Annotated in this window: 50 protein-coding genes, 1 tRNA gene and 2 pseudogenes (1 of these 53 running past the window's edge); 23 read left to right on the top strand and 30 right to left on the bottom strand. The window is 60.6% G+C overall.

What is annotated here, in order from left to right; all coding sequences use genetic code 11:
- Positions 1-139: 139 nt before the first annotated feature.
- Positions 140-1540 carry a PLP-dependent aminotransferase family protein gene (locus tag ACSQ83_RS22820; RefSeq protein ID WP_414968884.1) on the bottom strand — a complete coding sequence of 467 codons (1401 nt, stop codon included), beginning with the start codon at positions 1538-1540 and terminating at the stop codon, positions 140-142.
- Positions 1541-1685: 145 nt separating this feature from the next.
- Here ACSQ83_RS22820 and ACSQ83_RS22825 point away from each other — a divergent pair, with 145 nt between their 5' ends.
- Both ACSQ83_RS22825 and ACSQ83_RS22830 read left to right on the top strand, forming a co-directional pair.
- Positions 1686-1994, top strand: coding sequence for a DUF2917 domain-containing protein (locus ACSQ83_RS22825; protein WP_414950769.1), 309 nt, complete (start codon positions 1686-1688; stop codon positions 1992-1994).
- 73 nt (positions 1995-2067) lie between these two features.
- Positions 2068-3306, top strand: coding sequence for a pyridoxal-phosphate-dependent aminotransferase family protein (locus tag ACSQ83_RS22830; RefSeq protein WP_414968883.1), 1239 nt, complete (start codon positions 2068-2070; stop codon positions 3304-3306).
- 26 nt (positions 3307-3332) lie between these two features.
- On the opposite strand, the gene ACSQ83_RS22835 is transcribed toward ACSQ83_RS22830, so the two are convergent.
- The 4 genes from ACSQ83_RS22835 to ACSQ83_RS22850 all read right to left on the bottom strand — a co-directional run bounded on the left by ACSQ83_RS22835 (position 3333) and on the right by ACSQ83_RS22850 (position 7692).
- Complete coding sequence (locus tag ACSQ83_RS22835) at positions 3333-4247, bottom strand: ABC transporter permease (RefSeq protein WP_414950766.1); 915 nt, start codon at positions 4245-4247, stop codon at positions 3333-3335.
- 1 nt (position 4248) lies between these two features.
- Complete coding sequence (locus ACSQ83_RS22840; RefSeq protein WP_436229700.1) at positions 4249-5163, bottom strand: ABC transporter permease; 915 nt, start codon at positions 5161-5163, stop codon at positions 4249-4251.
- A 69-nt stretch (positions 5164-5232) separates the two neighbouring features.
- Complete coding sequence (locus tag ACSQ83_RS22845) at positions 5233-6471, bottom strand: ABC transporter substrate-binding protein (RefSeq protein WP_436229752.1); 1239 nt, start codon at positions 6469-6471, stop codon at positions 5233-5235.
- A 150-nt stretch (positions 6472-6621) separates the two neighbouring features.
- Positions 6622-7692: an ABC transporter ATP-binding protein gene (locus ACSQ83_RS22850; RefSeq protein WP_436229701.1), complete on the bottom strand. Its 1071-nt coding sequence runs from the start codon at positions 7690-7692 to the stop codon at positions 6622-6624.
- 297 nt (positions 7693-7989) lie between these two features.
- Between ACSQ83_RS22850 and ACSQ83_RS22855 the strand changes: the two genes are divergently transcribed.
- Genes ACSQ83_RS22855 through ACSQ83_RS22870 form a run of 4 tightly spaced genes read left to right on the top strand, consistent with a single transcriptional unit; the run spans position 7990 to position 11976 of the window.
- Entirely contained in the window at positions 7990-8988 is a 999-nt protein-coding gene (locus ACSQ83_RS22855) for a polysaccharide deacetylase family protein (protein ID WP_436229702.1), read from the top strand.
- Positions 8985-9734: a GntR family transcriptional regulator gene (locus ACSQ83_RS22860; protein ID WP_436229703.1), complete on the top strand. Its 750-nt coding sequence runs from the start codon at positions 8985-8987 to the stop codon at positions 9732-9734. The genes ACSQ83_RS22855 and ACSQ83_RS22860 overlap by 4 nt, the downstream gene beginning before the upstream one ends.
- A 39-nt stretch (positions 9735-9773) precedes the next feature.
- Positions 9774-10364 (top strand): flavin reductase family protein, encoded by a 591-nt coding sequence (locus tag ACSQ83_RS22865; RefSeq protein WP_414950759.1) that lies wholly within the window; start codon positions 9774-9776, stop codon positions 10362-10364.
- 25 nt (positions 10365-10389) lie between these two features.
- Entirely contained in the window at positions 10390-11976 is a 1587-nt protein-coding gene (locus tag ACSQ83_RS22870) for a gamma-glutamyltransferase family protein (RefSeq protein WP_436229704.1), read from the top strand.
- Between the two features lie 210 nt (positions 11977-12186).
- Here ACSQ83_RS22870 and ACSQ83_RS22875 read toward each other — a convergent pair whose 3' ends face one another.
- Together ACSQ83_RS22875 and ACSQ83_RS22880 are read right to left on the bottom strand one after the other, a co-directional pair.
- A complete protein-coding gene (locus tag ACSQ83_RS22875; RefSeq protein ID WP_414968877.1) occupies positions 12187-13587 on the bottom strand; it encodes an MFS transporter in 1401 nt (466 codons plus the stop codon).
- Between the two features lie 23 nt (positions 13588-13610).
- Positions 13611-14336, bottom strand: coding sequence for a type IV pili methyl-accepting chemotaxis transducer N-terminal domain-containing protein (locus ACSQ83_RS22880; protein WP_436229705.1), 726 nt, complete (start codon positions 14334-14336; stop codon positions 13611-13613).
- 1179 nt (positions 14337-15515) lie between these two features.
- Here ACSQ83_RS22880 and ACSQ83_RS22885 point away from each other — a divergent pair.
- From ACSQ83_RS22885 to ACSQ83_RS22895, 3 genes are all read left to right on the top strand, one after another.
- Positions 15516-16655 (top strand): HPP family protein, encoded by a 1140-nt coding sequence (locus ACSQ83_RS22885; protein WP_436229706.1) that lies wholly within the window; start codon positions 15516-15518, stop codon positions 16653-16655.
- A gap of 112 nt (positions 16656-16767) precedes the next feature.
- Positions 16768-17181 (top strand): MarR family winged helix-turn-helix transcriptional regulator, encoded by a 414-nt coding sequence (locus ACSQ83_RS22890; RefSeq protein WP_414950754.1) that lies wholly within the window; start codon positions 16768-16770, stop codon positions 17179-17181.
- 52 nt (positions 17182-17233) lie between these two features.
- On the top strand, positions 17234-19030 hold the full coding sequence (locus ACSQ83_RS22895; RefSeq protein ID WP_436229707.1) for a chloride channel protein: 1797 nt from the start codon (positions 17234-17236) through the stop codon (positions 19028-19030).
- Between the two features lie 49 nt (positions 19031-19079).
- Here the strand turns inward: ACSQ83_RS22895 and ACSQ83_RS22900 are convergent, their stop codons facing one another.
- Positions 19080-19379 (bottom strand): ArsR/SmtB family transcription factor, encoded by a 300-nt coding sequence (locus tag ACSQ83_RS22900; RefSeq protein WP_414968872.1) that lies wholly within the window; start codon positions 19377-19379, stop codon positions 19080-19082.
- A gap of 335 nt (positions 19380-19714) precedes the next feature.
- Between ACSQ83_RS22900 and ACSQ83_RS22905 the strand changes: the two are divergent.
- Both ACSQ83_RS22905 and mug read left to right on the top strand, forming a co-directional pair.
- A pseudogene (locus ACSQ83_RS22905) lies at positions 19715-20240 on the top strand (GlxA family transcriptional regulator); the annotation flags it as partial.
- A gap of 176 nt (positions 20241-20416) precedes the next feature.
- Complete coding sequence (gene mug, locus ACSQ83_RS22910) at positions 20417-20896, top strand: G/U mismatch-specific DNA glycosylase (protein ID WP_436229708.1); 480 nt, start codon at positions 20417-20419, stop codon at positions 20894-20896.
- Here mug and ACSQ83_RS22915 read toward each other — a convergent pair.
- Positions 20857-21153: a hypothetical protein gene (locus ACSQ83_RS22915; RefSeq protein WP_436229709.1), complete on the bottom strand. Its 297-nt coding sequence runs from the start codon at positions 21151-21153 to the stop codon at positions 20857-20859. The genes mug and ACSQ83_RS22915 overlap by 40 nt on opposite strands.
- Before the next feature lie 132 nt (positions 21154-21285).
- Between ACSQ83_RS22915 and ACSQ83_RS22920 the strand changes: the two are divergent.
- A pseudogene (locus tag ACSQ83_RS22920) lies at positions 21286-22402 on the top strand (efflux transporter outer membrane subunit); the annotation flags it as partial.
- A 29-nt stretch (positions 22403-22431) separates the two neighbouring features.
- Here ACSQ83_RS22920 and ACSQ83_RS22925 read toward each other — a convergent pair.
- From ACSQ83_RS22925 to ACSQ83_RS22950, 6 genes are all read right to left on the bottom strand, one after another.
- Positions 22432-24885 carry a glucose/quinate/shikimate family membrane-bound PQQ-dependent dehydrogenase gene (locus ACSQ83_RS22925; protein WP_436229710.1) on the bottom strand — a complete coding sequence of 818 codons (2454 nt, stop codon included), beginning with the start codon at positions 24883-24885 and terminating at the stop codon, positions 22432-22434.
- A 315-nt stretch (positions 24886-25200) separates the two neighbouring features.
- Complete coding sequence (locus ACSQ83_RS22930) at positions 25201-25737, bottom strand: hypothetical protein (protein WP_414968869.1); 537 nt, start codon at positions 25735-25737, stop codon at positions 25201-25203.
- 70 nt (positions 25738-25807) lie between these two features.
- A complete protein-coding gene (locus ACSQ83_RS22935) occupies positions 25808-26635 on the bottom strand; it encodes a c-type cytochrome (protein ID WP_436229711.1) in 828 nt (275 codons plus the stop codon).
- The gene (locus ACSQ83_RS22940) at positions 26616-27113 is read right to left on the bottom strand and encodes a DUF2165 family protein (protein WP_414968903.1); all 498 of its coding nucleotides are present in this window, start codon (positions 27111-27113) and stop codon (positions 26616-26618) included. Before ACSQ83_RS22940 ends, ACSQ83_RS22935 begins: the two co-directional genes overlap by 20 nt.
- A gap of 26 nt (positions 27114-27139) precedes the next feature.
- Positions 27140-27829, bottom strand: a complete 690-nt coding sequence (locus tag ACSQ83_RS22945; RefSeq protein WP_436229712.1) for a response regulator transcription factor — start codon at positions 27827-27829, stop codon at positions 27140-27142.
- A 44-nt stretch (positions 27830-27873) separates the two neighbouring features.
- Complete coding sequence (locus tag ACSQ83_RS22950; protein WP_436229713.1) at positions 27874-29199, bottom strand: ATP-binding protein; 1326 nt, start codon at positions 29197-29199, stop codon at positions 27874-27876.
- A 176-nt stretch (positions 29200-29375) separates the two neighbouring features.
- Here ACSQ83_RS22950 and ACSQ83_RS22955 point away from each other — a divergent pair, with 176 nt between their 5' ends.
- Together ACSQ83_RS22955 and ACSQ83_RS22960 are read left to right on the top strand one after the other, a co-directional pair.
- Positions 29376-29543 (top strand): hypothetical protein, encoded by a 168-nt coding sequence (locus tag ACSQ83_RS22955; RefSeq protein WP_436229714.1) that lies wholly within the window; start codon positions 29376-29378, stop codon positions 29541-29543.
- Positions 29544-29651: 108 nt separating this feature from the next.
- Entirely contained in the window at positions 29652-29813 is a 162-nt protein-coding gene (locus ACSQ83_RS22960; RefSeq protein ID WP_414950740.1) for a hypothetical protein, read from the top strand.
- Here ACSQ83_RS22960 and ACSQ83_RS22965 read toward each other — a convergent pair.
- Positions 29796-30461, bottom strand: coding sequence for a MarC family protein (locus ACSQ83_RS22965; RefSeq protein WP_414950739.1), 666 nt, complete (start codon positions 30459-30461; stop codon positions 29796-29798). The two genes, ACSQ83_RS22960 and ACSQ83_RS22965, sit on opposite strands and share 18 nt — an antisense overlap.
- 200 nt (positions 30462-30661) lie before the next feature.
- On the opposite strand from ACSQ83_RS22965, the gene ACSQ83_RS22970 reads away from it, so the two are divergent.
- Positions 30662-31669: an alpha/beta fold hydrolase gene (locus ACSQ83_RS22970; protein ID WP_436229715.1), complete on the top strand. Its 1008-nt coding sequence runs from the start codon at positions 30662-30664 to the stop codon at positions 31667-31669.
- 4 nt (positions 31670-31673) lie between these two features.
- Here ACSQ83_RS22970 and ACSQ83_RS22975 read toward each other — a convergent pair whose 3' ends face one another.
- Complete coding sequence (locus tag ACSQ83_RS22975; RefSeq protein WP_414968864.1) at positions 31674-31967, bottom strand: hypothetical protein; 294 nt, start codon at positions 31965-31967, stop codon at positions 31674-31676.
- A 227-nt stretch (positions 31968-32194) separates the two neighbouring features.
- On the opposite strand from ACSQ83_RS22975, the gene bla reads away from it, so the two are divergent.
- Positions 32195-33100 (top strand): class A beta-lactamase, encoded by a 906-nt coding sequence (bla, locus tag ACSQ83_RS22980; protein WP_436229716.1) that lies wholly within the window; start codon positions 32195-32197, stop codon positions 33098-33100.
- A gap of 54 nt (positions 33101-33154) precedes the next feature.
- Positions 33155-33616 (top strand): lysozyme inhibitor LprI family protein, encoded by a 462-nt coding sequence (locus ACSQ83_RS22985; RefSeq protein WP_436229717.1) that lies wholly within the window; start codon positions 33155-33157, stop codon positions 33614-33616.
- A gap of 99 nt (positions 33617-33715) precedes the next feature.
- On the opposite strand, the gene ACSQ83_RS22990 is transcribed toward ACSQ83_RS22985, so the two are convergent.
- From ACSQ83_RS22990 to ACSQ83_RS23010, 5 genes are all read right to left on the bottom strand, one after another.
- Positions 33716-33792 (bottom strand) — tRNA-Ile (locus ACSQ83_RS22990).
- 190 nt (positions 33793-33982) lie between these two features.
- Positions 33983-36202 (bottom strand): RNA polymerase sigma factor RpoD, encoded by a 2220-nt coding sequence (rpoD, locus tag ACSQ83_RS22995; RefSeq protein WP_436229753.1) that lies wholly within the window; start codon positions 36200-36202, stop codon positions 33983-33985.
- A gap of 504 nt (positions 36203-36706) precedes the next feature.
- Positions 36707-38599: a DNA primase gene (gene dnaG / locus ACSQ83_RS23000; protein ID WP_414968607.1), complete on the bottom strand. Its 1893-nt coding sequence runs from the start codon at positions 38597-38599 to the stop codon at positions 36707-36709.
- 73 nt (positions 38600-38672) lie between these two features.
- Positions 38673-39119, bottom strand: coding sequence for a GatB/YqeY domain-containing protein (locus tag ACSQ83_RS23005; RefSeq protein WP_436229718.1), 447 nt, complete (start codon positions 39117-39119; stop codon positions 38673-38675).
- 380 nt (positions 39120-39499) lie between these two features.
- Positions 39500-40711: an NAD(P)/FAD-dependent oxidoreductase gene (locus tag ACSQ83_RS23010; protein WP_414950732.1), complete on the bottom strand. Its 1212-nt coding sequence runs from the start codon at positions 40709-40711 to the stop codon at positions 39500-39502.
- A gap of 127 nt (positions 40712-40838) precedes the next feature.
- On the opposite strand from ACSQ83_RS23010, the gene tsaD reads away from it, so the two are divergent.
- The gene (tsaD, locus tag ACSQ83_RS23015; RefSeq protein ID WP_414950731.1) at positions 40839-41867 is read left to right on the top strand and encodes a tRNA (adenosine(37)-N6)-threonylcarbamoyltransferase complex transferase subunit TsaD; all 1029 of its coding nucleotides are present in this window, start codon (positions 40839-40841) and stop codon (positions 41865-41867) included.
- Here the strand turns inward: tsaD and folE2 are convergent.
- From folE2 to ACSQ83_RS23035, 4 genes are all read right to left on the bottom strand, one after another.
- Positions 41864-42673, bottom strand: a complete 810-nt coding sequence (gene folE2 / locus ACSQ83_RS23020; protein ID WP_436229719.1) for a GTP cyclohydrolase FolE2 — start codon at positions 42671-42673, stop codon at positions 41864-41866. The genes tsaD and folE2 overlap by 4 nt on opposite strands.
- 105 nt (positions 42674-42778) lie before the next feature.
- On the bottom strand, positions 42779-44692 hold the full coding sequence (dxs, locus tag ACSQ83_RS23025) for a 1-deoxy-D-xylulose-5-phosphate synthase (RefSeq protein WP_414950728.1): 1914 nt from the start codon (positions 44690-44692) through the stop codon (positions 42779-42781).
- A gap of 124 nt (positions 44693-44816) precedes the next feature.
- Entirely contained in the window at positions 44817-45701 is an 885-nt protein-coding gene (locus tag ACSQ83_RS23030) for a polyprenyl synthetase family protein (protein WP_414950727.1), read from the bottom strand.
- Positions 45698-46009, bottom strand: coding sequence for an exodeoxyribonuclease VII small subunit (locus ACSQ83_RS23035; protein ID WP_436229720.1), 312 nt, complete (start codon positions 46007-46009; stop codon positions 45698-45700). The genes ACSQ83_RS23030 and ACSQ83_RS23035 overlap by 4 nt, the downstream gene beginning before the upstream one ends.
- Positions 46010-46306: 297 nt before the next feature.
- Between ACSQ83_RS23035 and ACSQ83_RS23040 the strand changes: the two genes are divergently transcribed.
- Both ACSQ83_RS23040 and ACSQ83_RS23045 read left to right on the top strand, forming a co-directional pair.
- Complete coding sequence (locus ACSQ83_RS23040) at positions 46307-47413, top strand: aromatic ring-hydroxylating oxygenase subunit alpha (RefSeq protein ID WP_436229721.1); 1107 nt, start codon at positions 46307-46309, stop codon at positions 47411-47413.
- Between the two features lie 126 nt (positions 47414-47539).
- The gene (locus tag ACSQ83_RS23045) at positions 47540-48409 is read left to right on the top strand and encodes a sulfurtransferase (protein ID WP_436229722.1); all 870 of its coding nucleotides are present in this window, start codon (positions 47540-47542) and stop codon (positions 48407-48409) included.
- Between the two features lie 130 nt (positions 48410-48539).
- On the opposite strand, the gene ACSQ83_RS23050 is transcribed toward ACSQ83_RS23045, so the two are convergent.
- The 3 genes from ACSQ83_RS23050 to polA form a co-directional block, all read right to left on the bottom strand.
- Entirely contained in the window at positions 48540-49415 is an 876-nt protein-coding gene (locus ACSQ83_RS23050; protein ID WP_436229723.1) for a dienelactone hydrolase family protein, read from the bottom strand.
- A gap of 197 nt (positions 49416-49612) precedes the next feature.
- On the bottom strand, positions 49613-50971 hold the full coding sequence (locus tag ACSQ83_RS23055) for an NAD(P)/FAD-dependent oxidoreductase (RefSeq protein ID WP_414950721.1): 1359 nt from the start codon (positions 50969-50971) through the stop codon (positions 49613-49615).
- A 52-nt stretch (positions 50972-51023) separates the two neighbouring features.
- Complete coding sequence (polA, locus tag ACSQ83_RS23060; protein ID WP_436229724.1) at positions 51024-53762, bottom strand: DNA polymerase I; 2739 nt, start codon at positions 53760-53762, stop codon at positions 51024-51026.
- Position 53763: 1 nt separating this feature from the next.
- Between polA and ACSQ83_RS23065 the strand changes: the two genes are divergently transcribed.
- The gene (locus ACSQ83_RS23065; RefSeq protein ID WP_414950719.1) at positions 53764-54513 is read left to right on the top strand and encodes a TIGR00730 family Rossman fold protein; all 750 of its coding nucleotides are present in this window, start codon (positions 53764-53766) and stop codon (positions 54511-54513) included.
- A gap of 67 nt (positions 54514-54580) precedes the next feature.
- Here ACSQ83_RS23065 and ACSQ83_RS23070 read toward each other — a convergent pair whose 3' ends face one another.
- Positions 54581-56113, bottom strand: a complete 1533-nt coding sequence (locus tag ACSQ83_RS23070; RefSeq protein ID WP_414950718.1) for an AMP nucleosidase — start codon at positions 56111-56113, stop codon at positions 54581-54583.
- 222 nt (positions 56114-56335) lie between these two features.
- On the opposite strand from ACSQ83_RS23070, the gene ACSQ83_RS23075 reads away from it, so the two are divergent.
- Positions 56336-56734, top strand: coding sequence for a hypothetical protein (locus tag ACSQ83_RS23075; RefSeq protein WP_299711269.1), 399 nt, complete (start codon positions 56336-56338; stop codon positions 56732-56734).
- A gap of 199 nt (positions 56735-56933) precedes the next feature.
- A protein-coding gene (locus ACSQ83_RS23080; protein ID WP_414968599.1) for a homoserine kinase crosses the window boundary here: on the top strand, positions 56934-57671 show its 5' portion. The gene runs 240 nt beyond the window's last position; the window shows 738 of its 978 coding nt (coding positions 1-738); the start codon lies at positions 56934-56936; its stop codon lies beyond the right edge, outside the window.

The following is a 57671-nucleotide window of genomic DNA, read 5'->3' on the forward strand; positions in this document are numbered from 1 at the left end:
CTAACACTAAACGCGCGAAGACCTAAAAAGCAGCAACCCGGCAATGAACCAGACCGCTAACGCCAGAACCCACCAACCCGGCATTGAACCAGACCGCTAACCCTGGACCCGACCAACCCGCCCCCCCCCCCCGCGACCATCACCTCCGCCCCATATCTTCAAAGAACCGAATGGCCCGTGCATCGTCGGTATGAGCCGTATTGATCCGCACCCACGGTGAAACCTCCCCATTAGGCCGATAGTAGCTCCCAGGCGCGAGCGTGATACCAAATTTCAGCGCCCGCTCGACCAGCACCATCGAGTCCTCCACACCAGGCACACGCGTCCAGATAAAATTACCGCCACTAGGTTCATCGAAGACTTCCCAGCCATTCTCCTCAAGGCGCTGAACCGCTGTCGACAGCGTGTCGTGAATGCGGCGCCGTAAACGCTCAAGATACTTGCGGTACGTACCGCGCTCAAGCAACGCCGCCACCACGCACTCACTAAAGCGCGAACCGCCCAGGCTAGTGAGCACCTTCACATCGACCAGATCCTTGATCAAATCGCGCTTGGCCGCCAGATACCCAATCCGCAACGACGATGACAATGTCTTCGATAACCCACCCACGTAAATCACATGATCAAGCTGATCGAGCGACGCAAGCCGCTGTGTCGGCGTCGCCTGGAAGTCTGCATAGATGTCGTCCTCCACGATCATGAAGTCATGCTGCTGCGCAAGTTGCAGCAACTTGAACGCAACCTGCGGCGCAACATTCGTCGCGGTCGGATTGTGAAACACGGTGTTGATAAAGAACAGTTTCGGCTTGATGGTCTTGAGCAAATGCTCCGCAACCGCCACATCCGGCCCGCTCGCGAGGCGCGGAACACCAACAATCCTGACACCCTGCAGCTTGAGCAAACCGAACAGGTTGTAGTAGCCGGGGTCTTCCACGAACACGGTATCGCCCGGCTTCAGCATGAACCGGACAACCAGATCGAGCGCCTGACTCGCACCGCTCGTGGCAATGATGTTCGAGATATCCGCCTCAATGCCGACCACCGCAAGCCGCATCTGGATCTGGTGCCTCAGGCTCGCGTCACCATGCGGCATGGCGTAATCGATCACGCAGCTCGGGTCCGTCCGCATGACCTGGCGCACGGTCTGGGCAATCCCCTCGATGTCTCGCCACGCTTCGGGCACAAAGCCGCTGCTCAGCTTCAATGACTCGCCGGGATAGTTGAACTGCTGCAGGATCTGATGCGATTCTTCCTCGGCAAGACGAGGATCAGAACCGCCCGCCGCGTTGCCTTCGCCCCCCATGTGGTTCGCGACGTAGAAGCCCGAACCATGCTTCGGCACGATAAAACCCAGCGACGAAAGCCGGTCATACGCTTCGATCACCGGAAAGCGGCTGATCTGCTGGGTAGCCGCCAGCGCCCGGATGGACGGCAGTTTCACACCGGCCAGAAGCTGGCGCGAGCGGATCAGACCCGAAATACCGGTCACGAGCTGATCGGTCATAGGGACGCCACTGCGCAGGTCGATGACAAGGTCCATTACGTGATCTCTTGAAGTGTGCAGGGAAAATCACTGAACAGTGCGGCACAACTGTTCGCGACTGTACATTCCTAAGATTGAAGTTTAAATAAATAATGCAGTCAAGAGGCCGTCTCTCTGTGAGCGGCCGTGATGGGAGAGGGACATGCGTGAAATCCGGACCTTGGAGCAGGAACCCCATGATGCGCCAGCCTGCTGGCTCATCGATCGGCCTCACACCCTGACGGTTTGCAGGGGTACGGTGTGGCTGACCATTGAAGGCGAATCCGAAGATTGGTGGCTGCGGGAAGGCGAAACGCTTGAACTCGCGCCGCGTTCGAAGGTCTGGATCAGCACGTCTGAACCAAATAGCCGTTTCGTTTTGGCATCGGCACCGGTATTCTCGCCTACACGCAAATTTGCTTTCTACTGGCTGCTGATCCGTTTCGGCCAGCGCAGGACGCGGGCAATGTAAGCGGGGCGAGGCCGTCTTTGGCTCGCTTATCCAACCTTAGCCAACCGACAACGCCTTTAATTAAAGAACTTCGATGAACGACCGACATTCCTTCTCAGCAAATTCCGGCACACCGGACACGTTTAGCATCGCCTGTCCGACGGTCCTGCCGCTCTCTTCAATTCTTCCCGAAGAGCCTCTGCTGATGATGGGCGCCGGCCCCGTACCGATTCCCGACGCCGTGGCCAAAGCCAACGGTGTCGTGATCAACCATCTTGGTTCGACCATGGCGGCGGTCATCAGCCAGGTCAAGACGATGGCCCGGTATGTATTCCAGACCGAATCGAAATGGGTAATGGGTGTAGCGGGACCGGGCTCGGCTGCCATGGAAATGGCGATCACGAACCTCGCGTGGAAAGGCTCGCGCGTGCTGTGCATCTGCAACGGCTTTTTCAGCGAGCGCATGGCGGAGATGGCAAGGCGAACCGGCGCGGAAGTGGAGACGCTGAACATAGTCGACGGCACAGCGGCGGACACGCAGCAAGTGGCGGACGCTATCGACCGGTTTCGTCCGGAGATCGTGACGATCGTGCATGGCGAGACATCGAATACCGTCTGGAACCGCAGTCTCGAATCAATCTCCGCGGTCGCTCGCGCCGCCGGCGCGCTGGTGATTGTCGATGCGGTCTGCACGCTGAGCACCATGCCCCTGCCGATGGACGCCTGGGGTATCGACGCCGTGATTACCGGTGGCCAGAAAGGGCTGTCATCGATTCCCGGCGTCTCGCTGCTCGCGTTCTCCCAAGCGGCGTGGCAACGCATCATGTCGCGTCCCGTGCCGCCAACGCACTGGTGCCTCGATGCGGCGCTTGCCACGAACTTCTGGCATAACGCGTCCTACCATTACACCGCGCCGGTGTCGGGCGTGCTCGCGCTTCACGAAGCCCTGCGGCTCGTGTGCGCGGAAACGCTCGAGCGCCGGTTCGCGCGTCACCAGCGCTGTTCGAACGCGTTGCAGGCGGGCATCGAGGCGTTGTCGTTGAAGCTCTATGTGCCTAAGCCGAGCCGGCTGAATTCGGTTGTGGGCATTGCGTTGCCGCAGGGCATCAGCGGGTCGGACGTGTGCGCTCATATCTCGCGGCATCATCACGTAGAGATTGCAGGCTCGTTCGGCGCACCGATCGTACGGATCGGCCAGATGGGCGAGCAATGCCGCGAGCATCATCTCTTCAGGACCATCCACGCGCTTGGCCGGACCATGATCGACCTCGGCGTGCCGGTGGATCTTCCCTCAGGCGTGGCGGCGCTGGAGCGGTCGTTATCGGCGGCTTGATTGCGTGGGCACGCAGGCTCTGACGGTCAACCTGCCAGTGCTCTCGAACGTCGGCGGCTCAGCCACTGAACCGTCAGCAGCCCTACCACCATCACTGTCAGCGAGAGCATCGTGGTCATCGTGCCGAGCGCATAGATCACGGGCGTGGTGACCGAAGTCGTGAGCCCCTGCAATTCGAGCGGCAGCGTGTTCTGGTCGCCGATCGCCTGTGACGTGCGCGCGATCTCGTCCCACGACAGCGTGAAGCCGAACATCCCGACGCCAATCACCGATGGCCCGATGATCGGCAACACCACATGGCGAAAGCTCTGCCAAGGCGACGCGCCAAGATCGCGAGCCGCTTCTTCGTACGCCGGGTTAAAGCGGTTGAAGACAGCAAACATCACGAGCAGTCCGAAGGGTAGCGTCCACGTTAAATGGGCACCGAGCGCCGAGGTATAGAGGCCCATCGACGTGGTGTAGTTGTCGACGAACGATTGATAACCCCACGCGCCGGCAAGATACTTCACGCCGTTATCGAGCAGCCGGAATGTCAGCCCGATTCCCAGCGACACAATAATCGACGGCATGATCAGGCTCGCGACGGACACATAGAACACGGCTGTGTCGCCGCGAAAGCGCTTGCGAAACGCGAGGCCGGCCGCGACCGAGAACAGCACCGTCAACACCGTGACGACTGCGGCAAGGCGCACCGAGCGGCCGAACGCGGCCCAGATATCTATGTCGCCCACGCCTTGGCGCAACACGGCGAACCAGTGTAACGAAACACCGCGCATGGGAAACGTGAGACCGCCTTCCGGTCCCTGAAACGACAAGATGAAGATGGTGATGACCGGTCCATACAGGAACAACACGAACAGCCCGAACACCAGTGCAAGCCAGTAAAAACTGGCGGGACGCCGCTCACGGTGGTGCTTCAGACCTTGACGAATGGCTGCCATGTCAAAGCTCCTTGCGGATATCGACTACGCGCGTGAGCGCCCAGACAATCATCAGCACGACGGCCAGCAGGATGATCGCGTTGGCAGCAGCGGCAGGAAACTGGAGGTAGCCGGTCTGCACCTGAATAATCTTTCCGACCGATGCAATCTGCTGTCCGCCCATCACGCCGACCGTCAGGAAGTCGCCCATGACGATGGTGATGACGAAGATCGAGCCGATCACAATGCCCGTCTTCGACAATGGCAACACGACTTCACGGATCACCTGCCAGCCGCTCGCGCCGGCGTCGCGCGCGGCTTCGAGCAACGACCGGTCGATGCGCATCATGGCGTTGAATATCGGCACGATCATGAAGAACGTATAGAGATGCACGAACGCGAGCACCACCGAGAAATTGGAATACAGCAGCCACTCAAGCGGCTTGTCGATCATGTGCGATGAAAGCAGCGCCTGGTTCACGAGCCCGTTGCGGCCGAGCAGCGGTATCCACGAGATCATCCGGATCACGTTCGACGTCCAGAACGGAATGGTGCAGACGAGGAACAAGACCGTCTGCATACCCGATGAACGAATGTGAAACGACAGGAAATATGCGATCGTAAAACCGAGCACCAGCGTCACCGCCCAGACGATCGCGCAGAATTTGATCGTCGACCAATAGGTCTTGAAGGTCACGCAGACATCGGTCATCGACGAACAACCGTCGAAGATCGCCGCGTAGTTCTTGAACGTAAACGCGGGGATGATCTGGTATTCGTTGAAGTCCCAGAAACTCACGATCAGCGTGATGACCAGCGGCACGAGAAAGAACAGGATGAAGGTCAACGCAAGCGGCGTCGCCTGCAGCCAGGCAGCGGCGCGCCGGTGCTTGACGGTCGCTTTCAGCGGTTGGATGGGTAGCTCGATCGATGCCATCGCGAATTGCCTATTGGATAAACGGAAACCGACCGGCGTGCATCAAGTTCAGCAAGCCGGTCATGCGCGCTAAGCTGCGATGAACTCGTTCCACTTCTGGACCATATAGATGTTCTCGTCCATCACCGCGTTCCAGCACGCGATCGCCCCCGTGCGCTGGTTGTACGAACCGCCGTCCCGCACCGTGCCGACCTTTTCGAGCAATTGACCGTCGGGCGCCTTGATGTCCTGCGCGGCCGGTTTGCCTTCGATCCAGTAGTCCCATTCATAAGGCTGCATGTGGGTCTTGGCGGTATCAAGCACACCCGCGTAATAACCCTGGCGCATCAGGTAAGCGCCTGCCCAGCCGTCCTGGAACCAGTTGATGAACTCATAAGCGGCGTCAAGCTTGCGGCCTTGCAACGAACGCGGCAGGCCGAAGCCCGACGCCCATGACCGATACCCCTCCTTCAGCGGTTGAAATTTGCATGCAACGCCCGTCGTGCGGACCTTCGTGACGGCAGGTGACCACATCGACTGGATCACGACCTCGCCGGACGCCATCAGGTTAACGCTCTCGTTGAAGTCCTTCCAGAACGCACGGAACTGACCCGCACGCTTTGCCTCGATCAGGATCTTGATGGTCTGGTCGATCTCGGCCTTGGTCATGTTGCCCTTGTCGCCGTATTTCACATGACCCATCGCCTCGATCGCCATGGCTGAGTCCATGATGCCGATAGCGGGAATGTTCAGGAGTGCGGCACGTCCCTTGAATTCAGGGTTGAGCAACTCGGCCCAGCTGGTAACCGGGCGCTTGATCAGGTCAGGACGGATGCCCAGCGTATCGGCGTTATACGTGGTCGGGATCAGCGTCATCCATTCGGTGGGCGTCGCCGAGAACTCGGTCGAGCGGGCACCCGTCAGGAACATCACTTTCTTCGGGGCCGTGCCCTGGTCACCAATCTTCTTGCCGTCGACTTCACCGCGGGTGAGCACCGGCGTGATCTTGTCGGCGAGCTTGATCTTTCTTGCATCCATGCCGGCCAGCGTGCCGGCGGGAATCAGCTTCTTCAGCGAGAAATACTCGGTGTCGACAATATCGAATGAATTCGGCTGCGTGATGATGCGCTTGGCGACATCGTCAGTCGTCACCGGGATGTACTGGATCTGGATGCCGGTATCTTCCTGGAATTTCTTCGCGATGTCTGAACTCTGGTTCACCGCCGTGCCCAGGTAACGAAGCGTGATCTTTTCCTGCGCATGCACGTACGGAAACCCAGCAATGCCAGCCGCGGCGACCGCGCCCTTGAGCAGGGTGCGGCGTGACATGCCCTTCGGTTCGGTCGTCGCGGCGCTTGAGGACGAGTCACTCGTGCTGAGTTCGGACAGTTCTTTGTTACGCTCGGTCATGGCCATCTCCCTTGGTTGAAATTGTCGTTCGCTGCAACGTGCGGCGCAGAGCGCTCGCTTGGCGCCCTCTCATGCCGCCAATGCATGGGCGTCCTGTTCGTTCCACCAGACCACGACACGCGCATCGGGGCCCAGCCGCTGTGGGTCGTATTCGTTATCGGGAAGTAGTGAAACCAGGTCGGGTGAACCGTCGAGCGGTGCGAGCGTCATGCGCAAATGGGTCCCCTGGTATTCGGTTTCACGGACCGTGCACGGGATGCCGCCGATCCGGCTGAAGCCGCTTTCGTTCGTGGGTGACTGCACTGGTGTAAAGCCGTGCGGCGCAATCCGCAGATGATCGGCGCGCACGGTAAATGCGCGGCCGTTGGCGCCAAACACGTTATGTCCGCCGAGGAACCGCGCGACGAATTCCGTGCGCGGCCGGTTGAATACTTCGTAGGGCGAACCACTTTGTTCAATGCGTCCGTGACTCATGACAACGACCATATCCGCGAGCGCGAGCGCCTCTTCTTGCGAGTGCGTCACGTGCACAAATGTGATGCCCAGTTCCTTCTGCCAGCGCTTCAGTTCCGCGCGCATCTGTACGCGCAGGAACGGGTCGAGTGCGGACAAGGGTTCGTCAAGCAGCAGGCAGCGCGGCTCGTTCAACAGCGCGCGGGCGAGTGCGACACGTTGCTGCTGACCACCCGATAGCTGCGACGGCTTGCGTTGCGCATAGGCGCTCATCGCGACAAGTTCCAGCAGCTCGCCCGCCCGCTTCCGGCGTGCATCCTTGGCTACGCCGCGCATCTTCAGGCTGAACGCGACGTTATCGAGCGCGGACAAATGCGGGAACAACGCATAACTCTGGAAGACCATCGCAGTGCCGCGCTCGGCGGGTTGCGCGCGCGTGATATTACGCTGACCGATGAGGATGTCGCCGTCGCTAATGGATTCATGGCCGGCGATCATTCGCAATGTCGATGTCTTGCCGCAGCCCGACGGCCCGAGCAGGCAACAGTACTGGCCGCCGGGAATCCGGAGGTCGATCGAATCGACGGCGAGCGAGTCGCCGTATTGCTTCGATACATGCACGAGTTCGATATCGGCGGCCTCGGTCTTGAACACGGCGGCAGGCGCGGCAGAAGTGGACGGACTCATGGGTACGAACGCATGCAGGGCGTTTCCTCGATAAACCAAAGACGGGGCTAAGGACTCTCCAAGGCCCTGAATGCAAGACCTATGCCACTTTGTCCGCATATCGATTATTTGATCGCAAACCATCACGGCTGTTGAACGTAGACGATATGGCGTGTAAATTGCACACAATCCGAAATCAACCTGTCAGCGATCAAACCCGTTATTCCGCACAACCGCGGTGCGCCACGGGTCCGTCGCGGGGCGCGATCCCCCAAAAAGGTTCACGCGCGGCACGCTTGTCACTCAAGGCTTTTGCACATGGACACCATCCGCCACGCTCACGCGTCGCACGATCCTGCGTCTGGTCCTGCGTTCGGTCCGCTCGCCACGCACGACCGCTTTCCGTACCGGCCAATCACCGATACCGACGCGTTTCGGTGGCCGGGCGACACCGGCCTCGCTGTCTATCTCGGCTTCAACATCGAGCACTTTGCGTTCGGTGAGGGATTGGGTGCGGCCCTCGGCCCGGTCTCGCCACAGCCCGACGTGCTCAATTACAGCTGGCGCGAATACGGCAACCGCGTGGGCGTATGGCGCTGCATCGAACTCTTCGATCAGCTCGACCTGCCGTCGGGCACGCTGATCAATACATCGCTTTATGACCACTGTCCGGAGGTCATCGAAGCCTGTCTCGCGCGCGGCGACGAACTGATTGCGCACGGTCATACGAATGCGCATCGCCAGAGCGACCTGGACGAAGCCGGCGAGCGCGCGTTGTTGCTGCATTGCCGGGAACGTATCAGCGCCCATGCCGGCACGCCGCCCTCGGGCTGGCTCTCGCCATGGATCTCCGAATCGCGCGTCACGCCCGACCTGCTCGCGGAAACCGGCTACCGCTACACGCTCAACTGGTGCCACGACGACCGCCCGGTGCGCATGGCGACTCGCTCAGGTTCGTTGTGGTCCATCCCCTACCCGCAGGAACTCAACGACTTGCCGATGATGGTCGGCCGTCATCTCGACGCACGCGATTTCGCCGACATGATCATCGACCAGTTTGATGAAATGCTCGAACAGGCGAACCGCAGCCGCCATCCGCAGGCGCTCGTGATGGGCATTGCGCTGCATCCCTATCTCGTCGGACAGCCCTACAGGCTGCGTCATTTGCGTCGCGCACTGAAGCACATCGCCGACGCCCGCGCGAATGGCGAGGTTTGGATGACAACGCCCGGAGCAATCGCGCGCCACATGGACGAGATGGAACGCGAGGGTCTCGTCGGCACGTCGCAACTGGCTCTCCTTCCCGTAGAAAAATGACGCCGAAACCCGCATTGAAAGTGGCTGCAAAGCCCCGAAAGAAGCCCGTCCGCGAGTCAAACGCAGACACACCAGCAGCGCTGGACGCCGATGCACGCCTCTATCAGGCGATCTTCGATGGTGTGCTCAACCATCGGCTGACGCCCGGCACCAAACTTCCAGAGCCAGAGTTGTGCCAGTTGTTCGGCGTCGGCCGCGCGGTCGTGCGGCGCGTGCTGGAGAAGCTCGCCTACGACGGCATCGTCGCGCTGCGGCCGAACAAGGGCGCGGTCATCGCCGAGCCGACGGCCGAGGAGACACGCGAGATTTTCGAAGCACGCCGTTCGATGGAGCGCGTGCTGGTCGAGCTCGCGGTGCTGCGCGCGAGTGCTCAAGACATCAAGACGCTTCGCCGTCAGCTAGCCGATGAACACGAAGCCATGCATCGCTTCGACCAGCCCTCGTGGGCGCGCCTTGCAAGTGACTTTCATCTGCGCATCGCGGCGCTTGGCGGCAACTCGATCCTGCAACGCTACCTGACCGAACTGGTGTCGCGATGCTCGTTGATCGTGGGCGTCTACGAGCCGCCAGGCCACGCGCCCTGCGAGCACGAGGAACATGCGGCGATTGTCGATTGCATCGAGGCGCGCGATGCAGCCGGCGCAGTGACACGCATGGAAGCGCATCTGCGCGAACTGGAAGAACGCATCGAGACGTCACGCATGCTGGGCGAAAAGAGCCTTGGGCAACTGCTCGGCATGCGCTGAATCCGAACGTCAACCCTTGGTCCACTGATCTACGTCATCATGGAAATAGACTTCGAAGCCATCACCGAATATCAGCGATACAAGCTCATGGCGAGCCTGATCGTGCCGCGCCCGATCGCGCTGGTGACGACCGTGAGTGCGAGCGGCACGATCAACGCAGCCCCCTTCTCGATGTTCAACATGCTGGGCGAAGAGCCGCCCATCGTGATGATCAGCATCAACCGTCTCGACGATGGCTCGCTCAAGGACACGGCCGTGAATATCGTGCGCAGCCTTGAGTTCGTCGTGCATCTTTGCGACGAAGCGATGGCCGAAAAAATGCATCGGTGCGGGGAGCGTCTGCCGCCCGATGTCAGCGAACTCGAGAAGGTCGGCCTGACACCCGTGGCAAGCTCGCGAGTCGCGCCGCCACGAATCGCGGAGGCGCCGGTGGCATTCGAATGCACGTTGTGGGAAACGCTGGAAACCACGAGCCGTCAGATTTTCATCGGATGCGTTCACAGGCTGCATGCGCGCGATGAACTGATCGATACCGAAACGTGGCGCGTGCGGCTTCAGCACTACTTCCCCGTTGGCCGGTTCGGCGCGAGTGATTATGTGACCACCCGCGAGCGCTTCACGCTCGGCTGAACATCCCTCCCGGAGCACCCCATCCATGCACAACGCTACCCTTGCCACGTCCACTGAAGGCATGGTCACCAGCCCCCATGCACTCGCGAGCGAAGCGGGCCTCGAGGTACTGCGCGCGGGCGGCAACGCCATTGAAGCGGCCATTGCGATTGGCGCGGCGCTGAGCGTGACTTATCCGCATTTCACCGGTCTTGGCGGCGATGCGTTCTGGGTCATCGGCGACCGCGCGGGCATGCTGCGGACGTTATCGGGTATCGGGCAAGCGGCGCAGACATTGCCCGCGTTCTCCGCCGCGATCCCGTTGCGTGGGGGCGGTTCCACATTGACCACCGCTGCAGCGGTTGATACCTGGCATCAGGCCTATGCAATCAGCCAGGCAGCATGGGGCGGCCAACGCACGTGGTCGTCGCTGTTCGATCGCGCTATCGAGCATGCATCGGAGGGATTTCCGGTCACGCCATCGCAGAACTTCTGGCAGCAGTTTCGCGCGGGTGAATTGAGCGCAATGCCGGGCTTTTCAGCGATATTCGCGCCTGACGGTCATGCGCCTGCGATCGGCGAACGCTTTGTTCAACAGGCGCTTGCACGCAGTCTTGAACGCATCGCGACCTATGGCGCACGCGAATTCTATGAGGGCGAACTCGCCGAGCGTATTGCACGCGGCTTGCAGCAAGCCGGTTCACCGCTGACACACGGCGACCTCATCAAGACGCGCGCACGCGACGAAGCACCGCTGCGCGTGGCGTATCGCGGTGGAGAACTCGTGAGCCTGCAACCACCTACGCAAGGCGTCACCACGCTGCAGATCATGGGTATGCTGGCCCGCTTCGATCTGTCGTCCATCGCCGAAGGTAGCGCCGACTACTATCATTTGCTGGTGGAGGCAGTGAAATGCGCGTTCGTCGATCGGGACCGATGGGTCTCCGACCCGGAGTTCAACCGCGTTCCCGTCAGCGACATGCTCTCGACCAGCACGCTCGACGCTCACGCGCGCTCGATCAATCTTCAGCAAGCGCGTGCGTGGCCGCATATATTCCGTCCCGGCGATACGGTGTTCATCGGTGCATCGGACGCACACGGCCGCAGCGTCAGTCTGCTGCAGACGGTCTACTTCGATTGGGGCAGCGGCGTGGTCGCTGGGGACACCGGCATTCTCTGGCACAACCGCGGCGCGTCGTTCAGCGTTGACCCTTCGCATCACAATGCCGTAAAGCCCGGCAAGCGGCCGTTCCATACGCTCAACCCGGGCATGTATCTGAAGGATGGACGGCCGCATCTGGTGTTCGGCACGCAGGGCGCGGACGGTCAGCCCCAAACACTGGCAGCGGTGTTGACGCGGCTGATTGACTACGGGATGGACCCGTTGAGCGCGCTGGGCCGCCCGCGTTTCCTGCTCGGCAAGACCTTCTCGGACACCCGCGATGCGCTGAAGCTGGAGGAAAACGCCGGTGCCGACGTGTTCGCCGCATTAGCGGCGCGCGGGCATGAGGTGAGCGCGATTGCAGCGCAGAGTCCGCTTGCGGGTCATCCGGGCGTGATCCGGATTGAATCGGATGGTGCAATGTCCGGCGCGCATGATCCGCGTAGCGACGGCCAGGCCATGGGACTTTAAACACTCGACACGCACCGCATGCCATTCATGGTCGAGCCGGCATGATGCTCGGCAACGATCGTGCGATCAAGGTGACCCACATGGCCGGCGAGCAAGTGTATGAGCGCACCACCTCGGGCGATGACTTCCGCTATCCCGCGGCTGCGTAGCTGCATGTAGCATGGGGGCGATTGGCTAATTCAGGCCGCTCGCCCCCGTCTTCCCTCCTGATCACACGCCGCTGTCCACGCGCACCCCTGCCGCACGCATTGGGTCTGAAACAACAGCGCTCTCCTTGGGCAGCGCCCATTCCAGCCAGCGGGTGCGCTGCAGGACCACCAGCGCGAACGCGATAGCCGACAGCCCGCCGAAGGTGGCGAACCCCATCTGATAGCTGCCGGTGCTTTCCTTGGCCATCCCCATGATCACCGGCAGATAGAACCCGCCAATCCCGCCCGCCGCGCCGATAATGCCGGACATCAGCCCGGTCTTGCCCTTCCAGCGTTGCGGCACCAGTTGAAACGTCGCACCATTGCCGAGACCGAAGCACAAGTAGGTCACGACCAGCAGCGCGATCCCGGCGGGCAACGGCGGCATCCACGCCGCGAACATGAAGTCGCACACCGAGATAGCGGCGAGCAGCAGGACAAGCGCACGCACGCCGGAAATCCGGTCCGCGATCAGGCCGCCGATCGGACGCACCAGCGCACCCGTGAAAGCGAGCAACGACATGAAGAGACCCGCCTCAAGTTTCGGCAACTGATACAGCGAAATCAGCAGCGTGGTTACGTAGGATGACATACCAACGAAGCCACCGAACGTGATGCTATAGACCAGCATCACGATCCACGTATCCCCTTCCACCAGCACGCTGCGGTAGTGTTTTGGCAATACTGCAATAGCCAGTAGCGCGCCCAGCACCGGAAGCAGCAGCACACCCGTTTTGCCCGCACCGAAAACACCCCAATGCACAGCAAGCACGAGCGCAACGAGTCCGCCCAGCGTCACGCAGAAGCTAAGGAACGCTTGCGGTGCGCTGCCTGACTTGGGCCCCAGATCCTTCGCCCAAAAAAAGATTGCTGTGGCCGCCAACGCCAGCAAAGGCAACGCAGCGCCCGTCGCTTTCGCCCAGCCGAAATGGTCGGCCAGGCCGGGGAACATGAAGCCGTCGAGCACCGCGCCGATGTTGCCTGCGGCGGCGAGCCCGAGCACGAGACCTTGCACCTTGGGCGGATAGTTGCTTCCGGCCATCGGTAGCGCAACGGCGAAGCTTGCACCACCCACGCCAAGAAACACGCCGAGCACAAGCAGCAACGTATAGGACGGCGCGGACGGCAGTAACAGCAGGACGACCGACGGCAAAGCCGACAGCGCGATGCCCATCAACGCGATCCGCCGGCCATCGTGGGCCTGATAAAGATTGCCGAGCGTCACTCGCAGGATGGCCGCGCCCAGCACCGGAACCGCGACCAGGAAGCCGAGTTCGGCCGGCGACATCGCAATGTCTTTGTGGATGAACGGCGCGAGCGGGCCGAACATCACCCACACGGTGAAACCGGTATCGAAGTAGAGGAAGCACGCAAGCAACGCGCGCCAGTTACCGCTCGATAGCGAATTCAGCAGGTTTTTCATGGGTCTCTCTCTCGGGGCGAAGGCTATTGAAAAGCGCGATCAGCACTGACGTGCGGACCTTGTGGATGAACGCTGCGTTGAGGCGACGCCTCGCTGGCGCTACGCGTGTTGACGACGCTGTGAATCAGTTGGTCCATCTCCTTGATGATGTCGGCGAGGACCGTGGTGATCACCGCGAATTCACGGCCGAATTGCCCCGCACGCGCGGCTGCAATGCGCGCATTGAGGGCCACGATATTGGCCTGCATGGAGATGCTTCCAAGTTGCTCGGCAATGTCACGCTCACGCTTGAGCGACGCCGTCTCGATGCTGCGCATCTCGTGTTGATACGCGAGCGTTATGTCCTGCAGGAGCTCGAGCAGCGGCGTGGCCTGGGCAACGAGTGCATCAGTCTTCTCGCGGCCGTCCGCCAGGCCCGACACGAGACAGGACACCGCCTGATTCGCTTGCTCGATAAAGCACTGGATCCTCTCGTGTGCGTTGCGCGCGCCGAAATAAAGCTGATGCAGGGCTTCCGAAAAAACGCCTGTCAACGGACCATCGCCGCTCACCAGGCCGGTGTGCGTCTGCGCAAACGTGCCCAGGCAGTCCTTCACCACCATCAGCGCGGAGGTGTCCCCGTGTGATGCGAGCAGCACATGCAAAACGATGCGTTGCGAGAGCATCCGTTGCCTGCCGGACAGATTGATAAGCTCTCCGATCGTCTGCGCTGAGACTTCTTGCCGGTTGGCATGGGTCCACTGTTTCATGATTAAGGCCAATGTCCTGAGACCGTTTGCCTGCTCATCCGATCACAAGACGTGAACCAGGATGAGACTCGCGATGGTTGATCGAACGCGCAAAAAAAAAGCGCCCCGAGCAGCAACCGCACCCCGATTGCTCGGTCGCACAGTTGACGCTCGGGACGCCGTTGTCCCTGCCGGCCGCTACACGCGAGCGGCCGAAAAATGGTTGATACGCTGAGGCCGCCATTGGCCCCCGGTCCGTACTAATGCAATAGCCGTGCCAAAATCCGCGTGGCGCGGGTCAGCAGGGTTCTCGTCTGGCGGGTTCCAGCATTGCGCAAAGCCGCCATTGATACGCCCAGCAGGGCTCAGACAACCAACGACGTGTTACCCGGCCGCAACATTCAATGAAAGTCCAAAGGGTCGTCGCCCCGCGCTTGATAGTGTGTCGCGCGCTGCGAAATGCGGATTTGCGATCAGAGTTGGTGCGACGCGATGGTGCACTGCACTGTGCCTGTGCGCCATGCCGAGCCACAATGAGGGGTCGTACGCTACTGGCGCGATGCGCATCGGCTGAGGGCGGTCATCCGGACCGACGACGTCCGGCCTTCTCCACGGGAACAAAAAAAGGCACCCGAAGGTGCCTTGAAAGTGAATCAGGTTATTGTTTTTGCTCTCTCTCGCACCGGTCCCAAATGCCGACGGCGCCTCAATAAGCGAATTGAAGCCATACAGTGGTGACTTGGAGATGCTCCGATACGTGAGGGTACTAACGGCACGAATTAGTCAAACTTGAGGGGACTAGGGAATCTACTAGCTGCAACGAACCAGACAAGCATCGGAATGAATGTTTCCGTTGCTTGAGAACTGCGAGAAGCATGAAAGGGTAGCCGTCAATGTGCCTGGACCAAGCACTCCATTGCCCGAAAGCAATCAACGGTCCTTTCAGGTTACCTAAAAGAGAATTCCCCGCGACATGCGGTCTACCACCACCACATGATTCGCCCGGTTCACGAACTATCCACCCCAAGCCTGCGCCTGAATAATATGTCGCACCGTGACATATATCGACCGCAAACCGCGCTGTAGCAGCGTGAATATATGTCATAATCCCATACTTTTTGACAATGCGTTTGGCAGGAGACGCTGCCTGACGGTGAAGACGGCCAATGCACGGCCGCCCGCTCACACTATTTCAGGCTTATGCTCCGAACCGCTCTTGCACGCTGGCTTCTCAGCTTCTCTCCTTCACCCGTCGCACTTGGTTGGCCCGAACGATTCAGGTCGTGTCTCGGCGCCCTGCTCGGCATCTCCTTCACTGCGGGGGTGATGCATGTTTTCCTGGGCGACCACGCGTTTATCCCGCTGCTGGTCGCGCCGATGGGCGCCTCCGCGGTGCTGCTGTTCGCGGTGCCCGCGAGCCCTCTCGCACAGCCCTGGTCGATCATCGGCGGCAATCTGGTTTCCGCGATTGTCGGCGTGGCGTGTGCGACCTGGATCACGAATCCGATCGACGCCGCGCCCATCGCAGTGGCACTCTCGATTGGCGCAATGTTCGTGTTCAGGTGCGTGCATCCTCCCTCCGGCGCAGTCGCGCTCACTGCCGTGCTCGGCGGACCGGCAGTGCATGCCCTTGGATTCGGATTCGTCATTGCACCGATAGCGGCACAGTCATTCTCACTATTAGCGGTCGCGATCGCGTTCCACGCGGCGACGGGGCATCGTTATCCCCACGCGGCGCGCCCGCTCAAGGAATCAGGCGCCCGCGCACCAGCGGCCAGTCCGGGATTCACACGGGAAGACCTGAAGGAAGTGCTCGGCCGTCGCAACGAATTACTCGATATCGCCCCAGGCGATCTCGAGTCGCTGCTGCTGGAAATACAACTGCAATCGTACGTGCGCGGCTTCAGCGGATTGAGCTGCGCGGAAATCATGTCGAACCCTGTCGTTACAGTCACATCCACAACAACGATTGCAACGGCCGCCTCCATGCTCCGGCGTCATGGCATCAAGGCGTTGCCTGTTATCGATGATCAGGCGTTCGTGATTGGCATCATCACGCCGGCCGATATAGCGAGAAATACGGCGGCCGGAAAACTTCGCGGGCTGGCGACGTTCATCGAACAATTGTCCGCTGCGCCCGGTTCTGCGCCAACGGTAGCGTCCATCATGACGACCGACGTGTCCACGGTCAGCGTCACCACGTCGATCGCGAAGCTCGTGCCCCTATTCGCCGCTTATGGCCATCACCATATTCCGGTGCTCGATCCTCAAGAGAAACTCGCCGGCATGATCACCCAGGCTGACTTGATACTCGGTCTTTATCGACAAACACACGCATAGCCGCAGCGAGAATCGCTTGAACGTTTGCCAGCAATCCTCGCAGTTCAGCGCCAACATATATATCATCATGTGATACATTGTTAGTTTAGATTCCTGACTGGACGCTCCCCCAATGAAAGAAACTTCTCGCGCACTCAGCAAAGAGAACTTTGAACAGCTGTCCGAATTTCGTTACCAGATGCGGCGGTTCGAGCGGTTCTCCGAGCAGGCCGCTCAGGACGAAGGCGTTACGCCGCTGCAGTATTTGCTGTTGTTGCATATCAAGGGTTATCCGGACCGGGACTGGGCAACTGTCGGCGAACTCGCGGAGCGACTTCAGGCGCAACACCACGGAGTTGTCGCGCTTGTTTCGCGGTGCGAAGCGCTGGGTCTGGTCAAGAGAAAGCCTAGCGAAATCGACCGTCGGCAAGTCGAGATTCATCTGCTGAAACCCGGAGAAAAGATTCTCTCGCGGCTAGCCGAATTGCATCGGGCAGAACTGAAGTCGCTCGCAGGGACCTTCCGCGTTCCGCAGATCGATCTTTGAGTTGGTGAATGCCAACGCAACCCAAACCAATCTGAGTTGATGAGGAGTCAAGGTGCACGAAAACGCTTCACGAGGTGATTTTGCGGCGAATGCCCATCTGTTGCGCATCACAGCCATTGCCGTAGTAATCGGCGCGTTGAGCACGGTCACGGCCTATGTGCTGCTCCACCTGATCAACCTTTTCACCAACCTTTTCTTCTTCCAGTCGATGTCGTTCGACAGCCGCTCGCCTGCGGGAAATACGCTCGGTCTCTGGGTAATCGCGATTCCCGTCATCGGCGGACTGGTGATTGGACTGATCGCGCGCTATGGCAGCGAGGCCATCCGCGGACACGGCATTCCGGAAGCGATCGAAGCCATCCTGTTTGGCAAGAGCAAGATGTCGCCGAAGGTCGCGGTGCTCAAGCCGCTTTCCTCGGCTATTGCAATTGGCAGCGGCGGCCCGTTCGGTGCAGAAGGGCCAATCATCATGACGGGCGGCGCGCTGGGATCTCTGCTCGCACAATATTTCCACCTGACCGCGGGTGAGCGCAAGACGCTGCTCGTCGCTGGCGCGGTAGCCGGAATGACGGCGGTGTTCGGCACGCCTGTTGCGGCAGTCCTGCTCGCGGTCGAACTGTTGCTGTTCGAATTGCGTCCACGTAGCCTGCTCCCCGTTGCTGTCGCGTGCGCGGTGGCAGGTTTCACGCGCCCTCTTCTGATCGGCAGCGGCGCCCTCTTCCCATTGCAAACCATTCCACTGGGTCCGCTCGGGCTCATTTCGTGCCTGGTCGCAGGTCTTGCTGCCGGCGCCATGTCGTGGGGTTTGTCATCGGCGCTGTACAAGGTCGAGGACCTCTTCGGCAAATTACCGATTCACTGGATGTGGTGGCCGGCGCTTGGCGGCATTGCAGTCGGCATCGGCGGCTATTTCGAGCCACGGGCGCTCGGCGTAGGTTATGACGTCATCGGCGATCTGCTGCACAACCATCTTGCGATAAGCGTCGTGGCGGCCTTGATACTCGTGAAGGCGATCATCTGGGTCATCGCGCTCGGCTCCGGCACATCTGGTGGCGTACTCGCTCCGCTGCTGATGATGGGCGCGGCCATGGGAACCATCGTCGGACCGTACTTGCCAGGCGGGGAGCCCGCAGTGTGGCCGCTGGTATTCATGGCGGCCACGCTCGGCGGGATGATGCGCGCACCGATCATGGCGACCGTGTTCGCGTTCGAACTCACCCATGACGCCAATGTGCTCTTGCCCCTGCTCATGGCTTCGGCTGTCGCATACGGATTCACCGTGCTGATGATGCGGCGTTCCATCCTGACCGAGAAAATCGCGCGCCGCGGTTATCACATCTATCGTGAGTACGGCATCGATCCGCTAGAACGCCATTTTGTCGAAGAAGTAATGACGCGCAAGGTTGAGACGATAGATGCGAATATGCCGGTCGCCGAGGTGCTGGCGAAGTACTTTGGTGAAAAGCAAATCCATCGCGCGTTTCCCGTGACACAGGACGGCGCGCTGATAGGCATGATCGAGCGTGACGGATTCATCGCGCGAAGCGGCAATCCAGCTATCCGGGTCATGAGCGACTTGTTCGGAGCAAACACACCAATCATGGCGTTGCCCGGGGAAACCTGCCGGATCGTGTCCAACCGGCTCGCAGTGCATGGACTCGAGCGCCTGCCCGTCGTGTCGGATGCGCAATCGCGACGGCTGGTGGGCTTGATAAGCCGCAGCGATCTGGTGAAACCATCGCTCGCGTTCTTCGAGGAAGAAGAGCGGCGGGAGATGTTCCGGCGCTCTCCCCTGCACCACCTGAAGAAACGGTTTGCACCGGTTCTCGGTCATAAAGACGACGCATAAAGACGATACGACTCGGAAGCATTCCTAAGTTTCCCGGCAATCGGAATGGCTACAGATGCAAGCGAATTTTCGCCGCAAAGGCGCGAATGACTTCCTCATTGCGCGATAGAAACATCCACTGACCAACGCGGGTCGGGACAACCAGTCCCGCGTCGATCAATGCGGCAACGTGCACCGACACAGCCGATTGAGAAAGCCCGCTGCGCGCGTGGATTGCGTTTGACGGAATCCCGCAACCAAGATCGGCGTGTCCTTGCACAAAGTATTTGTCCGGCGTCTTTAGCCACGTGAGGATCTCGCGCCGGAACGGATTGGCGAGCGGCTTATAAATTAAATTCTCGTCAGCCATAGATTTCGACCAGGACCACGATAGAAGCTGAACAAACAGGCGAGAGTCAAATCGCAGTTGTGACACCTGCCACAGGACCTCAAGTCTAATCAGCCGGCACGGGAGAGAAGCACGTGGATGCCGCGATCCCGGGCCAATCAATGTGAATTTTGGGCCATAGGCGAGCCGGAGTAGCCAACGCAGTAACGTGATACGTTTTGCATCGTCGCTTCCGGAAAGTCGACATCTCCGCCTTGTTCCCCGCACGCAAAAGACTTTTGCCGGCTAGCTCATCCTTCTTTTCGGGCTATTGCGTTAATCTGCCTTATCGCTCGTCAATACCGGTTAGGAGGCATGTGCAGCCCGACAAGATCTTCGTTCGTGACGCCCGCCTCTTTACCTCAGCAGGCGTGACGGCTGGTATCGATCTGTGCCTGTCGCTGGTTGCGGAAGACTGGGGACACGAGTTGGCGGTGCATGTTGCAAAACGCCTTGTCGTCTATATTCAGCGAGAAGGCGGCCAGTCTCAGTACAGCCCGTATATTGGTGCAGGAAGGGATGAAGATCCGATTATCCGCAAGGTGCACCGCTACGTGACCGAGCATATAACCGACGCGCTTTCGATCGAACAGCTCGCGGGCGCGGTTGCCGCGAGCCGAAGGACCTTCTCAAGAATATTTTCGAAGTACGCGAAGGTGACACCGTCGGTGTTTGTCGAGAAGGTTCGCGTCGACGGCGCGAGAAAGCTGCTCGAAGACAGATGCGCCGCTGAAGACAGTTGCATTCAAATGTGGCTTCCGTAGTGCCACGCATATGCGCACAACCTTCTCCCGGCGACTGGACGTCACGCCAAAACAATATCGGCAACGATTCCGCGGCGAGGCAGGCAAGCAGCCACGGACCAGTAACAGCGCGCCCAGGCAGATTGCTTTTCAAGGGCGGCCTGCTGCGTCGACCGGAGTTAGCGTTTTGATCCCTTACTCCAGTCCCGTGCAACAGGGAGTGTTGTTAATAACGTGGACTCCGAACCATCCCTTCCGGACCTTCTTGAACCAGGCTTGTCGCTCATCTTTTGCGGCATCAATCCGGGTATGCGTGCGGCATCGACAGGTCATCACTTCGCGGGTCGAGGCAACCGGTTCTGGCGGGTCATGCATCTTGCGGGTTTTACGCCTGAACAGATTCGTCCCGAAGACGATTACACCGTTCTTCGATACGGCTGCGGTCTCACAACGGTAGTGCCGCGACCAACCGCGCAGGCGGCAGAGCTATCGCGATTGGAAATTGAACTCGCCGGCGATGCTTTTCGACGCAAGATCGAGCAGTACGCACCGCGCCACATCGCGTTCCTTGGAAAGATGGCGCTCGCGGCGATCTCCGGCACGCGCAATATCGAATGGGGGCTGCAATCCAATGTATTTGGCGGCGCACACGCATGGGTCTTGCCGAACCCGAGCGGACTGAACAGGGCGTTCGATCTCGATGCGCTGGTGGCAGCCTATCGGGAAGTTCGCTTGGCTGTAGCGTCCATGCCCTGAAGGTGCGCGTTCTTGCGTAGTGTCTCGGTAATGAATTCCACGAAGGCCCGAATCTTGCCGCTGGTGCTTCGCCGCTCTACATGCAACAGGCTGACCGGCGTCGACTCGGGCTCGAATGCGTTCAGGATAGTCTGGAGCATGCCATCGAGGTCAGGGGCCGCCTGATACGACAGGAATTGGGTTATGCCCACGCCATCGACGGCCGCAAGAATGGCCGCGGGACCCGGGTCGACGATCATCCGCGGCCGAAGCCTCACAGGCAACCTCGCACCGTTCTCGTTGATATCGCTGGCCAAACAGGACCGGCGCAGAAATGGTCAACGTGCCCACGGGATTGAGTTGGTCAGCCGTAATGGTGGCTTCTGCATCGGTGATGGCATCCAACACTTTCCTGCAGGCTTCAAGATAAGTCATGCCTGCGTCGGTTCGTGGCGGGCGCGGCGGAATATCCCACGCTGGACGGCGCGGCGTCGTACGACCGCGAGCGCGGAAGTCCGAACGGCATCCTCTCGCTGCTCGGGGTCAGCCCAACGGAAACGCAGGCGCAATCCGGCTCGGGTGCTACGCCGCTGGGCGTGGCGCCGTTGCCGGGGTCCAAGGGTTCGCCGGCTTACAACCTCTATCAAGCAGGTGCCGATGCATCCTGGGAACTCGATATCTGGGGCCGCAATCACCGCGGTGTCGAAGCCGCCTCCGCCCTCGCGGACGCTTCATATGAAGACCGGAACGCAGTCTTGTTGTCTGTGCGCGCGGAACTCGCGAGAGACTATATCGAGTTGCGTGACATGCAATCATTACTTCGGATCGCGAATCAAAATCTCGATATCGCTCGCAATACCGCGAAACTCACGCAGGTACGCGAGCATGAAGGCGTAACGACGGACCTGGACGTCGCCAACGCTTCAGCGCAGGTGGAGTCCATCGAAAGTCTGATTCCGACGCTGGAATCGCGCAGCGAGACCACGATCAATGCGATAGGCGTATTGCTCGCCGAGGAGCCCGGCGCGCTTCGTCAAACGCTCGGCGAGCCGCATGACGTGCCTGGGCTGCCTGCGCAGGTGCCTATCGGCTTTCCGTCGGAACTAATGCAGCGCAGACCCGATATCAGGCGAGCCGAAGCGCAACTGCATGCGGCCACGGCGTCGATCGGCATGGCAAAGGCCGACTTTTACCCGCGCATATCGTTGAATGGCAGTGCGGGATTCCAGACGCTTCAGTTCTCCAGTCTCGCCAACTGGGCGTCGGGACAGTTCGTTGTCGGCCCCTCGATTACTATGCCGATCTTCGAGGGTGGGCGCCTCAAGGGGACGCCCCATTAGCGCGAGGCGCAACAGCAGGAGGCCACCATCGTCTATCAGCACACCGTACTGGAAGCATGGCGCGAAGTGGACGATGCACTTGTTGTCTACGACGCCGAGCAGCGCCGACGCGAATCTCATCACGCTCTGCAAGGCGCTCGGCGGCGGCTGGGAATCGACTTACGAGCATGGAACCGTCTCGCGTTGACGGGGGCATTGAAGCCCCCGGCAAGCGCACTACTGCTGCGGCAAAGCGTACGCAATGATGTAGTCGCCAAGCTTCGTACCAAACGAGCCATGTCCGCCCGCCGCGATCACAACATACTGACGGCCGTTGATCGAATAGCTCATCGGCGTGGCTTGACCGCCTGCGGGCAGGCGGGCCTCCCAGACCTGCTTGCCGTTGTTCACATCGAATGCGCGGATGTAGTTGTCCGCCGTCGCGCCAATGAACGCCACGCCGCCCGCAGTGACGATCGGACCGCCCAGCATCGGCATGCCCATCTTGAACGGCAGTGGAATTGGCGAACTGTCGCGCACCGTGCCAATACGCTTCTTCCACACGATCTCATTGGTCTTCAGATCGATTGCAGAGATATAGCCCCATGCCGGCTGCTTGCATGGCAAGCCCAACGGCGAGAGGAACGCGTTGATCGTGACGCCGTACGGCACGCCGTATTGCGGCTGGATGCCCGACTCCGTGCCGCTGCCCTTCGCGCCCGGCACCGGCTCCATCGGGTTGCCCGGGCCGCGCGGAATCAGACGCGAGACGAACGGCAACGCGATCGGGTTCGCCACCGCGATCTGGCGGTCGGTGTCCACAGCGATACCACCCCACTCGAACATGCCCAGGTTGCCGGGGAACACGAGCGTGCCCTGCAGCGACGGCGGCGTGAACGTCCCTTCGTAACGCAGCTTGTGGAACATCACGCGGCACACGAGCTGGTCGTACATCGTCGCGCCCCACATGTCGGCATCGGTCAGGTTTTTCGATGGACGATAGGTGAGCTGCGAGAACGGTTGCGTCGGCATGACGTGGTCGCCCGGCGCAGCGCCTTGCGGCACCGGCGTTTCGGGCGCCGGTACGACAGGCACACCGGTGCGGCGATCGAGCACGAACAGGTTGCCGGTCTTGGCCGGCGCGTAGACGACCGGCACGGTCTTGCCGTCCTTGTCGGTGATGTCAGCAACCGTGGGTTGCGACGGCTGGTCCATGTCCCACAGATCGTGGTGCGCGGTCTGGTAGAACCACGCGAGTTCGCCAGTCGAGGCATGAAGTGCAAGCAGGCCACTCGCGTAACGCTCTTGCTCCGGCGTACGGTTGCCGCCCCAGATATCGGGTGTGGTCACACCCATCGGCAGATAGACAATGTCGAGCTTTGCATCGTAAGCGGCGGGTGCCCACGAGTTCGGCGAATTCCACGTGTAATGCTCGCCCGAGCCCGGAATGTGATTCGGATCCTTCGCGCCCGGATCGAACGCCCAGAGCAACTGGCCTGTGCGCACGTCGAAGCCACGGATGACACCCGACGGCTCGCGGCTCGAGAAGTTGTCCTCGACCGAACCCGCCACGATGATCACCTTGCTGGTGATGATCGATGGCGACGTGGGCTCGTACATACCGGGCGTCGTGACTGGCTGGGCGTGTTGAAGGTCGAGGTCGCCGTTGCTGCCGAAACCCGCGCAACGTTGGCCCGTCAACGCGTCGAGCGCATAGAGGTGGCCATCGTTGACCGGCAGGAAGATGCGGCGGGTGCAGGCAGCCGTCGCAGCGGTTCCCGAGGTGTCTGCGGCCGGGGCGGCATCGCTCGCCGGCGTTGCGGCGGCTACGCCGGCTTCAGAGGCCGTGGCGGGTGCAACGGCCGTGGCACTGGCCGAAAGATCGACGTACGACACGCCACGGCAAGTCACGTGCTGGAACGACGGATCGGCCTTCAGTTGCGGATCGAACTTCCACTTGAGCGCGCCCGTTTTCGCGTCGAGCGCAAACAGGATCTGATGCGGCGAGCACAGATAAAGCAAGTCGCCAATCTTGATTGGCGTGACTTCGTTGGTGATCTCGACAGGGTCGTTGGGCCCCTTCATGTCACCTGTTCGAAAGGTCCAGGCCACCTGGAGATTCTTCGCATTCTCAGGCGTGATCTGCTGCAGTGGCGAGTATCGAGTGCCTTCCTGGGTACGGCCATAGGCAGGCCAGTCCGCAGGGTCGATCCCGGTACTGTTGCCGCTCGTGGCCGTGGCAGCATTCAGCGTACCGTTGACCTGCTGCGGGTCATTGAAGCTCGCGTATACGAGCACGCCCGCCCATGCCACGAGCGCAATGACGAGTGACGCTACACCCAGCTTGCGATCGCCCGCCAGCCGCCAGCTAATGAGCAGCAGCAACCACACGCCGAAGATGACAAGCACACCGGAGCGCGGCGCGAGTGCCCAGAAGTCGGGACCTGACTCAAAGAGGGCCCAGATCGCCGTGCCGATCAGCACAAGCGCATAGAGCAGAAGCGCGGCGGGACTGCGCCGCCAGAGCAGCCATGCCACGACCAACAGCACGACGCCTGTGATGACGTAGTACGCCGAGCCGCCCACCGCGAGCAGCCAGGCGCCGCCAATGAGCAGATAGAGCGCAGTCAGTACCGTAAAGAGCAACGTGATAACGCCGATCACACCCCGCGAATTCGACTGACTGGTCATTGATCTCGTCCCTTTTGAGTGGATACCGCCTGCCAGTGGTACCGACGCCGAATTCACAGGCCGGAGCACGGGAAAAAGCATATCAGAACGCCTGCATCATCTCAGCGTACCCGCGGCCTTGCAACTCGCCCGCTAAGGACGAATCATGCCGTCGCGATCGCCTAGCACGCGCCGTTCCTCCTGCAATTTACATAGGCCATGATTCGGCAGAGGAATGTGCGCGCAACTAGGTTATAGGTCGTTCAGAGTGCATAAGGCAAGGGTTGACCAGCAGAGTCGTGCAAAGCGTCCTAGGGGGATCGAGGATATAACTGATCACAGGCCAGTTCGCGGCTCATAAGGCTTGCCGGGATGGTTCTGAATCGCGGCGAACTGTTGCTTGAGCAGCGAACTCACAGCCGTCTTCTGGCTGTTGTCCAACGCTTCGTAGAAAGTGATCCACGCATTGGCTGACTGTTCGCGTGCCTGGGCATCCTCCTTTTCCACCTTGAGGTTCGCTGCATGAATGGCACGCAGGTCGAGAATCTGCGTTTGCTGCGCCGCCTGAAACTGTTGCTGAAGTTGATCCTCATTCATCCGTGCGCTGAGATGGCTTTGACGCATGGTGTCCATTGCAACGTCATAAGCCGTTTGCTGTGTGGTACTAAGGTTCAATTGTGGCTGCAAGGATTTCATCTCTTCAATGAAATGATTCCCGGCTGGCGCGGCGAGCGTGCCGGCCTGGGCCGATCCAAATGTCACGGCGAGCGCCGCAGCGGCTGCGATGAGAATCCGCGTTGTTTTTGCCAGCATGATGCTTCTCCTTATGTTTGGTCGTTGGGTTGGACCGGCAATGCTTGCTGCCGAATCCATAGGACAGAATCGTAACGACCAACAATCAGAGAAGAATGAGAAGCACACGCCTTGGAATATGCCGTTGGCACTACTTGCGCCTGGGCGCCATGTAACCCAGATAAGCGATGATCGCATCGAGGTCAGGATCGCTAATGAGGTCCTTGTTGAAGCCTGGCATCTTCATGCCGGACCATTCCCGGATTGATTTCGGATCGCGGATATAGGCCCTTAGCGCCCACGGCTGGAAGTACTCGGTCGGATTATGCGGAAGGTTCAAATCAGGACCGACCAATGCATCGCCCGCGCCGTTCATGCGATGACAAACCATGCACTGCGTGGCAAAGAGCGCCTGTCCGCGGCGAACAGGCGAGTTCGCCGGCACGTCTTTATCCACGGCGAGTTGCGGCCATTTTGCCGCGCGCGATGTCACCACGCGGATGGCATTGACCTGATACGGCCACTGTTCGCTCATCACACCCGACGCGCCCGGATTGATCCATACGAGATAGAACGGACCCACATCGGTTCCCTTCGACGTCCGCGGCCAAGGCTTATCGTGCGATTCGATAGCAAGCCATGGCGTCGCGCCGTGACCGCCGTCGCCACGCACAAGCGCGGCAGGCAAATTCGTGATGAAGCCATCGGTTGCGGTGATCTGCAGTTCGGAATCCGCGGGCAACGTTCGCACGCCGGGCAGCGATCGCAATGGCACGGCGCGGTAAGTCATCATGCGATGGAAGGTGACATCGTCCAGGACTTGGATCGTCGCGGCATCGGGCATGGCGAGCAGGGCTTCAGTCGTGAGCGTAGCGGGCTTATCTGTATCGATTACTAACGTTGCAGCCGTGCAAGGAAAAGCGAAGAAGAGCAGCAACATCGCCTGTACTAATGCGACCTTACTCAGCGATATCGTCATTGCGAAGGCTCACAAAAATCAACACCAATGCAAAGGTCGTAAAGAACCGGAACGCGCTTTCCTCTCCGTTCCATGTCGTCGACATCCACATGTCGAACCATTCGCCGCCAATCGACATGAACGAAACCTGCCACGTGAGGAAGCCGAGCGTGAGCCCTGCAATCGCCATCCGTTTCGCGCGGCTGAACGCCGGTCCGGCCGCCCGGCGCGCGCGCCACATATTGAGGGCGCCGATCCAGCAGCACACGGCGGTCGCCGTTTCGAGCGAAATGATCAGCGCGTAACCGGCGTTCTGCACGACGGGCGATGTAATCGCGCGATACCGGTTCGCGTTGCCCGGAAAAGTCGTGTCCATGAGGAATACATGCTGCACGAACGCAAGGTTGCTGCCGTAATCGGTGAGGTTGCCGACGCTCACGAGTGACGTGAGCAGCGCCATCGCCATCACGAGCAGAAGTTTCGATACGCGGACAATCACATGGGCCTCGCCAGGTCGATGCAAGCTCAGTCGTCGGAGGGTTTGCGCTCTTGCGGCATGCCGAGCATCACTGTCCAGCCGAGTCCGCGCACGTTGCGGATCACGCCCTGGCCGAATTTCTTGCGCACTGAATGGATTAGAACGTCGACGGCATTGCTTTCCACTTCCTTGCCCCAGCCGTACAGCTTGTCCTCGATCTGCCCGCGCGAGAAGATCGTTCCCGGATGTTCGAGCAGCGCGTGCATCAACGCGAATTCGCGGGCGGACAACGCGCCGGCCTTATCGCCGAATGTGAGCGTGCGCTGGTCGAGATTGAGGCTCAGGGTCTCATCGCCAAGCCGGGACACGGCATAACCCGCCTTGCGCCGCAGCACCGCGCGCATCCGGGCCAGCAGCTCGCCGACTTCGAAGGGCTTGAGCAGATAATCGTCGGCGCCAATATCGAGGCCTTCTATGCGCATGTCGAGATCGTCACGCGCGGTCAGGATCAGCACCGGAACCGGATTACCACCGGCACGCGCGGAGCGCAGCAAGTCGATGCCCGACATGCCCGGCAAGCCGATATCAAGCAGGACAACTGTGTAATCGGCGGCGCTCATGGCCTCGCGTCCGGCAATGCCGTCGCGCACCCAGTCCACGGCGTAATCCGCGTCCTTCAGCGCACGCATCAGGCTTTGCCCGATCTGGAGATCGTCTTCAACCAGCAGGACTCTCATGCCTCTCTCCTGTCGACCTTCGACCAACACTTCTCACCCTATTCTCACACGCTCGCCAGCGGAAAACTCACCGCCGCCACAATCCCCGAGCGGCCATCGCGGCGATTCTGAATCACCGCCTGACCGCCATATTTTCCCGTGATCGCCTTCACGATCGACAGCCCGAGACCGGTTCCCTCAACGTCTGCGTGCGTATCCGAATTCGCGCGAAAGAAGCGGTCGAACACACGCGGCAGCGACTCCTCCGCGATACCCGGACCGGTATCCGTGACCTCGATCCACAAGGCGTCCGCCTCGCGACGCATGCGCAAATCGATCGTGCCGCCATCCGGCGTGTAACGCACCGCGTTGCTCACGAGATTCTTCACGGCAATAGCGACGTCCGCGCGCGGCGCGGCGACCTTATCGGTGAGCATGGCTTCCGCGCCAATGTCGATACCGCGCGCCGACGCGATCGGCAACACACCGGAGACGGCATCGACCACGATGGGCGACACATCGGCCGGCTCTATCGCGGCGCCGAGCGGCGCGTCCGCGCGCGCGAGCCGCAGCAACTGCCCGATCAGCATGCTGCTGCGCGTGATCCCGCTGCGCAGTTCCTGAAACCGCTCCTGATTGCCGGCCACGATATGCGGCTGCAGGTTGTCCGCCTGCAACTGCAGCGCGGTGAGCGGCGTGCGCAGTTCGTGGGCGGCATCGGCAATGAACTTGCGCTCGGATTCGATCAGCTGCGCGAGCCGCGCGATCATGCGGTTGATCGATTCGACGAAGGGCAGCACCTCGCTCGGCACGCCTGTCACTGGCAGCGGCTTCAAATTCCCGGCATCGACGGATTGCGCGGCCAGCCCGAGCGGCGTCAGCCTCCGCAGCGAGCGATGCACGATCACGACGACAGCGAACAGCACGAGCGGCAAGAGGATCAACGTAGGCCACAGCGTGGTCAGCGCGGTTTCGCGCACCAGTTCGTCGCGCACGGACGAACGCTGCGCGACCTGGATCACGCTTTCGTCGGTGCGCAGCGTGTAGATGCGCCAGCGTTCGCCATTCACGATCTCCGATGAAAATCCCGCCGGGGCATCTGCCGGCAGCGACAGCGACGGCTCGGTGGAACGCAGCGGGATATCGGCGCCGGGCCTGCGGATGGTGATCACGATATCGCGCGCCGGTTGCGAGCCGCGTGCGGGCGCGCTAGGGATTCCATCGGCGAGACCGCCGCGCATGCGCATGGCGACCTGCTCCAGTCGCAGGTCGAGCAGCGCGCTTCCGCCGGTGCGGCAGAGCTGATACGTGCTGACACTCTGCGCGATGGCGACAACGCTGACCAATATCGCCAGCGCGATGATGAGATTGTTGCGGAGCGAAGGTCTCATGGAAAGGGCGCGTGAAGGCGGATAAAAACGACGGGTTCATCAATCGATACCACTGCTGGCTCAAAGACCCAAGCGCGTCGAGGGACTGCGCCCGCTCATTTTCTGCTCATTCTGGCTTGTGAACATGCAGTCATTCGAAGCGGTGGTTTGCTTCACGACCCAACCGGAGATGACTCATGTTCCAGCTCTTCAGCAACCATTCGAGCGCCAGCGACAACGACCAGGCTGCCTCGCCCGTGAACGACAACGGCTCAGCCGAGGAAGCCGCGCTGCCCGCTGAACGTCCTGCTACGTATGAGGAAATGCTGCCCTGGCTGCTGCTCGGCGCGGTACCCGGCTTCTGATTCGTGCATTCCCGCAGCATCGCTCATTTTCCCCTCATTTTGCATCGTCAGAATCCTGCTCACCGATACAACGCACACGAATCTACAGAACACGATAAGGAGCCCGTCATGATCACGTCACTGCAAGCCCTGCTCGACATATCCCTCGCCATTGCCAGCGGAGCCCTCACCGTCGCGGTCTTCGCGACGCTGGTTCAGCTCGGCGGCGTGGTTCGCCAGCGCGCGGCAGTCCTGTTGAATCGTCCGGACGATTCAGTGCGGATGCAATGAATTAAGCAGTTCGGATAGCCCGAGCCACAGGATTTGCACGCCGATGCAGAAGATCGCGAACGCGAAGAGCCGCATGGCGACTTGCGTGCCGGACGGTCCGAGCAGCCGTTGCACGTTCGACACGAAGCGCACGCACAGATAAATTGTTATGCACAGCAGCGCGAGCGCCACGCCCACGCCAATGAAGTGAACCGGCTGCAGGCCGCCGCGCGGGGTGCCGGTGCCAAGCGCAATGGCGACTGAGATTGCGCCGGGACCGACGGTTATCGGCAACGTCAGCGGATAGAACGCCTTCGAGTTCGGCGAAACACGCCGATGAGACCCCGGGTCCGGCTGCATTTCCTCGCTGGCTTCCTCGCCGGAATCGTCATCGGAAGACTGGAGCAGGTTCCAGCCCGCCATCGCGATGATGAACCCGCCCGCTACGCGCAGCACGGGTATCGATATCCCGAGAAACGACAGCAAATACGCGCCCACCGAAAGCGACGCCAACAGGATCACGAAGCTGTTCACCGCGATGCGCCGCGCGATGTCCGCGCGCTCCGTCGGCGTCGCGTGCGGCGTGAGACTCAGGATGATGAACGCCGCCGCCGGCGGGTTGATGATCGGGAATAACGCCGCGACAATCAGCAGAACTGTCCTGGTCATTTCGTGGATCACGTCGTCCATCCGTTTAGGTGGGCAAAGGAAGCCGGGCAGCCCGAGCGGGCGAGTGCACGACCGTACTGCACGCAAGATTACCGAATACTGCGGCAAATCGACCACCGGGTCGACTACGCTTGTTGTGCAACGGAGTATTGAGACGTTGATCGCGCGATGCCGGCTTCACACACAATCGGGAGTGTTACATGAGGCATTTGCAGGCTGTCGTCGTTGTAATGGCGTGCGCGTTGGCGCTGCTGTCAGCATCCGCCTTCGCCCGGAATGTCCAGTTTCCCGCCGAAAACGCCTGCCCCGACGTGGCGAACCGCCCCGACCGGGATCCCGCGTTGCGCCAGCAGATCGCGCACACGGCGAGCGGCGATATCGCGTATTACCGCTTCGGGCACGGCAGTCCGGTCGTGCTGCAGACGGGCTATCGGGCGACGGTCGCCGAATGGGATATCGCGTTTCTTGCCGCGCTTGCCGAAAAACACGACGTGATCGTCTTCGATAACCGCGGCGTCGGGCGCTCGCAACCGGACGCGGTGTCATTCACCGTGGAAGACATGGCGAAAGACGCCGCCGCGCTGATCGACGCGCTGCATCTGCGCGACGTGACGGTCATCGGCTGGTCGATGGGCGGGGCAATCGCGCTGCAGCTTGCCATCGACAGGCCGGCCGCGCTGCGCCGGATCGTGTTGATGAACGCGCCTGCGCCGGGACGGCTCGGCGTGCCGGTACCGCCCGCGATTGCGGCAGTGCTTTCCGGCGCGCCTGGGACCACCTTCGCGAGCGTCATGCGTGTGCTGTTTCCCCCGGCCGCACTCGACGCCGCGCAGCAGTGCTTCCGGGCGAACATGTTCGGCCCCGCTGATTACGGTTCGCCCAAAATCACGGCCACGGTGACCGAGGGCCAGACAGGCTTGCTACGCGACTGGGCCGGCGACGATGCCACCGAAGTCTCGCTCAAGGCGGTGCAGGCCGACACGCTGATCGTGGGCGGCGCTGACGACGTCGTCCTGTCCAAGGAGAACTCGGACGCGCTGGCACGGTTGATTGCTGGAGCGCGGCTGTGGGTGGTGGCATCGGCGGGACACGCGATGATGTACCAGCATCCCGATGCGCTCGCCGCGTTGATAGACGGTTTTATTCAGAAAACGGCCGGCGACTCAATCCCCAACGCCGGACTAATGAAGTCGCGCGCGACGCCCTGAGACGTCAACGCGCCCAGTAGGCGTATCCGCAATTCCAGCAGCCGTAGTGCCGCGGATACGCGTAGCCGTATCCGTATCCATAAGGACGCCCGTAGTAACCGGCCACAACCGGAGGCGGGGCGTAATAAACGGGCGGCGGAGCGGCATAAACCGGCGCTGCGGCGACCACGGGCACAGCCGGCATGACCGGATACACGGGCGCGGAAAAACCGACGCCGACGAACACGTGCGCCTGCGCGCAGGTAACCAAGCCGCACCCGAGCGCGGCGGCGACGACCAAGTAACGAACGGTTTTCATTTTTGCTCTCCTGTCATGCGATGCAAGCGGTTCGCTGTATCGGATGAAGGCAGTGTGAGCCGCAAGAATGAGCAGAAAATGAGGACGATGTTTCAAAGGGAGAAAGGGCCGAATCATTCCGCCCAGCCATTAGATTTTCTTTGGTTCGTGTCAATTAATCATCGTTTGTCAGTGCGATCCAAACCGCCGATATTGAGCGCTCAATTCACGTCACGAATGGAGGATCAATGGTTACACGGAGGAGGTTCACGGGCGCTCTTGCGGGCGCGTCCCTAGCAGGTGTTATAGCGGAATCGTTTGGAACATTGGCGATGGCTGCGGATAGCGCTGGGGGCCGTTTGGTGGACAAGGCAGGCAAACGGCTTGCACAGATCGAAGCGAGCACTGGCGGCCGGCTCGGTGTCTCGATCCTCGATACAGGTTCAGGCGCTCGCGCCGGACTGCGCGCCGACGAAGCGTTTCCCCTGTGCAGCACCTTCAAGTTTCTCGCCGCCGGTTTCGTACTGGCGCGCGTGGACAAGGGCCAGGAAGACCTCGCGCGCAAGATCGTGTATTCAAAAAGCGATCTGGTCGATTACTCGCCAGTCACCCAACATCACGCCGACAGCACGGGCTTGAGCGTCGCCGCGCTCTGCGAAGCCGCGATCACGCTCAGCGACAACACCGCCGGCAACCTGCTGCTCGCGAGCTTCGGCGGACCGGCTGCGCTGACCGCGTTTCTGCGGACGCTGGGCGACACGCAGACGCGCCTCGACCGCAACGAACCGACGCTCAACGAAAGCACGCCCGGCGATCCGCGCGATACCACCACGCCCAATGCCATGCTCGCCACGATGCGTACGCTGCTGCTGACGGACAGGTTATCGGTGAATTCATGCGCCCGGTTGCGGGACTGGCTGATCGCGAACAAGACCGGCGGGCAGCGGATCCGCGCGAAGCTGCCAAAGGAATGGCGCGTCGGCGACAAAACTGGCACCGGATCACACGGCTCGACCAATGACATCGCGATCATCTGGCCGCCCAAACGCGCGCCGCTACTGGTTACGGCTTATCTGACGCAGACGAACGCCGAAGCCGCTCGCCGGGAAGCGGCGATTTCAGATATTGGCGAGCTGATCGTATCGTCGTTTTGAACGACGGGTTTAAAGGCACAATAGCGATCCTTCACGTCAACCGATCCCGCTTAAATGATCACCAAGCTCTCGCTTAAAACCGGCCGATTGATCCCGCTGCTTCTGATTTCTGGCATCTGCGCGGCGACCGCAACATCGGCTTTCGCCGCGTCCGCAGAACCCACGGACAAGACATCCGAAGCGCTGGACGCGTGCCTGAACAATCCGAAGACCGTCTCGACCGCGGACATGTCGGATTGTTATTCGGTCGCCTACAAGGCGTTTGATCATCGCCTGAACGTTGCGTATCAGAGCTTGCTGAAGACGCTTCCGGCAACACCCGCACAAAAACTGAAGACATCGCAGCGGACCTGGCTGACTTTCCGCGATGCCGAACTGGCGACTCAATCGGCAATATTCGCAACGCGTCAGGGCACGATGTACGTTCCGATGCAAGAAGATGAAGGCATGTCCCTCACGCGCGACCGAGCGTTGAGACTGGAGTCATATCTGGGGGTGTTGTCGGTCGGAGAGTAGTGAGATACGGCCCCGGGATCTCCGAGACGTCAACGGGACGCACGGGGCATCGGAAAGCCGTGCACAAGCAGAACACATGGGATTCGCTGGAACAGCGATTGGTGGGCCGGGTGGGATTCGAACCCACTATCGGTCGATTATGAGTCGACAGCTTATACCAATTAAGCTTCCGGCCCTTTTGCAGGAAAACGCCCTGCAGCGAGTCAACGAGCTACCAAGGGAATATGTCCGAGCGGCGCTTCCAGCGCCCGTCGAATTCAATCCGGCTGCACTCGCGAAGGTCTGCGAGTTTGCCTTGAAACGGCTCATAAAACAAGCGCGGCGGACCTATTCGGGCCGCCGCGCTTGGGATCCATCAACGCAACATCAATTCCCTTCCAGGAACGACTTCAGCTTGTCCGACCGGCTCGGATGACGAAGCTTGCGCAGCGCCTTCGCCTCGATCTGGCGAATCCGCTCACGCGTCACGTCAAACTGCTTGCCTACTTCCTCGAGCGTGTGATCCGTGCTCATCTCAATACCGAAGCGCATCCGCAGCACCTTCGCCTCGCGCGGCGTCAGCGAATCGAGCACATCCTTCACCACGTCGCGCATGCTGGCGTGCAACGCAGCGTCGGCCGGCGCCACCGTATTCGTGTCTTCGATAAAGTCGCCCAGATGCGAATCGTCGTCGTCACCGATCGGCGTTTCCATGGAGATCGGCTCTTTCGCGATCTTCATGATCTTGCGGATCTTGTCTTCGGGCATTTCCATCTTTTCGGCGAGCGTTGCCGGATCCGGCTCAAGGCCGGTTTCCTGCAGGATCTGCCGCGAAATACGGTTCATCTTGTTGATCGTTTCGATCATGTGAACCGGAATCCGGATGGTCCGCGCCTGGTCGGCAATCGACCGCGTGATGGCCTGACGAATCCACCACGTGGCGTACGTCGAAAACTTATAACCACGACGATATTCGAACTTGTCCACCGCCTTCATCAAACCGATGTTGCCTTCCTGGATCAGATCCAGAAACTGCAGGCCGCGGTTCGTGTACTTCTTGGCAATCGAGATCACGAGACGCAAGTTCGCTTCCGTCATTTCGCGCTTCGCCTGACGCGCCTTCAGTTCACCGGCCGCCATCTGACGATTGGTTTCCTTCAGGTCCTTCAGCGGCAACACAACCCGCGCTTGCAAATCGAGCAAACGCTGTTGCTGTTCGCGAATCGCCGGAACGTTACGCGCCAGGATCACGCTATAACCATGGTTTTCGGCAACGACCTTCTCCGACCACTCGAGATCCGTTTCGCTACCCGGAAAACGCGCGATAAATTCTGCACGCGGCATACCGCATTTATCGACGACGGTATGCAGGATCTGACGTTCCACCTGACGCACTTCATCCACCTGCGCACGCAACGTGTCGCACAGGCGCTCGACGGTCCGCGCGGTGAAGCGGATAGTCATCAGCTCGCTCTGAATAGCTTCTTGCGCTTTCAGATAAGCCTTCGACTTATACCCTTCCTTCTCATACGCACGACGCATCTTGTCGAACCACTCGCTGATCAGCGAGAACTTCTCCAGCGACGCACGCTTGAGCGCTTCCAATTGGGCGGCGTTGGCGTTGGCCTGAGCGGTCGTTTCGTCGACTTCTTCCTCGTCCTCGTTCGGCTCTTCCTCTTCTTCCTCTTCGCTTTCGATAGCTTCCGCTTCCTGCTCGGAGAAGCCATCAGCGTCGGCGGCGTTCGGATCGATCAGGCCGTCGACCAGTTCATCCACGCGCGTTTCTTCGTTCTGCACGCGCTCGGCCATGGCCAGGATGTCAGCGATGGTCGTCGGGCAAGCCGAAATGGCCATGACCATGTGCTTCAGGCCGTCTTCAATCCGCTTCGCGATCTCGATTTCGCCTTCGCGCGTCAGCAGTTCAACGGTACCCATTTCACGCATGTACATGCGGACCGGGTCGGTCGTGCGGCCGAATTCGGAGTCGACAGTGGAAAGCGCGACTTCAGCTTCCTCTTCAACTTCGTCGTCCGATGAAGCCGCCGGCGCGTTGTCGTTGAGCAGCAGCGTTTCAGCGTCGGGCGCTTGTTCGTAGACCGCCACGCCCATGTCGTTGAACGTGCTGATGATGCCTTCGATAGCTTCCGTTTCCGTGAAGTTATCGGGCAGGTGATCGTTGATTTCCGCGTAGGTCAGGAAGCCGCGTTCCTTGCCGAGCTTGATGAGCGCGCGCAGCTTCGCACGCCGCTCCTCAAGCTCTTCAACGGTACCGGGCGCGCTCGAAGCGAACGCGTCCTTCAACAGTGCTTTTTCCTTCGCACGCCGGTCACGTGCCTTGACCTTTTCGACCTTGACCGGCGGCGCGGCTACCGCTTCCGCAGTCGAGTCCGCGGCCGGGTCGGCCTGCACGTTTTGCGTTGCGTCGTCATCGACGGGTACTTCGTTCAGCTTTTTCGTCATGGAGTTCGCCGTACCGGCATTAGTCTCGACTCGCGGCTGCTGGACGACAGCCGATGGAACCGTGGATACAGAATATGCGCGCGCTGCCTTGTCCTGCGACCCCTTGGCAGTGCGTCGCCCCGAGTCCTGCGCCGGTCCCCGCTTCACGACGCGCACGCGGGCCAGCTTCGACCCCTGCTTCGTGATGCGTTTCCGGCCCGCATTAGCAGCCGCTTCCGTTGCACTCGCTTGCTTGCCGGCCGAATTTCCGGCCTTGCCACTCCTGCCAGTCTCACCCGCCAACAGGCCAATCTGGTCTTTTGGCTGACCTAGCGTCTTCTTGCCCACCGGTCTCACGGCTTTCGCCGTGACTTTTGCCGTTCTGGCGGACCCTTCAGACCCTGTCGACCCTCTACTCACTGCCGCTGCAACCGAGCTTTTTTTACTTGCACCCGACGGCGAAGAGGGATTGGTGATCGCCCTGGTTTTCGACACTCCGGGGGAAGGAACTGATCGGCTATGGGCCACTGCCCGTTTCGACTCGATCGAGCCGCGTACCGTTGTTTTCTTCCCGCTAGCAGTCTTAACCATGCGTGTCTCACCTCGTTCGCAAATGAGCACAAAAGTCAAAAAAACAACTTGCTGAAAATCTTTAATTGTAGCATGCGTGTCTTAAATGTCCCGACTCACCCCACGTAAGGCCTTTATTTGAGCAGCTTTAGCCGATAAATCCGAAAATTCGGCAATTTCTTCCGCAGTCAAGCTCGATTGCTGCGCCAGTTGATCCAGCCGATTCCTATAGCTGTCGTGACGCAATTTGACAACCGTCGCATGCAACTCTTCCGCGAGCAGCTTTTTCTGCTCCTGTACGCGTTCGTTGGCCGCTTCGTCGGCCGGATCGCGCATCAACAGATCCCGTACATTTTCATCATAGGCGAGAATTTCCTGGAAGATATCCTCGTAAGTCGGGGCATTGGCGGCGTTGCGCAGGAGATCCGACAGCATCTGGAACTCCGCCGTTTCCCCGAGTTCCCGCGCGTGCCCGATCACCTCGCTGAATAATTCCCCGTGCTCGGTCATGGTGACCAGCGTCTGCTCACTTTCGTGATCGAGAGTGGCGTAAATGCCCGGGTACATCACCAGGTTGCGCAGCGCACGCTGTTCATGGCCTTTGACGCGACGCCGCTCGCTCTTGGGCAACGCGGCCCGGGCAACGGCCGCCGCACGCGAGTCGATGTCACACAATGCCGCGATTTCACCAAAAGGTGTACTCAGCCGATCGGCCAGCATGTGCAGGATTTGCACGCGCAACGCGTTCGCCGGTAACGCCTGAAGCAGCGGCTTGGCGTCGAAGAGCGCCTTGGCGCGGCCTTCCGGCTGGTCGAGCTCCTTGTCGTTCAGGACTTCGTTCAGCAGGAATTGCGACAGCGGCATCGCGCGATCGACCTGCTCGCCAAACCCGTCGGTGCCGAATTCACGTACGTAGCTGTCCGGGTCGTGTTCCTTCGGCAGGAACAGGAAGCGGATCGTGCGATTGTCGGCGGCATGCGGCAAACAGGCGTCCAGCGCTCGACGCGCGGCACGGCGGCCAGCCGAATCGCCATCGAAACTGAACACGACGGTATCTGTCTGACGAAACAGTTTCTGAACATGGATAGGCGTGCAAGCCGTGCCGAGCGTTGCAACGGCGTTCGCAAAACCCAGCTGTGCCAACGCGACAACGTCCATGTACCCTTCGACGACCAACGCGTACCCAAGTTCGCGAATAGCCAGCCGCGCCTCGAAAAGGCCGTATAACTCGCTGCCTTTGCTGAATAACGGCGTTTCCGGCGAATTCAGGTACTTCGGCTCTCCGCCGTCAAGCACGCGCCCGCCAAAACCGATGACGTTGCCCTTCACGTTCCTGATGGGGAACATGACGCGCTCGCGGAAACGATCGTATCGGCGAGACTGGCCCTGGTTATCGCTTTTCTCGCTGACGATCACGAGACCCGCTTCCACCAGGTTGTCGTTCTTGTAGTCAGGGAATGCCGCTTCGAGGCTCTGCCAGCCGTCGGGCGCGTAGCCGAGCCCGAAGCGCAACGCGATTTCGCCCGTCAAACCGCGTTTTTTCAGGTATTCGATAGCGTTGGGCGCCCCGCGCAATTGCTTGCGATAAAACTCGCAGGCGGTCTGCATGACTTCGGTCAACGCGACGCTGACGGCTTTACTCGGCGCGGGCACGTAACCTTCGCTGCCCGCGCCGCCGCCCGATCCGCCGCCGCGCATTGACGGTTCCTGCGGAACGGTCAGGCCGCACGACTGCGCGAGTTCATTGACGGCTTCGGGGAACGTAAGCCCGCTGTGCTCCATGAGAAAGCTGATCGCCGTGCCGTGCGCGCCGCAGCCGAAGCAGTGATAGAACTGCTTCGTCGGGCTGACGGTGAACGACGGGCTCTTCTCGTTATGGAACGGGCACAGGCCCATGAAGTTCGCGCCGCCCTTCTTCAACTGGACGAACTTGCCCACCACGTCGACGATATCGACGCGGTTTAACAAGTCCTGAAGAAACGAATGCGGAATCACTTAATGAATTTTCTGGGTCAGACTTTTTTGAGCACTCAAGCCAGGTTTGTTTCTTATTTGCCTGGAATCAAGCTTATTTGGCAAGCGCCGCTTTGACCAGACCCGACACCGCCGTCATGTCCGCACGGCCCGCCAGCTTCGGTTTCAGTATGCCCATGACCTTGCCCATGTCCTGCGGTCCGGCCGCGCCGGTTGCCGCCACGGCCGCCTGGATCTCGGCGTTGATGGCTTCGTCCGACAGCTGCTCGGGCATGTAGGCCGCCAGAACGACCAGTTCGGCTTGCTCCTTCGCCACCAGGTCGTCGCGTCCGGCCGTCTGGAACTGGCTGATCGAGTCCTTGCGCTGCTTGATCATTTTATCGATGACGGCCGTAATGGCTGCGTCGTCCAGCGTCACGCGCTCGTCGACCTCGCGCTGCTTGATTGCCGAAAGCAGCAGGCGGATGGTGCCCAGGCGCTCGGTTTCGCGGGCGCGCATCGCGGTTTTCATGTCTTCGGTGATCTGGTCTTTGAGGCTCATCGCTTGGGAACTCTGCGGGTGCTGTGTTGAAAGAATGCGGACGTCAGCCGTTCATGGCGCTAAAGCAAAAACCCGCTTGGGACGTTTCCTCAAGCGGGATCATGAACGGGGTTGATTCGGGTACCTTTGAAGCCGGCCGGAACGGCGCTGAGACGGGGTTCCGAGACAGATTGAGTGGCCGCGCGTGGCAGGGATCGTCTTCCTGTCTTCATGGATCACCGCCCGGTTTTCACTCATTTTGCGCTCGCGCCCGCTCGTGCAAATTGCCGCTACGAGCGAAGCAGTATAGCAGGTCGAAATCATCATTTTCCAGGGGAAGCCGTGTTACGCGGATACCAGCCCTTACGTGCGAAAGCCATGCTGGTCATGCCTTTGCGGTTTTACGCCCGGACCAGTTCCGCCGCCGCTTTGCCCGCCGCCACGCCCGACGCCCACGCCCACTGGAAGTTGTAGCCGCCGAGCCAGCCGGTGACATCGACCGCCTCGCCGATGAAATATAAACCCGCGACGCGCGAACTCATCATGGTCGTCGATGAAAGCTCGCGGGTGTCCACGCCGCCGCGCGTGACTTCGGCCTTCCGATACCCTTCCGTGCCGTTCGGCGTAAGCGTCCAGCGCGACAGCGATTCGCCGATCTGGCGCAGCGTTTTGTCGGGGAGATCGGCGAGACGGGCGTCGGCGGCCACGCGCTGTACGTCGAGCCAGGTTTGTGCGAGCCTTGCCGGCACGCGTTCGGCGAGGAAGGTGCCCACTTGTTTGCGCGATTCCCGCTTGGCCGCGATCAGTTCGCCGGTGGCATCCACTCCAGGCAGCAAGTCGATGCATATCGGCTCCGACGGGTTCCAGTAGCTCGATATCTGCAGCACGCCCGGTCCCGATAACCCGCGGTGCGTGAGCAGCAGGTCCTCGCTGAATTCTCCGCGGCCGCGACCTGCGCCTGCGCTCAATTCCACGGGCACCGACAATCCGGATAACGCCGCGAACGGCTCCCAGTCCGCGGGAGCGAAGGTCAACGGGACGAGGGCGGGACGGGTATCGATCAGCTTGTGGCCGAACTGCTTGGCCAGCCGGTACGCAAAATCCGTCGCGCCAATTTTCGGGATCGAAAGGCCGCCGGTCGCTACGACGAGTGCCGCGCTTGAGATCGTGCCGGCGTTGCTGTCGAGGAAAAAACGGGCGCCGTCGCGGCGAATCGTATCGATGGTGACAGGCCGGCGCCACGTCACGCCGCCCGCGTCGCATTCGCTTTTCAGCAACTGGATGATCGATTCGCTGGAGTCATCGCAGAAAAGCTGGCCCTTATGTTTCTCATGCCAGGCCACGCGATGGCGCTTGAGCAGCGCGAGAAAATCCTGTGGCGTGTAGCGAGCAAGCGCGGAGCGGCAGAAATGAGGATTGGCCGAGAGGAAGTTGGCCGGTCCGGCATTGATATTCGTGAAATTGCAGCGGCCGCCGCCCGAGATGCGGATTTTTTCCGCGAGCCGTTCGGCATGGTCGATCAGGACCACCCGGCGGCCGTTTTGCGCGGCTACCGCGGCGCACATCATGCCCGCCGCACCCGCGCCGATGACTGCGATATCGTAGGTTTCCATGGCGCGCATTGTAACGGTTGGTGTGATCGGGTTCGAGGCGGCTTGGGGTCCCGGCATCGCTGCCGGGCTAACGAGCTCAAATCCGCCCGCTGCTATACTTATCTGTTACTCCAAACCCCTCTGCCCCATGCTTGTTCTTGGCATCGAAAGTTCCTGCGACGAAACCGGCCTTGCGCTCTATGACACCGAGCGCGGCCTGCTTTCCCACGCGCTGCATTCGCAAATCGCGATGCATCGGGAATACGGCGGTGTCGTGCCGGAACTGGCTTCCCGCGACCACATCCGCCGCGCATTGCCTCTGCTTGAACAAGTCATGGCGGAAGCCGGGACGGTGCGAACGGATATCGACGCTATCGCATTTACGCAAGGCCCCGGTCTCGCCGGGGCGCTTCTGGTGGGCGCGAGCATCGCCAATGCGCTGGCGATGGCGTGGGACTTGCCGACTGTCGGAATTCATCATCTGGAAGGGCATCTGCTGTCCCCATTGCTGGTGAGCGAGCCGCCGCCGTTTCCGTTCGTCGCGTTGTTGGTGTCGGGCGGTCATACGCAATTGATGCGGGTAACGGACGTGGGCGAGTATGAAACGCTCGGCGAGACGCTGGACGACGCCGCCGGCGAAGCCTTCGATAAAACTGCAAAGCTGCTCGGCCTCGGTTATCCGGGCGGCCCGGAAGTGTCGCGGCTTGCCGAATTCGGCACATCGGGCGCAGTTAAATTGCCACGTCCAATGCTGCATTCCGGCGATCTGGATTTCAGCTTCAGCGGCTTAAAAACCGCGGTGCTCACGCACAGCCGCAAGCTTGGCACGAATGTCTGCGAGCAATCGAAAGCGGATCTGGCACGGGGTTTTGTCGATGCAGCCGTCGATGTGCTGACCACGAAGTCCATTGCGGCGTTAAAGCAGACGGGCTTGAATCGGCTGGTCGTGGCGGGCGGCGTGGGTGCGAACCGGCAATTGCGCGAGGCGCTGTCGGCCGCTGCGAAAAAGCGCCGCTTCGAAGTCCATTACCCGGATTTGTCGCTATGTACCGACAACGGCGCGATGATCGCCCTCGCCGGGGCTTTGCGTCTCGCGCGCTGGCCCGATCAGGCCGTGCGCGATTATGCGTTTACGGTTAAGCCGCGCTGGGATTTGACATCGCTGGCGGCGGCTTAAGCTGAAACCCGCTTGTCATGCTCGATCACGGCATAAGCGCTGTGATTGTGGATGGACTCGAAGTTCTCGGCCTCCAGCACGTACGCCACAATGCGTTCGTCAGCGTTCAGTCGCGTGGCGACATCGCGGACCAGGTCTTCAACGAATTTCGGATTCTCGTAAGCACGCTCGGTGACGAACTTCTCGTCGGGCCGTTTCAGCAAACCCCACAACTCGCACGACGCCTCTTCTTCCGCAATCCGGATCAGATCCTCGATCGCGACATCGCCTTCAAACTGCGCCGCGATAGTCACATGCGAGCGCTGGTTATGCGCGCCGTACTGCGAAATCTGCTTCGAGCACGGGCACAGGCTAGTCACCGGTACAAGCACTTTCAGCGAGATCCGCGTCTCACCATCACGCACATCGCCCGTCAGCGTGACCTCATAATCCATCAGGCTTTGCACGCCGGACACGGGAGCCGTCTTCATCACGAAATACGGAAACGACACTTCGATACGTCCCGAATGCGCCTCAAGCTTTGCCAGCATCGACGTCAGCATGCTGCGGAAAGCGGTCTGATCGAGCGGCGCGCGGTGTTCGTCGAGCAAAGCGACGAAACGCGACATGTGCGTGCCTTTTTGATTGGCCGGAAGATGAACGTCAAGATTCCAGACGCCAACGCCTGGCTGCAATTCGCCGCTGGAGGTCCGGATGGTCAGCGGATATCGAACTGCTTTTACACCCACGCGCTGGATTGGGATTTGCCGGATGTCGAGCGAGCTCTGGACGTCGGGCATCGCAAAGGCGGGATTCATCTGATTCATTCTTTTTCCTTGTCCGTGGCGTCGTTCACGTGACGAGAACCTTGACGCCCACGGATAAAACCAAACGGGCGTCCCCGACGCCCGTCCTCACCCCACGTTCTTCACTCAGGCGACGCGTTTTGTGAGCTTGCCCGCATCGGCTTCAACGCTACTGAGGAACCGCTCGCGAATCGACTTGGCAATACCAGCGCCATCCAGTCCACACGATACAAGCAGCTTCACCGGATCGCCGTGATCGATGAATACATCGGGCAGGCCCAATTGCAGCACCGGCTTGATGACCGAGCTCGCCAACAGGCTTTCCACGCAAGCCGAGCCCGCGCCGCCCATGATCGCGCCTTCTTCCACGGTCACGAGCGCGTCGTGGGTGGCGGCGAGTTCACGCAGCAATTCGGCGTCGATCGGCTTCACGAAGCGCATGTTCGCGACGGTAGCGTCCAGTTCCTCGGCCGCCGCCAGCGCGGGGGCGACCATGGTGCCGAACGCGAGGATGGCGATGCGTTTGCCGGAGCCGACTTTCTGCGTGGATTCGCGGCGGATTTCGCCCTTGCCGAGCGGAATCGCGGTCATCTTCTTGACGATCTTCACGCCCGTACCGGCACCGCGCGGATAACGCACGGCGGACGGATTGGGCTGCTGCAACGCCGTGTACAGCATCTGACGACATTCGTCTTCGTCGGATGCCGCCATCACCGTCATGTTCGGGATGCAGCGCAGGAACGCGAGATCGTAATTACCTGCGTGCGTTGCGCCGTCCGCGCCGACCAGACCCGCGCGGTCGATAGCGAATACCACCGGCAGGTTCTGCAATGCTACGTCGTGGATCAACTGGTCGTAGGCGCGCTGCAAGAACGTGGAATAGATCGCGACAACCGGGCGCATGCCGTCGGCAGCGAGACCGCCCGCGAACGTCACGGCATGTTGTTCCGCGATACCGACATCGAAGTAACGATCCGGGAAGCGCTTCTCGAACTCCACCATGCCCGAGCCTTCGCGCATGGCCGGCGTGATACCGACAACGCGCGAATCCTGCTCGGCCGCGTCGCACAGCCATTCGCCGAATACCTGCGTATAAGTTTTCTTCGATGGCGCCGTCGACGGCTTGATGCCTTCCGCCGGATTGAACTTGCCGGGGCCGTGATAGAGGACCGGATCGGCTTCGGCCAGCTTGTAACCCTGCCCCTTCTTCGTCACGACGTGCAAGAACTGCGGACCGCGCAATTCCTTGATGTTTTGCAGCGTCGGAATCAGCGATTCAAGATCATGGCCATCGATCGGGCCAATGTAATTGAAGCCAAATTCCTCGAACAACGTGGCCGGGACAATCATGCCCTTCGCGTGTTCCTCGAGCTTGCGAGCGAGGTCCAGCATGGGCGGTGCGACGCGCAGGACGCGCTCCACACCGGCACGCGCCGCCGCGTAGAAACGCCCTGACATCAGGCGCGCCAGATGGCGGTTCAGCGCGCCGACCGGCGGCGAGATCGACATGTCGTTGTCGTTCAGGATCACGAGCAGCGGCACGTCGTCGGCCACGCCGGCATTGTTCATGGCCTCGAATGCCATGCCGGCGGTCATCGCGCCGTCGCCAATCACGGCGATGGAATAGCGGTTATCGCCCTGCAATTTGCTGGCGATCGCCATGCCCAGCGCCGCCGAAATGGACGTGCTGGAATGCGCGGTCCCGAAGGTGTCGTATTTCGATTCGCTACGGCGCGGGAAGCCGGAAATGCCGCCAGCCTGGCGCAGCGTCTTCATCTGGTCGCGACGGCCGGTCAGGATCTTGTGCGGATAAGTCTGATGACCGACGTCCCAGACGATGCGGTCGTGGGGGGTATCGAAGACGTAATGGAGCGCGATCGTCAGTTCGACCGTTCCGAGATTCGACGACAGATGCCCGCCCGTCTGCGACACGCTGTCGAGCACGTAGGCACGCAGCTCTTCGGCCAGCGGTTTTAGTTCGTGGCGGTCCAGGGCGCGCAAGGCGGCCGGATCGTCGATGGTTTTCAGCAAGTCGTACATCGTCGTCCCATTTAGGAAAACTGGCGGAAGCCGTTCGGTTGTTTCCGGCGCTGCTTCAAGCATGCGTGAGCTGCAGAAATTGCTCCGTAAACACGCCCGCCGGTCCCGCGTTTTATCGTATGTTTCAGTGCACCCGGTTTACAACCAGGTCAGCTAATTCCCCGAGCCGACCGGCACGCGGGCCGAATGGCGCGAGCGCGGCGTGCGCATCGCGGCCGAGTTGCGCCGCCAGTTCGCGCGATGCATCTAGTCCGATGATCGACACGTAGGTCGGCTTGTCATCCTTCGCGTCCTTACCCGCCGTTTTCCCCAGCGTGGCGGAGTCGGCGGTGACGTCGAGAATGTCGTCCACCACCTGGAATGCAAGTCCGACCGCGGCTGCGTACGCGTCGAGCGCGTTCATGGCCGCTGCGTCCGGCGCTTCGCCACAGAGTGCGCCCATTCGCACGGCCGCGCGCAGCAATGCACCTGTTTTCTTGCGATGCATGGTTTCAAGTTCCGGGCGCGACAGCTTGCGGCCCACGCTTTCCAGGTCGATGGCCTGACCGCCGGCCATGCCGACCGAGCCGCTCGCCAGTGCCAGTTCCCGCGTCAGCGACGCCTGCTGCGCCGCGCTCAGGCCGTTGTCCGCCGTCAGCGCAACGAAAGCCTGTGATTGCAAAGCATCGCCTACCAATAATGCCGTCGCTTCGTCATATTGCACGTGTACCGTTGGTTTTCCGCGACGCAGGGCGTCGTCGTCCATGGCCGGCATATCGTCATGCACCAGCGAATACACGTGAATCATCTCGAGCGCCGCGCTCGCCGCGTCCAGTTGCTGGGAACCAGCACCGGTCAGCTCACCGGCTGCGTGGCACAACAGCGGGCGAACCCGCTTGCCACCGCCGAGCACCGCGTAGCGCATGGCTTCATGCAATTTGGCGGGCGCCACGTCCGTTCCCGGCAAGTAATGCTCCAGCGCCGTTTCCACGCGGTCAAGACTCGCGCGCATCCATTGATCGAAAGTCATAAGTCGTCCCCGTTATCTGCCGTTGTGCCGGCGCCCTGAGTGGCGCGCTGGACCTCGGCGGGCAGCGGTTTTAGTGTGTCGCCGTCGAGCACGCGAACTTGCTGCTCGACTTTCTCTAGTTGCTGCTGGCAAAAGCCGACGAGCGCGGCGCCGCGCCGATAAGCCGCTAGCGATTCCTCAAGGCTCAGCGCGCCCCCCTCCATGCGCGCCACGAGTCCTTCCAGTTCGGCCAGCGCTGTTTCGTAATTCTCCGGGAGCGGCGCGTTTTCCGCGCCGGCCGAGCCTTCCTGCGTTGCGGTCTTCGCCATGAATCGTGGGTGTAATGTCGGATTTCGGGAAACAAGTCGGACATTCTACGGCAAAAGCAGCTTTTCCGACCTTCACCGTGCGCTTAACCATGCCTATGGCCTGTCTCGGCCCATTTCTGCTTATCTCCGGAAAAGTGGAGAAAGCGGCTAGGCGAGCGGAACTCTTCGGCGGGAATTGACCCAAATCAAGGCCCTAAGCGCCCCATTGAAGGGGTTTTCGGTATAATCGCGGGCTCCCTAAATCGAATTTTCGATGGTTGGGTTGTTCACTGCTTTCACGTCTTCACGGGAGTGGGAATGTCCAATCTGAGCAATGCATTGCAACTGAACGCGATTCACAGTCAGTTGCCAGTCACGGCTTACTTTGACGAAGCGCTTCTCAAGCGCGAAATCGACACGCTGTTCAAACGCGGTCCTCGCTATATCGGCCATGAACTCATGGTGCCCGAGGCGGGAAGTTATTTTGCTTTGCCCGGCGAGGGCGAAGGGCGTCTGCTCGTCCGTAACAAACAGGACGAAATCGAGTTGCTTTCCAACGTGTGCCGCCACCGCCAGGCCATCATGCTCAAGGGGCGTGGCACGGCGGAGAACATCGTATGTCCGCTGCATCGCTGGACTTACGACCTCGACGGCCAGTTGCTGGGCGCACCGCATTTCGCCGATAACCCCTGCCTCAACCTCGGCAAATCTCAGTTGCAGAACTGGCAGGGCCTGTTGTTCGAGGCGAGCGGCCGTGACGTCACGGCCGATCTGGCGCGGCTCGGTCCGGCGAAACATTTCGACTTTTCGGGCTACATGTTCGATCACGTCGAAATGCACGAGTGCAATTACAACTGGAAGAGCTTTATCGAGGTGTACCTCGAGGATTATCACGTCGCACCGTTTCATCCGGGTCTGGGGAGCTTTGTTTCCTGCGATGACCTGACCTGGGAATTCGGCGACTGGTATAGCGTTCAGACGGTTGGCGTGCACAAGAACCTGGAAAAGCCGGGTAGCCCGACGTACCGCAAGTGGCACGACGAAGTGCTGCGCTTCCGTGACGGCAAAATGCCCGAGTTCGGTGCTATCTGGATGGTCTATTACCCCGGCATCATGATCGAGTGTTATCCGCATGTGCTCGTGGTGTCGTGGCTGATTCCGCAAGGGCCGCAGAAGACCACGAATATCGTGGAGTTCTATTACCCGGAGGAAATCGCGCTGTTCGAGCGTGAATTCATCGAGGCGGAACGGGCGGCGTATATGGAAACGGCGCGCGAGGACGACGAGATCGCCGAGCGTATGGATGCGGGAAGGCGCGCGCTGATGAACCGCGGCGAGTCGCAAGTCGGGCCGTATCAGAGCCCGATGGAATCAGGGATGCAGCACTTTCATGAATTCTTGCGGCGGCAGTTGGGCGAGATTTGAGGCGTTAGCGGTTTGAATAAGAAAGACGGGCTCAGGCCCGTCTTTTTTTGTTTAGACTTGAAACTTAACTACCGCGACGCGCCGTCCATCGGCCCACCAAGCCGCGCGTTCGCCCCGGGAGCTCTCATGCCGCACACTCGCTACACCACGCTTATCTCCGCGATCAACCTTGTCGAACGCCTCGCCGCCGCACCCGGCAGCGTGTTTATCGTCGATTGCCGCTTCGACCTCGCCGCGCCCGAAGCCGGCCAAGCCGCTTACGCAGCCGGACATATTCCGGGCGCACATTATCTGCATCTCGATCGCGATTTGTCGGGCGCGAAGACGGGCAAGAACGGCCGCCATCCGTTGCCGGAACGCGCGGCGCTGGTCGCCGCGCTCAGGCGTGCGGGCCTGAACGAAGGTCAGCAAGTTGTCGCCTACGACGCCCAGGGCGGCATGTACGCAGCACGTCTGTGGTGGCTGTTGCGCTGGCTGGGCCACGATTCCGTCGCACTGCTCGACGGCGGCCTGAACGCGTGGCAAGCGGCCGGTCAACCTCTCGATACAGCGACACCGCCCGCATCCGAAGGCACGTTCAAGGCCGGTGCGCCGCTGGCGGTCACGTTTGACGTCGACGCCGTCGTGCGCAATCTGAGCACGCACGAACGAGTGCTGATCGATGCCCGGTCGGCGGACCGGTATCGCGGAGAAAACGAGACGCTTGATCCGGTTGGCGGCCATATTCCGGGCGCGCTGAACCGCTTTTTCAAGGACAACCTGAATGCCGATGGCCGCTTCAAAACCGCGCACGAATTACGCGAGACGTTTAGCGGGCTGCTTGGGGCGACGTCGCCTGATCGAGTGGTGCTGCAATGCGGTTCGGGCGTGACGGCCTGCCATAACGCACTGGCGATGGAAATCGCCGGCCTGCATGGCGCGGCGCTGTATGGGGGATCGTGGAGCGAATGGTGCGCGGACGGCTCACGGCCAGTGGCAACAGGCGCGACTGTCTGAGATTTATGCTTCGCCGCGGGTGAGAGCCAGCGAGCGACGCGAGTGGGCGGCGGTTTCGGCCGCCCATGCTGCAAAGGAGACGCGGCGAAGTCCGTAGCGCACACAGGATCGCGTCCGCGCTGCAGCCTCATCACTTCACGCCATGCTCCCTGAACCACGCCAACGCGCGCTTCCAGCCATCTTCCGCATCGGCTTTCCGGTAACTCGGCCGATAATCCGCGAAAAATGCATGCGGCGCGTCGTCATAAACCACGATTTGCGAGCCCCGCGCGACCGCCGGTCCCGTCGCAATCGCCTGCTTCATCTGCTCGAGCGAGTCCTGCGGAATGCTTTGATCCTGCTTGCCGAACAAGCCGAGCACCGGCGCCTTCAAGTTTGACGCGAGATCGAGCGGATTCGCCGGATTGTTCTGCGTCTTCGGCCCCACCACCCGTCCGTACCACACCACCGCCGCTTTAAGCTGCGGATTGCGCTCGGCGTACAGCCAGGTGATGCGGCCACCCCAGCAAAAACCATTGATCCCGAGCCGATGCAAATCGCCGCCATGTTCGCCCGCCCAGGCAACGGTCGAGTCGATATCGGAGAGCACCTGGTCGTCCGGCACCTTGGAGACGAGTTGCTCGTTCAACTGCTGCATCGATGTGTATTTCGACGCATCGCCTTCGCGCACATAAAGATCAGGCGCGATGGCCAGATAACCGAGTTTGGCAAAGCGTCGGCAGACATCGGCAATATGCTCGTGCACGCCGAAAATCTCGTGAATCACGATGATCACCGGCAAGTGCGTCTTGCCCAAGGGCTGTGCCCGATACGCGGGAATAAGCGTGCCATCGGCGGCCTTGAGCCCGACCGGACCGGCTTCCAGACCGTCGCTATCGGTGATGATGGTTTGCGCGGACACCGGCATCACGCAGGCGGCAAAACCGCTGCCGACCGCGGCCTTGATAAACGTGCGCCGGTTGAACGGGACATGCGGAACGAGGCTGTCGATATCAGGCGTAAGCATGCAAAGCTCCAGCGGCATGGGCCGCGAAGGACACTGGCACACGGTGCTAGCGAACCAGGCATCCGGTATGGGTAAGCCACGCCAACAGCCCGCAAGCCGAAAGCACGGCAACGACTAATTGATATCCGCTCTAAATCACTTTAGCCACTTTGAAGGGCCTGTTGTGCTCCAAAGCCGGCCGCCCATTCTAAACAACTCTAATGCAGCTTGACGCGTGGCGCGGTGGAGCGCCGCAGCCAGTGAGCGACCGTATCGAGCGCCATGCGCGCCCAGCCGTGCAGCGCCGCAATATGCATGCGGTACAGCGACTGATACATGAAGCGCGCGAACAGCCCTTCGATCAGCATGTTGCCGCCGATCAACCCGCCCATCAGACTCCCGACCGCGCTGAAATGCCCGAGCGACACCAGCGATCCGAAGTCGCGATACGTGTAGTCGGGCAACGGCTTGTCCTCCAGCCGGCGCTCAAGCGACTTCAGCAGGAAACTCGCCTGCTGATGCGCGGCTTGCGCGCGCGGCGGCACGTTGCGCCCGTCCTTCTCGCCGCCGGGCCACGGACACGCGGCGCAATCGCCGAGAGCGAAAATGTTGTCGTCGGTTTCCGTTTGCAGCGTGCGGCGCACGATCAGCTGGCCGAGCCGGTTAGTCGCCAGGCCGTCGAGTTTCGCGAGCACGCCCGGCGCGCGGATACCGGCCGCCCAAACGGTCAAATCCGCCGCGATGGTCTTGCCGCTCGCCGTGCGGATGGACCCGCGCGACACTTCGGCCACCGTCTCGCTCGTCATCAGCGAAACGCCGAGTTTGTCCAGCAAGTCGGCGGTCGCGGTGGACACGCGCTCGGGCAACGCGGGCAGAATACGCGGCCCGGCTTCGATCAGCACAATTCCAATATCGTGTTTCGGATCGAGTTTGTGGAGCCCGTAAGCGTGCAGCACTTGCGCCGTGTTACGCAATTCCGCCGATAACTCCACACCCGTCGCCCCGCCGCCGACAATCGCAACCTGAATCCGCGGCTGTCTCGGCCCGGTATTGGATGCGTTGGCCGCATCCGGCTCCGGTGCCCGGTACTCCGCTCGAATGCACGCCGCGATCAGCCGTTTGCGGAACAATTCGGCTTGATCGACGGTATCGAGTGCGAGCGAATTTTCTTGTGCACCCTGAACGCCAAAAAAGGCCGTCGTGCTGCCGATCGCCACGATCAGCGTGTCGTATTCCAGATCGCGCTGCGGCATCAACTCGCCGGCTTCATCGTCGAGAAGGGGGCCGAGCGTGACGCGTTTAGCCGCCCGGTCGACGCTCAGCAGATCGCCCTGCTGAAACTCGAAACCATGCCAGCGCGCCTGCGCGGCGTATGGCAGTTCCTGCGAGAAAGGGTCCATGCTGCCGGCCGCGACCTCATGCAGCAACGGCTTCCAGATGTGCGTGGAATTACGGTCAACCAGCGTGACTTGCGCGCGCGCTGCGCGCTTGCCATCTGCGCTGCCGAATTTGTCGCCAAGACGCGTGGCCAGTTCAAGGCCGCCCGCTCCGCCGCCGACGATGATGAAACGGTGCATGCACATTCCCCCAATGACATCATTCAAAACCAACTGGCGGCGATCCGCGCGCTCAGTGAGCCTCTTCCCAGTTATTGCCCACGCCGACTTCCGCCACCAGCGGCACCTTCAGTTGGGCGACGTTGCACATCAATTCCGGCAGGCGCTTGCGGACCTCCGGCAACTCGGCTTCGGGCACTTCGAGCACGAGTTCATCGTGGACTTGCATGATCATCTTGGTCTGGATCTTCGATGCTTCCAGCCAGTCCTGCACGGCGATCATCGACAGCTTGATCAGGTCGGCAGCCGTGCCTTGCATGGGCGCGTTGATCGCGGCGCGCTCGGCGCCTTGCCGGCGCGGTCCGCTGCCGCCGTTGATCTCGGGCAGCCACAAGCGCCGTCCGAACACGGTCTCGACGAAACCATCGCGCTTCGCCTTCGTACGCGTTTCGTCCATGTAGTTGGCAACGCCCGGATAACGCTGAAAATACCGGTCGATATACAGCTTCGCCGCATCGCGCGAAATTCCGATATTCGATGCCAGCCCAAACGCGCTCATGCCATAAATCAAGCCGAAGTTGATGACCTTTGCGATGCGCCGCTGATCGTTCGATACCTCAATGGGCGTCACGCCGAAAATCTCCGAAGCAGTCGCGCGATGCACGTCTTCGCCTTCGGCGAACGAGCGCATGAGCGACGGATCGCCCGAGATATGCGCCATGATCCGCAGCTCGATTTGCGAGTAATCCGCCGACACGATCTTGCTTCCCGGCGGCGCGATGAACGCCTCGCGAATCCGCCGGCCTTCGGCCGTACGCACCGGGATATTCTGCAAGTTCGGTTCATTCGATGACAAGCGCCCCGTCACCGCCACGGCTTGCGCATAGTTCGTATGCACGCGGCCGGTCCGCACGTTGACCATGCGCGGCAGCTTGTCCGTGTACGTGGACTTCAGCTTCGACAAGCCGCGATGTTCCAGCAAAATCTTCGGCAGCGGATAATCTTCGGCGAGCTTCTGCAGCACTTCTTCGTCGGTGGAAGGCGCGCCGCTCGGCGTCTTCTTGACCACCGGCAACTGCAGCTTCTCGAAGAAAATCTGGCCAATCTGTTTCGGCGAACCCAGGTTGAATTCGCCGCCCGCGAGCATGTACGCCTCGGCTTCCAACTGAATCAGGCGCGTGGCAATCTGGCCGCTTTGCACGCGCAGCAATTCACCATCGATCAGCACGCCGTTACGCTCCATCTTGCGCAGCACGCGCGACGTCGGCATTTCTATGTCGCGATAGACCTTGAGTAAATCCGCTTCATCGGCAAGCTGCGGATAGAGCGCCTGATGCAACCGCAACGTGATGTCCGCGTCTTCCGCCGCGTAGGGCGCGGCCTGGTCGAGCGCGACTTCATCGAAGCCAATCTGCGACGCGCCCTTGCCCGCCACCTCTTCATACTTGATGGTCTTCGCGCCCAGATGCCGCAGCGCGAGATTGTCCATGTCGTGCGGCCGGTGCGATTCTAAAACATACGATTGCAACAACGTGTCGTGCTCGACACCATTCAATTCGATACCGTAGTTCGCCAGCACTTGTTCATCGTATTTCAGATGCTGACCCACCTTCTTCTTCGACGGATCTTCAAGCCACGATTTAAGCTTCTGCAAGACCTCGTCGCGCGGCAATTGCAGCGGCGCATCCGGCCCGCGATGCGCAACCGGAATATAAGCCGCACGGCCCGGCTCGACCGATACCGACAACCCGACCAGTTGGGCGAGCATGGGGTCGAGCGCGGTCGTTTCGGTATCGAAGGAAGTCAGCTCGGCGGCGTTGATGCGCGCGAGCCATTCGTCGAATTGCTCCCACGTCTGCACCGTTTCGTAATGCCGTTCCATTTCGGTGGCCGGCGCAGGCGGCGTGTCCACCGGGCCTTCCACCGCGTCCGCAATCTCCACTTCCCGCAGCCAGGTCTTGAAACCGTGGCGCGTGAACAGGTCGCGCAGTTCGTCGCGGGCCTCGGGCCGCGCCGGAAGCGTTTCCTCGATCGACACGATCTGCTCCGTCAGGTCGCAGTCCGTCTGTACGGTAACGAGCTTTTTCGCCATGGGGAGGAACGTCAAAGCCTTGCGCAGATTGTCTCCCACCGCACCTTTGATTTCGTCCGCATGTGCCACGATGCCATCAAGGGTTTCGTATTGTGTGAGCCACTTCAACGCTGTCTTCGGCCCGCACTTTTCAACCCCCGGTACGTTATCGACCGTATCGCCGATGAGCGAGAGATAGTCGACGATCCGCTCCGGCGGCACGCCGAACTTACCCTGCACCCCGGCGCGATCGAGCGTCTCGTTGGACATCGTGTTGATGAGGGTGACATGATCCGTCACAAGCTGTGCAAGATCCTTGTCCCCGGTCGATACGACCACTTTCATGCCGCGCTTTTCGGCGGCAACTGCAAGCGTGCCAATGACGTCGTCGGCCTCCACGCCTTCGATCATCACCAGCGGCCAGCCGAGCGCTCGCACGATCACGTGGATGGGCTCTATCTGTTTGGAGAGGTCTTCGGGCATCGATGCCCGGTTTGCCTTGTAATCTGGATACCAGTCGTCACGAAATGTCTTGCCCTTGGCGTCGAATACGCACGCGCTATACTCTGCGTTGATGTCTTTTCGCAACCGCCGCAGCATATTGATCATTCCGTACAACGCGCCGGTTGGACCGCCGTCAGGGCCGCGCAGATCCGGCATGGCGTGGTAGGCCCGATAGAGATAGCTGGATCCGTCGACCAATAGCAGGGTCTTACCTTCAAGATTAAGTTCTTCAGGCATTATGAACAAAAGAAAAGTGATTCCGAGTCTGCGATCGCTCGCAGATCAAGAGCGCGCGACAGCCAAGAAGGCCCGCGCATCGTGGCAGATGTTCACGATTATGGCAGAGTTTATCGAGGCGACCGAGTACCTCTCCGAGATCCGTCCTGCCATCAGCATCTATGGTTCGGCGCGCCTGAAACCGGAGTCGCCGTATTACAAGCTCACCATAGAAATCGCGCAGAAATTCTCCGACGCGGGCTTCGCCGTCATCTCCGGCGGCGGCCCCGGCATCATGGAGGCCGCCAACAAGGGCGCCCACGCGGGGAAGTCGCCATCGGTGGGGCTGAACATAGAGTTGCCGCACGAGCAGTCGGGCAACCAGTGGCAGGATATCTCGCTGCGCTTCCGGCACTTCTTCACGCGCAAGGTTACGTTCGTGAAGAATTCGGACGCGGTGGTGGTCATGCCGGGCGGTTTCGGTACGCTCGATGAAATGGCCGAAGTGCTGACGCTGATCCAGACCAAGAAGTCGCGGCACGTGCCTATTGTGCTGGTCGGCGCCGAGTTCTGGGAAGGCTTGCTCTCGTGGTTCCGCAACACGCTGGTTCCGACCGGCGTGATCAGCGAGAAGGATCTCAACCTGATGCAGGTGATCGACGATCCGGACCAGGTGCTGGAAGCCGTGCTGCAGTTCTACGAAGACCGCGAGACCGCGGAAGAACCGCCGGCCGAAGGTAAGTCGGACGAAGACCGGATGTTCTATCTTTGAGGGCTTGATAGCAGATGCACTAAAAAAGCGGCTCCTTTCGGAGCCGCTTTTTTGCTTGATCGGAATGCTATTGGAACGCCACCTCGGCAAAACCGCGCAACTTCCGGCTATGCAGTTTCGATAGCCCGTTCATGCGCAGCAGTTCCATCGCCTTCACGCCGATCTGCAAGTGCTGATCCACTTGCGCACGATAAAACTGATCCGCCATGCCCGGCAATTTCAATTCGCCGTGCAAAGGTTTATCGGAGACGCAAAGCAAGGTTCCGTAAGGCACGCGAAAACGGAATCCATTGGCAGCAATGGTTGCGCTTTCCATATCGAGCGCAATGGCGCGGCTTTGCGACAACCGCTGTACCGGCTCACGGTGATCGCGTAACTCCCAATTACGATTGTCGACGCTCGCCACGGTTCCCGTGCGCATGACGTGCTTCAAATCAATGCCTTCGAGTTTCGTCACTTGCGCAACCGCTTTCTCCAGCGCGACCTGGACTTCAGCCAAGGCAGGAATGGGAATCCAGAGCGGCAAGTCGGCGTCGAGCACATGGTCTTCGCGCACATAACCATGCGCCAATACATAGTCGCCCAGACGCTGCGTATTCCTCAATCCCGCGCAATGTCCAAGCATGATCCACGCATGCGGCCGTAGTACGGCTATATGATCCGTGATCGTCTTCGCATTCGACGGACCCACGCCAATATTGACCATGGTGATGCCGCTGCCATCGGCACGTTTCAGATGATACGCGGGCATCTGCGGCAAGCGCAGAGGGGCTACGCCCTGTTGCTCCTCTTGGGAGTCGCCAAGATTTTCATTGCCGGTAATCACGTCGCCGGGTTCCACGAACGACATGTATTCGCTTCTATACGCCCGCGTTTCTTCATCGTCCGCACGTGACATGATCTTGCGGCCCAGCTTCACGAACTCATCGATATAAAACTGGTAGTTCGTATAGAGCACATAGTTCTGGAAATGCGTAGGCGATGTCGCGGTGTAATGCTTGAGCCGATGCAAGGAGAAATCCACCCGCGCCGCCGTGAATAATGCAAGCGGATGCGGTTCGCCCGGCGCCGGTTCATAGGTGCCGTTCACAATGCGGTCGTCGAGGAGCGCGAGATCGGGCATATCGAAGATATTGCGCATGGCGAGCAGCCGGTCGCGATCCAGGTCGCCTTCCAGGTGAATGCCTTCTGCAAATGCAAAGTGAATGGGCACGGGTTGCGCCGACACACCCACTTCAATCCCGACGTGATGGTTCTTGGTCAGCAGCCGCAATTGCTCGCGATAATAATGGCCGAATAAATCCGGCCGCGTGAGCGTGGTTTCGAAAATGCCCGGCCCGGCGACAAAGCCATAAGAACGGCGTGAATCGATTTGCGTATTCAACTCGGTCCGCACGCGCACGAACGGATAACACGCGCGCACGCGATGTGAAAAAGGTTCGTTTTTTCGATAGCGCGCGAACGCGTCGCGCAGGAAAGAGGTGTTGGCTTCGTAGATGGCCGATACCCGCGCAACCGCGGCCACGGGGTCGTCGAAAGACTCCGTGGGGAAGTTGTTGGCGGGGGTGGAATGGCTTGCTTGAGTCCGGTCGTTTGTCATGATCTTCTGCGCTCTTGTGATGAATCGACATTAACACGGAAGAACCACACGCCCATGAACACCCCTCCCGGCGATGCGTTTCTTCAACACCTTCCGCCGCGCCAACACGGTTTCATTGAAACCAGCGCAAAATAAGGCTTTTGGGAAGGAGTCAACGTCCCTTTAGTGTCCCCTTAGCGAGTGCGTTTTGCTAAAATCCGGGCACTCATCTGGAGAAACATCATGAAGCCGCTTCAATCTGTCGCCATCGCGGCCATTCTCGCCGCAGCCAGCATGGGCGCCTACGCGCAATCGGCCGTCGCGACGGATGAACCTCCGGCGCACGTCATGTCGCCGGAAGAGAATGCCGGCCTGCCAGACCTGAAGGCCATCAACCGGCCCGCCGCACAAGTTACCTCGAAGGTCGAAATTTCGCCGCCGCGCCTGCCGAGCTATCACGAGCAAAGCACGAACGGCACGGAAATCACGGAATATCGCGACAAAGGCAAACCCGTTGAAATCGATGTGCGCTCGAACTTCGGCACGCGTTATCAGATGAGCGCCCCCGCCGACACGTCGCCGACCGTCCGCGATAACGGCAAGCCCAGCACGCGCCTGCCTTCGTGGAACCTGAAGTACTGAGCGTTTATTGAAGGCTTGTTGAGCGTTTATTGAACGCTCAACCCCCTGCGACGACCGCCGTTTCATCCGCTGGGCCCAACGTTGCGCCGCCGTATGTGTCGTGTGCAACGTGTGTCGGCACCGCAACGCCTGACTGACGCGCCCGTCGCATTGCGTCGCCGGTCATCCTGCATGTTCACCCTCATCAAAGCTCTCCCGCATGGCCGTATTCACCGCTGTCACCGATTCCCAGCTCACCGACTGGCTGCAACACTACGAACTCGGCGAAGCCGTCGACTTTCGTGGCATTGCATCCGGTATCGAAAACAGCAACTTCTTCCTGACGACCACGCGCGGCGAGTATGTGCTGACGATCTTCGAGAACCTCACGGCCACGCAATTGCCGTTTTATCTCGATTTAATGCGTCATCTGGCGTCGCACGCGGTACCGGTTCCCGATCCCATGCCACGTCGCGACGGCTCGCTTTTCGGCACGCTGAACGGCAAGCCGGCGGCGATCGTGACGAAACTGGACGGCGCGCCGGAAATGTCGCCGGGTCCGTTGCATTGCATCGAAGTGGGTCAGATGCTGGCGCGGCTTCATTTGGCCGGCCGGGATTTCCCCGTGCATCAGCCAAACTTGCGCAGCCTCGCGTGGTGGCAGGAGAACGTGCCCGCCGTGCTTTCGCATTTGAGCGACGCACAGCGCGCGCTGGTCACCAGCGAACTCGAGTATCAGGCGGCGTTTTTTGCATCGGAAGAGTATCGGTCGATGCCCGAAGGTCCGTGTCATTGCGACTTGTTCCGCGACAACGTGCTGTTCGCGCATCCGACGGCCGATGAGACGCGGCTCGGCGGATTCTTCGATTTCTATTTTGCCGGCAACGACAAATGGCTCTTCGATGTCGCCGTCTGCGTGAACGACTGGTGTGTCGATCTGGCGACCGGCGCGCTGGAT

Source organism: Caballeronia sp. LjRoot29 (assembly GCF_964252755.1).
Classification (GTDB): domain Bacteria; phylum Pseudomonadota; class Gammaproteobacteria; order Burkholderiales; family Burkholderiaceae; genus Caballeronia.

What these genes read in the sequence shown, in the direction of transcription:
- ACSQ83_RS22890 (WP_414950754.1), top strand. Translation starts at nt 16,768, where the DNA reads ATGAAAGAAACTTCTCGCGCACTCAGCAAAGAGAACTTTGAACAGCTG.
- polA (WP_436229724.1), bottom strand. Translation starts at nt 53,762, where the DNA reads ATGCCTGAAGAACTTAATCTTGAAGGTAAGACCCTGCTATTGGTCGAC.
- ACSQ83_RS22840 (WP_436229700.1), bottom strand. Translation starts at nt 5,163, where the DNA reads ATGGCATCGATCGAGCTACCCATCCAACCGCTGAAAGCGACCGTCAAG.
- tsaD (WP_414950731.1), top strand. Translation starts at nt 40,839, where the DNA reads ATGCTTGTTCTTGGCATCGAAAGTTCCTGCGACGAAACCGGCCTTGCG.
- ACSQ83_RS23065 (WP_414950719.1), top strand. Translation starts at nt 53,764, where the DNA reads ATGAACAAAAGAAAAGTGATTCCGAGTCTGCGATCGCTCGCAGATCAA.
- ACSQ83_RS22885 (WP_436229706.1), top strand. Translation starts at nt 15,516, where the DNA reads ATGCTCCGAACCGCTCTTGCACGCTGGCTTCTCAGCTTCTCTCCTTCA.
- ACSQ83_RS22870 (WP_436229704.1), top strand. Translation starts at nt 10,390, where the DNA reads ATGCACAACGCTACCCTTGCCACGTCCACTGAAGGCATGGTCACCAGC.
- ACSQ83_RS22900 (WP_414968872.1), bottom strand. Translation starts at nt 19,379, where the DNA reads ATGGCTGACGAGAATTTAATTTATAAGCCGCTCGCCAATCCGTTCCGG.
- ACSQ83_RS22970 (WP_436229715.1), top strand. Translation starts at nt 30,662, where the DNA reads ATGAGGCATTTGCAGGCTGTCGTCGTTGTAATGGCGTGCGCGTTGGCG.
- ACSQ83_RS23040 (WP_436229721.1), top strand. Translation starts at nt 46,307, where the DNA reads ATGTCCAATCTGAGCAATGCATTGCAACTGAACGCGATTCACAGTCAG.
- ACSQ83_RS22950 (WP_436229713.1), bottom strand. Translation starts at nt 29,199, where the DNA reads ATGAGACCTTCGCTCCGCAACAATCTCATCATCGCGCTGGCGATATTG.
- ACSQ83_RS23075 (WP_299711269.1), top strand. Translation starts at nt 56,336, where the DNA reads ATGAAGCCGCTTCAATCTGTCGCCATCGCGGCCATTCTCGCCGCAGCC.
- ACSQ83_RS22865 (WP_414950759.1), top strand. Translation starts at nt 9,774, where the DNA reads ATGGAAATAGACTTCGAAGCCATCACCGAATATCAGCGATACAAGCTC.
- ACSQ83_RS22820 (WP_414968884.1), bottom strand. Translation starts at nt 1,540, where the DNA reads ATGGACCTTGTCATCGACCTGCGCAGTGGCGTCCCTATGACCGATCAG.
- ACSQ83_RS23035 (WP_436229720.1), bottom strand. Translation starts at nt 46,009, where the DNA reads ATGGCGAAGACCGCAACGCAGGAAGGCTCGGCCGGCGCGGAAAACGCG.
- ACSQ83_RS22850 (WP_436229701.1), bottom strand. Translation starts at nt 7,692, where the DNA reads ATGAGTCCGTCCACTTCTGCCGCGCCTGCCGCCGTGTTCAAGACCGAG.
- ACSQ83_RS22825 (WP_414950769.1), top strand. Translation starts at nt 1,686, where the DNA reads ATGCGTGAAATCCGGACCTTGGAGCAGGAACCCCATGATGCGCCAGCC.
- ACSQ83_RS23070 (WP_414950718.1), bottom strand. Translation starts at nt 56,113, where the DNA reads ATGACAAACGACCGGACTCAAGCAAGCCATTCCACCCCCGCCAACAAC.
- ACSQ83_RS23050 (WP_436229723.1), bottom strand. Translation starts at nt 49,415, where the DNA reads ATGCTTACGCCTGATATCGACAGCCTCGTTCCGCATGTCCCGTTCAAC.
- ACSQ83_RS22880 (WP_436229705.1), bottom strand. Translation starts at nt 14,336, where the DNA reads ATGAAACAGTGGACCCATGCCAACCGGCAAGAAGTCTCAGCGCAGACG.
- ACSQ83_RS23045 (WP_436229722.1), top strand. Translation starts at nt 47,540, where the DNA reads ATGCCGCACACTCGCTACACCACGCTTATCTCCGCGATCAACCTTGTC.
- ACSQ83_RS22875 (WP_414968877.1), bottom strand. Translation starts at nt 13,587, where the DNA reads ATGAAAAACCTGCTGAATTCGCTATCGAGCGGTAACTGGCGCGCGTTG.
- ACSQ83_RS22965 (WP_414950739.1), bottom strand. Translation starts at nt 30,461, where the DNA reads ATGACCAGGACAGTTCTGCTGATTGTCGCGGCGTTATTCCCGATCATC.
- ACSQ83_RS22835 (WP_414950766.1), bottom strand. Translation starts at nt 4,247, where the DNA reads ATGGCAGCCATTCGTCAAGGTCTGAAGCACCACCGTGAGCGGCGTCCC.
- ACSQ83_RS22975 (WP_414968864.1), bottom strand. Translation starts at nt 31,967, where the DNA reads ATGAAAACCGTTCGTTACTTGGTCGTCGCCGCCGCGCTCGGGTGCGGC.
- ACSQ83_RS23005 (WP_436229718.1), bottom strand. Translation starts at nt 39,119, where the DNA reads ATGAGCCTCAAAGACCAGATCACCGAAGACATGAAAACCGCGATGCGC.
- bla (WP_436229716.1), top strand. Translation starts at nt 32,195, where the DNA reads ATGGTTACACGGAGGAGGTTCACGGGCGCTCTTGCGGGCGCGTCCCTA.
- ACSQ83_RS22945 (WP_436229712.1), bottom strand. Translation starts at nt 27,829, where the DNA reads ATGAGAGTCCTGCTGGTTGAAGACGATCTCCAGATCGGGCAAAGCCTG.
- ACSQ83_RS22960 (WP_414950740.1), top strand. Translation starts at nt 29,652, where the DNA reads ATGATCACGTCACTGCAAGCCCTGCTCGACATATCCCTCGCCATTGCC.
- ACSQ83_RS22935 (WP_436229711.1), bottom strand. Translation starts at nt 26,635, where the DNA reads ATGACGATATCGCTGAGTAAGGTCGCATTAGTACAGGCGATGTTGCTG.
- ACSQ83_RS22955 (WP_436229714.1), top strand. Translation starts at nt 29,376, where the DNA reads ATGTTCCAGCTCTTCAGCAACCATTCGAGCGCCAGCGACAACGACCAG.
- ACSQ83_RS23030 (WP_414950727.1), bottom strand. Translation starts at nt 45,701, where the DNA reads ATGACTTTCGATCAATGGATGCGCGCGAGTCTTGACCGCGTGGAAACG.
- ACSQ83_RS23010 (WP_414950732.1), bottom strand. Translation starts at nt 40,711, where the DNA reads ATGGAAACCTACGATATCGCAGTCATCGGCGCGGGTGCGGCGGGCATG.
- folE2 (WP_436229719.1), bottom strand. Translation starts at nt 42,673, where the DNA reads ATGAATCAGATGAATCCCGCCTTTGCGATGCCCGACGTCCAGAGCTCG.
- ACSQ83_RS23055 (WP_414950721.1), bottom strand. Translation starts at nt 50,971, where the DNA reads ATGCACCGTTTCATCATCGTCGGCGGCGGAGCGGGCGGCCTTGAACTG.
- ACSQ83_RS22925 (WP_436229710.1), bottom strand. Translation starts at nt 24,885, where the DNA reads ATGACCAGTCAGTCGAATTCGCGGGGTGTGATCGGCGTTATCACGTTG.
- ACSQ83_RS22930 (WP_414968869.1), bottom strand. Translation starts at nt 25,737, where the DNA reads ATGGATTCGGCAGCAAGCATTGCCGGTCCAACCCAACGACCAAACATA.
- ACSQ83_RS22860 (WP_436229703.1), top strand. Translation starts at nt 8,985, where the DNA reads ATGACGCCGAAACCCGCATTGAAAGTGGCTGCAAAGCCCCGAAAGAAG.
- ACSQ83_RS22845 (WP_436229752.1), bottom strand. Translation starts at nt 6,471, where the DNA reads ATGTCACGCCGCACCCTGCTCAAGGGCGCGGTCGCCGCGGCTGGCATT.
- ACSQ83_RS22855 (WP_436229702.1), top strand. Translation starts at nt 7,990, where the DNA reads ATGGACACCATCCGCCACGCTCACGCGTCGCACGATCCTGCGTCTGGT.
- dxs (WP_414950728.1), bottom strand. Translation starts at nt 44,692, where the DNA reads ATGTACGACTTGCTGAAAACCATCGACGATCCGGCCGCCTTGCGCGCC.
- ACSQ83_RS22830 (WP_414968883.1), top strand. Translation starts at nt 2,068, where the DNA reads ATGAACGACCGACATTCCTTCTCAGCAAATTCCGGCACACCGGACACG.
- ACSQ83_RS22985 (WP_436229717.1), top strand. Translation starts at nt 33,155, where the DNA reads ATGATCACCAAGCTCTCGCTTAAAACCGGCCGATTGATCCCGCTGCTT.